This window comes from Actinomycetospora sp. (genome assembly GCF_036497245.1).
Classification (GTDB): Bacteria; Actinomycetota; Actinomycetes; order Mycobacteriales; family Pseudonocardiaceae; genus Actinomycetospora.
In genome coordinates, this window is sequence record NZ_DASXJS010000132.1 from 1 (window position 1) to 55,232 (window position 55,232).

55 protein-coding genes and 1 pseudogene are annotated in these 55,232 nt (G+C 73.8%); 21 read left to right on the top strand and 35 right to left on the bottom strand.

Features of this window, described 5'->3' with window-relative positions:
• Nucleotides 1-210: 210 nt before the first annotated feature.
• The 4 genes and pseudogenes from VGI02_RS13435 to dut form a co-directional block, all read right to left on the bottom strand.
• On the bottom strand, nt 211-978 hold the full coding sequence (locus tag VGI02_RS13435) for a DUF3159 domain-containing protein (RefSeq protein ID WP_331627890.1): 768 nt from the start codon (nt 976-978) through the stop codon (nt 211-213).
• Between the two features lie 193 nt (nt 979-1,171).
• On the bottom strand, nt 1,172-1,549 hold the full coding sequence (locus VGI02_RS13440; RefSeq protein WP_331627891.1) for an OB-fold nucleic acid binding domain-containing protein: 378 nt from the start codon (nt 1,547-1,549) through the stop codon (nt 1,172-1,174).
• An 80-nt stretch (nt 1,550-1,629) separates the two neighbouring features.
• Complete coding sequence (locus tag VGI02_RS13445; RefSeq protein ID WP_331627892.1) at nt 1,630-2,355, bottom strand: DUF3710 domain-containing protein; 726 nt, start codon at nt 2,353-2,355, stop codon at nt 1,630-1,632.
• 165 nt (nt 2,356-2,520) lie between these two features.
• A pseudogene (gene dut / locus VGI02_RS13450) lies at nt 2,521-2,949 on the bottom strand (dUTP diphosphatase); the annotation flags it as partial.
• A 143-nt stretch (nt 2,950-3,092) separates the two neighbouring features.
• On the opposite strand from dut, the gene VGI02_RS13455 reads away from it, so the two are divergent.
• Nucleotides 3,093-3,593 (top strand): DUF3093 domain-containing protein, encoded by a 501-nt coding sequence (locus VGI02_RS13455; protein ID WP_331627893.1) that lies wholly within the window; start codon nt 3,093-3,095, stop codon nt 3,591-3,593.
• A 133-nt stretch (nt 3,594-3,726) separates the two neighbouring features.
• Here VGI02_RS13455 and VGI02_RS13460 read toward each other — a convergent pair whose 3' ends face one another.
• A complete protein-coding gene (locus VGI02_RS13460; RefSeq protein ID WP_179793927.1) occupies nt 3,727-4,029 on the bottom strand; it encodes a DUF4193 domain-containing protein in 303 nt (100 codons plus the stop codon).
• A 293-nt stretch (nt 4,030-4,322) separates the two neighbouring features.
• Between VGI02_RS13460 and cei the strand changes: the two genes are divergently transcribed.
• The gene (gene cei, locus VGI02_RS13465) at nt 4,323-4,952 is read left to right on the top strand and encodes an envelope integrity protein Cei (protein WP_331627894.1); all 630 of its coding nucleotides are present in this window, start codon (nt 4,323-4,325) and stop codon (nt 4,950-4,952) included.
• A gap of 51 nt (nt 4,953-5,003) precedes the next feature.
• Here cei and VGI02_RS13470 read toward each other — a convergent pair whose 3' ends face one another.
• A complete protein-coding gene (locus VGI02_RS13470) occupies nt 5,004-5,846 on the bottom strand; it encodes an inositol monophosphatase family protein (RefSeq protein ID WP_414638259.1) in 843 nt (280 codons plus the stop codon).
• A gap of 57 nt (nt 5,847-5,903) precedes the next feature.
• On the opposite strand from VGI02_RS13470, the gene ppgK reads away from it, so the two are divergent.
• From ppgK to VGI02_RS13485, 3 genes are all read left to right on the top strand, one after another.
• Nucleotides 5,904-6,659, top strand: coding sequence for a polyphosphate--glucose phosphotransferase (ppgK, locus tag VGI02_RS13475; protein ID WP_331627896.1), 756 nt, complete (start codon nt 5,904-5,906; stop codon nt 6,657-6,659).
• A gap of 239 nt (nt 6,660-6,898) precedes the next feature.
• Nucleotides 6,899-8,278 (top strand): RNA polymerase sigma factor, encoded by a 1,380-nt coding sequence (locus VGI02_RS13480; protein WP_331627897.1) that lies wholly within the window; start codon nt 6,899-6,901, stop codon nt 8,276-8,278.
• A gap of 342 nt (nt 8,279-8,620) precedes the next feature.
• Nucleotides 8,621-10,540 carry a caspase family protein gene (locus VGI02_RS13485; protein WP_331627898.1) on the top strand — a complete coding sequence of 640 codons (1,920 nt, stop codon included), beginning with the start codon at nt 8,621-8,623 and terminating at the stop codon, nt 10,538-10,540.
• Nucleotides 10,541-10,742: 202 nt separating this feature from the next.
• On the opposite strand, the gene VGI02_RS13490 is transcribed toward VGI02_RS13485, so the two are convergent.
• Nucleotides 10,743-11,822 carry an RNA polymerase subunit sigma-70 gene (locus VGI02_RS13490; protein ID WP_331627899.1) on the bottom strand — a complete coding sequence of 360 codons (1,080 nt, stop codon included), beginning with the start codon at nt 11,820-11,822 and terminating at the stop codon, nt 10,743-10,745.
• A 128-nt stretch (nt 11,823-11,950) separates the two neighbouring features.
• Between VGI02_RS13490 and VGI02_RS13495 the strand changes: the two genes are divergently transcribed.
• From VGI02_RS13495 to VGI02_RS13515, 5 genes are all read left to right on the top strand, one after another.
• Nucleotides 11,951-12,544, top strand: a complete 594-nt coding sequence (locus tag VGI02_RS13495) for a dihydrofolate reductase family protein (RefSeq protein ID WP_331627900.1) — start codon at nt 11,951-11,953, stop codon at nt 12,542-12,544.
• 100 nt (nt 12,545-12,644) lie between these two features.
• The gene (locus VGI02_RS13500; RefSeq protein WP_331627901.1) at nt 12,645-14,315 is read left to right on the top strand and encodes a serine/threonine-protein kinase; all 1,671 of its coding nucleotides are present in this window, start codon (nt 12,645-12,647) and stop codon (nt 14,313-14,315) included.
• A gap of 53 nt (nt 14,316-14,368) precedes the next feature.
• Nucleotides 14,369-14,596, top strand: a complete 228-nt coding sequence (locus VGI02_RS13505) for a hypothetical protein (RefSeq protein ID WP_331627902.1) — start codon at nt 14,369-14,371, stop codon at nt 14,594-14,596.
• A 75-nt stretch (nt 14,597-14,671) separates the two neighbouring features.
• Nucleotides 14,672-14,986, top strand: coding sequence for a hypothetical protein (locus VGI02_RS13510; protein ID WP_331627903.1), 315 nt, complete (start codon nt 14,672-14,674; stop codon nt 14,984-14,986).
• Nucleotides 14,987-15,049: 63 nt separating this feature from the next.
• A complete protein-coding gene (locus VGI02_RS13515) occupies nt 15,050-15,829 on the top strand; it encodes an inositol monophosphatase family protein (protein WP_331627904.1) in 780 nt (259 codons plus the stop codon).
• 66 nt (nt 15,830-15,895) lie between these two features.
• On the opposite strand, the gene VGI02_RS13520 is transcribed toward VGI02_RS13515, so the two are convergent.
• Nucleotides 15,896-16,366 carry an HAD family hydrolase gene (locus VGI02_RS13520; protein WP_331627905.1) on the bottom strand — a complete coding sequence of 157 codons (471 nt, stop codon included), beginning with the start codon at nt 16,364-16,366 and terminating at the stop codon, nt 15,896-15,898.
• A 116-nt stretch (nt 16,367-16,482) separates the two neighbouring features.
• On the opposite strand from VGI02_RS13520, the gene VGI02_RS13525 reads away from it, so the two are divergent.
• Nucleotides 16,483-17,439, top strand: coding sequence for an aldo/keto reductase (locus VGI02_RS13525; RefSeq protein WP_331627906.1), 957 nt, complete (start codon nt 16,483-16,485; stop codon nt 17,437-17,439).
• On the opposite strand, the gene VGI02_RS13530 is transcribed toward VGI02_RS13525, so the two are convergent.
• Both VGI02_RS13530 and VGI02_RS13535 read right to left on the bottom strand, forming a co-directional pair.
• Nucleotides 17,436-18,821: a type I glutamate--ammonia ligase gene (locus tag VGI02_RS13530; RefSeq protein ID WP_331627907.1), complete on the bottom strand. Its 1,386-nt coding sequence runs from the start codon at nt 18,819-18,821 to the stop codon at nt 17,436-17,438. The genes VGI02_RS13525 and VGI02_RS13530 overlap by 4 nt on opposite strands.
• Before the next feature lie 55 nt (nt 18,822-18,876).
• On the bottom strand, nt 18,877-19,767 hold the full coding sequence (locus tag VGI02_RS13535) for an EamA family transporter (RefSeq protein ID WP_331627908.1): 891 nt from the start codon (nt 19,765-19,767) through the stop codon (nt 18,877-18,879).
• Between the two features lie 185 nt (nt 19,768-19,952).
• Between VGI02_RS13535 and VGI02_RS13540 the strand changes: the two genes are divergently transcribed.
• Nucleotides 19,953-20,147, top strand: a complete 195-nt coding sequence (locus VGI02_RS13540; RefSeq protein ID WP_331627909.1) for a DUF7455 domain-containing protein — start codon at nt 19,953-19,955, stop codon at nt 20,145-20,147.
• Nucleotides 20,148-20,533: 386 nt separating this feature from the next.
• Here VGI02_RS13540 and VGI02_RS13545 read toward each other — a convergent pair whose 3' ends face one another.
• The 13 genes from VGI02_RS13545 to VGI02_RS13605 form a co-directional block, all read right to left on the bottom strand.
• The gene (locus tag VGI02_RS13545; RefSeq protein WP_331627910.1) at nt 20,534-22,297 is read right to left on the bottom strand and encodes a DEAD/DEAH box helicase; all 1,764 of its coding nucleotides are present in this window, start codon (nt 22,295-22,297) and stop codon (nt 20,534-20,536) included.
• A 112-nt stretch (nt 22,298-22,409) separates the two neighbouring features.
• Nucleotides 22,410-22,664, bottom strand: a complete 255-nt coding sequence (locus VGI02_RS13550; RefSeq protein ID WP_331627911.1) for a DUF3039 domain-containing protein — start codon at nt 22,662-22,664, stop codon at nt 22,410-22,412.
• Between the two features lie 55 nt (nt 22,665-22,719).
• Nucleotides 22,720-23,163 (bottom strand): DUF3099 domain-containing protein, encoded by a 444-nt coding sequence (locus VGI02_RS13555; RefSeq protein WP_331627912.1) that lies wholly within the window; start codon nt 23,161-23,163, stop codon nt 22,720-22,722.
• Between the two features lie 199 nt (nt 23,164-23,362).
• On the bottom strand, nt 23,363-23,947 hold the full coding sequence (locus tag VGI02_RS13560) for a hypothetical protein (RefSeq protein WP_331627913.1): 585 nt from the start codon (nt 23,945-23,947) through the stop codon (nt 23,363-23,365).
• Between the two features lie 114 nt (nt 23,948-24,061).
• Nucleotides 24,062-25,612 carry a DUF8832 domain-containing protein gene (locus VGI02_RS13565; protein ID WP_331627914.1) on the bottom strand — a complete coding sequence of 517 codons (1,551 nt, stop codon included), beginning with the start codon at nt 25,610-25,612 and terminating at the stop codon, nt 24,062-24,064.
• 55 nt (nt 25,613-25,667) lie between these two features.
• Nucleotides 25,668-26,426: a precorrin-6A synthase (deacetylating) gene (gene cobF, locus VGI02_RS13570; RefSeq protein ID WP_331627915.1), complete on the bottom strand. Its 759-nt coding sequence runs from the start codon at nt 26,424-26,426 to the stop codon at nt 25,668-25,670.
• Nucleotides 26,427-26,481: 55 nt separating this feature from the next.
• Nucleotides 26,482-27,057 (bottom strand): HhH-GPD-type base excision DNA repair protein, encoded by a 576-nt coding sequence (locus VGI02_RS13575; protein ID WP_331627916.1) that lies wholly within the window; start codon nt 27,055-27,057, stop codon nt 26,482-26,484.
• Between the two features lie 21 nt (nt 27,058-27,078).
• Nucleotides 27,079-27,612: a GNAT family N-acetyltransferase gene (locus tag VGI02_RS13580; RefSeq protein ID WP_331627917.1), complete on the bottom strand. Its 534-nt coding sequence runs from the start codon at nt 27,610-27,612 to the stop codon at nt 27,079-27,081.
• 255 nt (nt 27,613-27,867) lie between these two features.
• Nucleotides 27,868-28,638, bottom strand: a complete 771-nt coding sequence (locus VGI02_RS13585; RefSeq protein WP_331627918.1) for a DUF1365 domain-containing protein — start codon at nt 28,636-28,638, stop codon at nt 27,868-27,870.
• Between the two features lie 4 nt (nt 28,639-28,642).
• A complete protein-coding gene (locus VGI02_RS13590; protein WP_331627919.1) occupies nt 28,643-29,887 on the bottom strand; it encodes an NAD(P)/FAD-dependent oxidoreductase in 1,245 nt (414 codons plus the stop codon).
• 41 nt (nt 29,888-29,928) lie between these two features.
• Complete coding sequence (locus tag VGI02_RS13595) at nt 29,929-30,732, bottom strand: alpha/beta hydrolase (RefSeq protein WP_331627920.1); 804 nt, start codon at nt 30,730-30,732, stop codon at nt 29,929-29,931.
• Between the two features lie 63 nt (nt 30,733-30,795).
• Nucleotides 30,796-31,446, bottom strand: coding sequence for an SRPBCC family protein (locus VGI02_RS13600; RefSeq protein WP_331627921.1), 651 nt, complete (start codon nt 31,444-31,446; stop codon nt 30,796-30,798).
• On the bottom strand, nt 31,446-31,796 hold the full coding sequence (locus VGI02_RS13605; RefSeq protein WP_331627922.1) for an ArsR/SmtB family transcription factor: 351 nt from the start codon (nt 31,794-31,796) through the stop codon (nt 31,446-31,448). The genes VGI02_RS13600 and VGI02_RS13605 overlap by 1 nt, the downstream gene beginning before the upstream one ends.
• Before the next feature lie 122 nt (nt 31,797-31,918).
• Here VGI02_RS13605 and VGI02_RS13610 point away from each other — a divergent pair, with 122 nt between their 5' ends.
• On the top strand, nt 31,919-32,380 hold the full coding sequence (locus VGI02_RS13610; protein ID WP_331627923.1) for a peroxiredoxin: 462 nt from the start codon (nt 31,919-31,921) through the stop codon (nt 32,378-32,380).
• Nucleotides 32,381-32,492: 112 nt separating this feature from the next.
• The gene (locus tag VGI02_RS13615) at nt 32,493-33,470 is read left to right on the top strand and encodes a universal stress protein (protein WP_331627924.1); all 978 of its coding nucleotides are present in this window, start codon (nt 32,493-32,495) and stop codon (nt 33,468-33,470) included.
• A gap of 66 nt (nt 33,471-33,536) precedes the next feature.
• Here the strand turns inward: VGI02_RS13615 and VGI02_RS13620 are convergent, their stop codons facing one another.
• Genes VGI02_RS13620 through VGI02_RS13630 form a run of 3 tightly spaced genes read right to left on the bottom strand, consistent with a single transcriptional unit; the run spans nt 33,537 to nt 36,180 of the window.
• Nucleotides 33,537-33,944: a TIGR03618 family F420-dependent PPOX class oxidoreductase gene (locus VGI02_RS13620; protein ID WP_331627925.1), complete on the bottom strand. Its 408-nt coding sequence runs from the start codon at nt 33,942-33,944 to the stop codon at nt 33,537-33,539.
• Between the two features lie 11 nt (nt 33,945-33,955).
• Nucleotides 33,956-34,795, bottom strand: coding sequence for a DUF1295 domain-containing protein (locus VGI02_RS13625; RefSeq protein ID WP_331627926.1), 840 nt, complete (start codon nt 34,793-34,795; stop codon nt 33,956-33,958).
• Entirely contained in the window at nt 34,792-36,180 is a 1,389-nt protein-coding gene (locus VGI02_RS13630; protein ID WP_331627927.1) for a class I SAM-dependent methyltransferase, read from the bottom strand. The genes VGI02_RS13625 and VGI02_RS13630 overlap by 4 nt, the downstream gene beginning before the upstream one ends.
• Nucleotides 36,181-36,431: 251 nt before the next feature.
• Here VGI02_RS13630 and VGI02_RS13635 point away from each other — a divergent pair, with 251 nt between their 5' ends.
• Complete coding sequence (locus VGI02_RS13635) at nt 36,432-37,367, top strand: lysophospholipid acyltransferase family protein (protein ID WP_331627928.1); 936 nt, start codon at nt 36,432-36,434, stop codon at nt 37,365-37,367.
• A gap of 74 nt (nt 37,368-37,441) precedes the next feature.
• Here the strand turns inward: VGI02_RS13635 and acs are convergent, their stop codons facing one another.
• The gene (gene acs / locus VGI02_RS13640; RefSeq protein ID WP_331627929.1) at nt 37,442-39,388 is read right to left on the bottom strand and encodes an acetate--CoA ligase; all 1,947 of its coding nucleotides are present in this window, start codon (nt 39,386-39,388) and stop codon (nt 37,442-37,444) included.
• Between the two features lie 240 nt (nt 39,389-39,628).
• On the opposite strand from acs, the gene VGI02_RS13645 reads away from it, so the two are divergent.
• The 3 genes from VGI02_RS13645 (at nt 39,629) to VGI02_RS13655 (ending at nt 43,029) form a co-directional block, all read left to right on the top strand.
• Nucleotides 39,629-41,281, top strand: coding sequence for a DUF7782 domain-containing protein (locus VGI02_RS13645; RefSeq protein WP_331627930.1), 1,653 nt, complete (start codon nt 39,629-39,631; stop codon nt 41,279-41,281).
• Entirely contained in the window at nt 41,278-41,832 is a 555-nt protein-coding gene (locus VGI02_RS13650) for a D-aminoacyl-tRNA deacylase (protein WP_331627931.1), read from the top strand. Before VGI02_RS13645 ends, VGI02_RS13650 begins: the two co-directional genes overlap by 4 nt.
• Nucleotides 41,833-41,985: 153 nt before the next feature.
• Nucleotides 41,986-43,029: a sigma-70 family RNA polymerase sigma factor gene (locus tag VGI02_RS13655; RefSeq protein ID WP_331627932.1), complete on the top strand. Its 1,044-nt coding sequence runs from the start codon at nt 41,986-41,988 to the stop codon at nt 43,027-43,029.
• Nucleotides 43,030-43,364: 335 nt separating this feature from the next.
• Here the strand turns inward: VGI02_RS13655 and VGI02_RS13660 are convergent, their stop codons facing one another.
• The 4 genes from VGI02_RS13660 to VGI02_RS13675 all read right to left on the bottom strand — a co-directional run bounded on the left by VGI02_RS13660 (nt 43,365) and on the right by VGI02_RS13675 (nt 48,835).
• Nucleotides 43,365-43,859, bottom strand: a complete 495-nt coding sequence (locus VGI02_RS13660) for a hypothetical protein (RefSeq protein WP_331627933.1) — start codon at nt 43,857-43,859, stop codon at nt 43,365-43,367.
• Between the two features lie 56 nt (nt 43,860-43,915).
• Nucleotides 43,916-46,600, bottom strand: a complete 2,685-nt coding sequence (locus tag VGI02_RS13665) for a bifunctional acetate--CoA ligase family protein/GNAT family N-acetyltransferase (protein ID WP_331627943.1) — start codon at nt 46,598-46,600, stop codon at nt 43,916-43,918.
• Nucleotides 46,601-46,714: 114 nt separating this feature from the next.
• Nucleotides 46,715-47,881, bottom strand: coding sequence for an acetoin utilization protein AcuC (locus VGI02_RS13670; RefSeq protein ID WP_331627934.1), 1,167 nt, complete (start codon nt 47,879-47,881; stop codon nt 46,715-46,717).
• 36 nt (nt 47,882-47,917) lie between these two features.
• Entirely contained in the window at nt 47,918-48,835 is a 918-nt protein-coding gene (locus VGI02_RS13675; RefSeq protein WP_331627935.1) for a sulfurtransferase, read from the bottom strand.
• Between the two features lie 89 nt (nt 48,836-48,924).
• Between VGI02_RS13675 and VGI02_RS13680 the strand changes: the two genes are divergently transcribed.
• Genes VGI02_RS13680 through VGI02_RS13690 form a run of 3 tightly spaced genes read left to right on the top strand, consistent with a single transcriptional unit; the run spans nt 48,925 to nt 51,341 of the window.
• The gene (locus VGI02_RS13680) at nt 48,925-49,638 is read left to right on the top strand and encodes an iron-dependent transcriptional repressor DtxR (protein WP_331627936.1); all 714 of its coding nucleotides are present in this window, start codon (nt 48,925-48,927) and stop codon (nt 49,636-49,638) included.
• Between the two features lie 54 nt (nt 49,639-49,692).
• Entirely contained in the window at nt 49,693-50,688 is a 996-nt protein-coding gene (galE, locus tag VGI02_RS13685; RefSeq protein WP_331627937.1) for a UDP-glucose 4-epimerase GalE, read from the top strand.
• Nucleotides 50,685-51,341: an HAD hydrolase-like protein gene (locus VGI02_RS13690; RefSeq protein WP_331627938.1), complete on the top strand. Its 657-nt coding sequence runs from the start codon at nt 50,685-50,687 to the stop codon at nt 51,339-51,341. The genes galE and VGI02_RS13690 overlap by 4 nt, the downstream gene beginning before the upstream one ends.
• Nucleotides 51,342-51,355: 14 nt before the next feature.
• Here VGI02_RS13690 and VGI02_RS13695 read toward each other — a convergent pair whose 3' ends face one another.
• The 4 genes from VGI02_RS13695 to VGI02_RS13710 form a co-directional block, all read right to left on the bottom strand.
• Nucleotides 51,356-52,510, bottom strand: a complete 1,155-nt coding sequence (locus VGI02_RS13695; RefSeq protein ID WP_331627939.1) for a DUF4192 domain-containing protein — start codon at nt 52,508-52,510, stop codon at nt 51,356-51,358.
• Between the two features lie 291 nt (nt 52,511-52,801).
• Nucleotides 52,802-53,929 carry a baeRF2 domain-containing protein gene (locus VGI02_RS13700; protein WP_331627940.1) on the bottom strand — a complete coding sequence of 376 codons (1,128 nt, stop codon included), beginning with the start codon at nt 53,927-53,929 and terminating at the stop codon, nt 52,802-52,804.
• Between the two features lie 129 nt (nt 53,930-54,058).
• Nucleotides 54,059-55,114 carry an alanine racemase gene (locus tag VGI02_RS13705; RefSeq protein ID WP_331627941.1) on the bottom strand — a complete coding sequence of 352 codons (1,056 nt, stop codon included), beginning with the start codon at nt 55,112-55,114 and terminating at the stop codon, nt 54,059-54,061.
• The gene (locus tag VGI02_RS13710; RefSeq protein ID WP_331627944.1) at nt 55,111-55,227 is read right to left on the bottom strand and encodes a D-arabinono-1,4-lactone oxidase; all 117 of its coding nucleotides are present in this window, start codon (nt 55,225-55,227) and stop codon (nt 55,111-55,113) included. Before VGI02_RS13710 ends, VGI02_RS13705 begins: the two co-directional genes overlap by 4 nt.
• Nucleotides 55,228-55,232 lie beyond the last annotated feature (5 nt).

Here is a 55,232-nt window from a genome sequence, read left to right on the forward strand (position 1 = left end):
CTGGAAGATCGAGATGATCGAGGGTCGTCCGTGGTTCACCCCACCGCGCTGGACCGACCCGCAGCGAAGACCCGTCCCCGGCGGCGCGTCACTGCCCGCACCCCGACACGACGCCGCATGACCGGACCGCACGGCCGCGGGGCTCGGCCTGCCCACCGGACGGGGCCCGGGCGACGATCCTGGCCGTCGTGGTGCTGCTCGTGCTCCGCGTCAGGCGGGCGCGGCGTCGCCCTCGGCGTCCGCGTCGTCGGCCCGGGACTTCGCCTCCTCGGTCGCCCGCCGGATGGCCCAGACGGTCACCGCGGCGGCGAGCACCGCGAGCGGCACACCCATCGCGAGGCGGACCCAGCCCAACCAGGTGTCGGCGTAGGCGGAGTCGTAGAGCCAGCGCTGCACCACGAACCGCGCCCCGAAGACGATGACCCAGGCCAGGGTCGCGATGTCGTACCCACGGCGCAGGTAGGGCGAGTGGCGCCAGCCCTGCCCGTCGCCGTTGACCAGGTGCCACAGCGTCCCGACGAGGGGCCGGCGCACCACCATCGAGATCAGGAAGACACCGCCGTAGAGCAGGCTCGTCCAGATGCCGAGCAGGAAGAAGCCCTTGGCCTGCCCGGTACGCCACGCGATGAACGCGCACACCGCGACCCCGAACAGCCCCGAGAACGCTGGCTGCAGCTTCTCCCCGCGCACCAGACGCCACACGGCCACCGCGACGGCCGAGGCCACCGCGGCGATGATCGACGCGACGAGTGTGTGGAAGATCGCCTGGGCGATGACGAACACCACGACCGGAACCGCCGAGGAGATCAGCCCGGTGACCCCGCCCATCTGCTCGAGCAGCGTGGGGGCGCGTTCCTCGGCGGCGTCGGCTGACTCGTCCGCGTCGTCGTCGGCGTCCCGGGCGGCGTCCGACGCGTGGCGGCTGACCCGCCCGTCCCGGACCGGTGCGGTCCCGGACCGGTCGGCTCGGCCCCCCACCGGCGCCGTCGGGGGATCCGGGCGCACAGGCCGCGGGGCGACCGGTCGTCCCACCGCCCGGGCACCGGCCGGGTCCGTCTCGTCGGAGGCGGTGAAAGCCTCCGTGGGCGGTTCGTCCGGGCGCGCGTGGCGTGCGCCGCCGGCCTGGTGCCGGGGCTGACCGATCTCGGGGTGGCGGATTGTCGTGCTCCCCTCAGGGCGCTCGCTGGAGCTCGTAGTACGGGTTGTAGATGACCTTGCGGCCATCGCGGACGGCGACCCGACCACTGGCCCGCAGTGTCCGCCCCGGCTCGATGCCGGGGATGCGCCGCCGGCCCATCCACACCAGGGTGACACCGTCGGTCCCGTCGAAGAGTTCCGCCTCCAACGTCGCGACGGAGTCCCGCGGACAGATCTCGACCGACCGCAGCCGACCCTTCACGGTGATCGCCTCACCGGAGCCCGCGCAGTTGCTCGCCAGGTGACACCCGGAGCGCTCCGCCTCGGCAGAGAGATCCTCGGCGTCCAGATCGGACACGTCGGAGGTGAGCTTGCGGACCATCCGCGACACGAACCCCGAGCTCTTGCCCATCGTCCGCTCCTCATGCAGGACACCGCGGCCTCCGCGGTGCCGATCGGACCCTCCATCGGGTCCGACGCCAGCCTAACCCGTCAAGAACGCCCGGGTGAGGTCCCGGATTCCCCCTGGTTCGGCAGCATCATCGGGATGACGGGACCGTCCGGCGACGTGATCTGCCGGGGCCGGGTGGGCAGCGACTGGAACAGCGTTTCGCGGAAGGGCTCGGGCACGTCCTCGGGCACCTCGAGGGGCAGCAGCGAACGAACGGGCAGCGGGTCCTCGGAGCGCGCGACGACGGTGCCGCGGATCAACTCGCGCAGCATCCCGTGCAGGGTGAGGGCGTGCTCGGCCGGCCCGGTCGCGACGCCGCGCAGCAGCCAGCGCGGGCCCTCGACGGCGACCACGCGGGCCACCACCTCGCCGTTGCGGGCCACCAGCTCCTTGCCCCACTCGCCACGGTCGCGCCGGATCGTGGCGCCCTCGGCCTGGAGCTGGCTCGCCAGTTCCTCGATGAGCTCGGTCCACAGGCCGCCGGTGCGCGGGGCGGCGAAGGCGCTCACCGTCAGGCGGCCCTCGGGAACCATGGCGTGCACCGCGCGCAGCGGGCCGGTGGGGTCGGGCTCGCAGACGAGCTTCGCGTTCGGCGGCACGGGCAGCTGCACGGAGCCCAGGTCCAGGCGCAGCCGGCCGTCCCGGGGAGCGTCCTCGGAGTCCCACGGGCCGCGTTGCTGGTGGTGCTGGCGTCCCGCCGGGTCCGCCGACGGCGACACCTGCGAGATGCGGCCCTTGCGGTGCTTACCGCGCGCCGGATCGGTCACGACCACTCCACCTCAGAGCTCCTCTGTCGCCGGCCGGACCCGGCCGTCATCGTCGTCCTGTCCATCACGGTCCATCGCGGCATCAGCCGCGTGTGCCGGCTCCTCAATACCCTGCCCGTGACCGTTTCGTGACATCGAAGGGCTGAGATCACCCGTCCGGCTCCATCCTCCGGTGGAACCGAACCCGCCGGCGCCGCGTCCGGAGGCCGGGAGCTCGTCCACCACACGCACCGTCGGGAGCTCGACGCGCTGGATGACCAACTGGGCCACGCGGTCACCCCGCCGGAGGACCACCGGCCGCCGCGGGTCGTGGTTGACCAGGCAGACCTGGATCTCCCCGCGGTACCCGGCGTCGACCGTCCCGGGGGCGTTGAGCAGGCCGAGACCCTCGCGGGCGGCCAGTCCGGATCGCGGGCACACGAACGCGGCGTAGCCGCTCGGCAGGGCCACCGAGACCCCGGTCCCGACGAGGGCCCGCTCGCCCGGGGCGATCTCCACGTCGGTGCGGGTGCACAGATCGAGACCGGCGTCGTCGGGGTGTGCCCGCTCCGGCACGGGCAGCCCCGGGTCCAAGCGGACCAGGTCGACCTCCAGCACGGTGGGCCAGATTACCCGGGCATCACGACGGCCCCACCGGGGCCACCCGCTCCGGCCCACGTCAGCAGGGCCCTGGCCGCAGCCCCACAGGGCCCAGGCCGCGACCGCGGGACCGCGCGGAGCCGCCTACCCTGGGAACCGTGACGCGATCCCGTCCTTCCACGGCCCCGGCCCCGACCGCTCCCCCGCCCGGGCTCGAGCGTCTCGGCCTGCCCTGGTGGGCGTGGCCGCCGGGCCTGTTCGCGGGGGCGCTCGTGGGCCTCGAGGGCAACATGGGCCTTCCCGCCGTGCCCTTCTGGATCCCGTACGTCGTCGTCATGCCTCTCGCGGTCGCCGTGCTGTGGTGGCTCGGGCGTCTCCGCGTCGGCGTCGGGCCGGGTCCCGACGGCGAGCGCGAGCTGTGGGCGGGCCCCGCCCACATCCCGACCCGCTTCGTCGGGCGCACCGACGTCGTCCGCGGCGAGGACAAGCGGATGGCGCTGGGCCCGCAGCTCGACCCGGCCGCGCACGTCCTGCACCGGGGGTGGGTGGGGCCCGCCGTCCGGCTCGAGATCACGGACCCGGACGACCCCACGCCCTACTGGGTCGTGTCCACCCGCCGTCCCGATCGGCTGCTCGCGGCGATCCGCGGCGAGCAGTAGCAGCCCGGGACCGGACGGGTCCGGACACGCGAGAGGCCCGGACCGGGGAGCTCCCGGGCCGGGCCCGTCGTGTCGTCGTTCCGTGTCCTCGTTCGGCCCCGTCGTGTCGGACGCCTACCCGTGGACGGTGAGGTCAGGCCGCGCAGTCGCGGCAGATGAACGCGTTTCCGCGGGTCTCGGCCAGACGGCTGCGGTGGTGCACCAGGAAGCAGCTGCCGCAGGTGAACTCATCGGCCTGCTTCGGGAGCACCCGGACGGTCAGTTCCTCACCGGACAGGTCGGCGCCCGGGAGCTCGAAGCTCTCCGCGGTGTCGGTCTCGTCGACGTCGACAGCCGCGGACTGCGCCTCGTTGCGCCGTGCCTTGAGCTCCTCGAGGGAGTCCTCTCCGATCTCGTCGGACTCGTTGCGGCGCGGGGCGTCGTAGTCGGTCGCCATATGGTGTGTCCCACCCTCGTACGTGCGGTGTTGTCGTGCGGCTGCACAACGCGGGACGGCACCGGTTTGTGCCGGGGCCATCGAGTGACGCGGGTCTCATCGGCGCCGGGTGCTGACACCTGCCGCGCCGCGAGGCGGCGGAAGGGTAAACCACGGACCGCCGAAGTGCCTCACGGATCCGCTGGGCCGAAGGTGTGATGTCGGGCTCGTCGGCCGACACGGACCGGTTGCCGCCGACGATCCCGGTGCGGCGCCGTCGAGCGGGGGACCCCGCGCCTCTAGGGTGGGCTCCCGTGGCCGCCTCCCTTTCGCGGGCCGTCGGGTACCGGCGCCGGCACCTCCTGCCCATGGGCCTGCTGGTGCTCGTCCTCGCCATCGCCAGCCTCCTGACCTGGATCGTGGTGTTCGTGAACTCGACCGCCACCTCGGTCACCTCGTGCAACGCACCCGCGACCGGCGGCGGGACGGTGCAGTCGCGCAGCGCGCTGGACTCGACGCAGGCCGCGGCCCCCACGAACTCCTCGGTGCGGGTCCTCAACGGCGCCGGGCAGCGCGGATCGGCCCAGCTGGCCGCGGTGGAGCTCGGCGAGCTCGGCATGCCGGAGGCGGGCGAGCCCGACAACGACCCGCTCTACCCCGCCCAGGACCTCTCGTGCGTCGGCCAGATCCGGTACGGCCCGGACGGCGCCGGGGCCGCGCGCACCCTCTCGCTGGTGGTGCCGTGCGCGGAGCTGGTCGAGGACAGCCGCCAGGGCGCCTCGGTCGATCTCGCGCTCGGCAGCGACTTCCGGGACATCACCCCGAGCCAGGGGGCGCAGGACGCCCTCAAGGCACTCACCCGCGGCAACTCCACGGGGGGTGCCGTGCCCGGGACCGACGCGAGCGCGCTCTCCCAGCTGCGCGAGGTCGACTGCTCGGCCTAGGTGGCCTCCGGCCTCGTGAGCACCTTCCGGTGCTATGACACCGGAAAGTGCTCACAAGCCGGAGGCACCCAACGCGCGCAGCAGGTCGGCCAGCGCGGTCGCGATCCCCGGTCCGGCCGCGAAGACCGCCTCCGCGCCGAGGCCGTCGGGGTCGTCACCGCCGGCCGCGCGGGGCCGGCGCACCACCGCGCCCGCCTCCTCGGCGATCAGGGCCCCCGCGGCCCAGTCCCAGTGGTGCAGCCCGTGCTCGTAGTAGCCGTCGACCCAGCCCGCGGCGACCGAGCACAGGTCCAGCGAGGCACAGCCCTGACGGCGGATGTCGCCCACCTCACCCGCCACCCGGGCCACCAGCTCGGCCTGCCGCCGGCGGCGGGCCGGGTCGTAGGCGAGCCCGGTGGCGACGACGGCGAGGCCGGGACGCTCGAGCACGGAGACCCGCAGCGGCCTGCCGTCGAGCTGGGCTCCGTGGCCGGCGGCGGCGCTCCACACCCGCCCGGACACCGGTTCGATGACGGCCCCGGCCAGCGGCAGGCCGTCGACCTCGACCCCGAGCGAGACGGCGAACCAGGGCAGCCCGTGGGCGTAGTTCACGGTGCCGTCGATCGGGTCGACGATCCAGCGCACCTGGCCGGGGGCGGGCTCGGCGTCGGCGCCGCCCTCCTCCCCGAGCACCACGTCCCGGGGGCGCAGGACGCCCAGGCGCTCGCGGACCAGGGCCTCGCACTCCTGATCGCCCGCGGTCACCACGTCGGTGGCTGAGCTCTTCGTCGGCAGATCGGCCACCGAACTGCCGCCGATCACCCGGTCGCGTACCGCGAGGGCGAGCTCCGCCGCCTCCTGGGCCACCTCCACCGAGAGCTTCTCCAGCTCGCGGGCATCCACCTGATCGTTCACGGGTGTCATCGGACCACACGCGACTACGATTCCCCGCCAGTGCGAGAGGGGACCGAAGTGAACGACGCATGGCGGCTCGGGGTGGACGTCGGGGGCACCGGCGTCAAGGGGAACGTCGTCGACACGGGGACCGGTGACCTGGTCGCCGAACGGGTCCGGATCGACACTCCGCACCCGGCGACCCCGGAGGCGGTGGCGGACACCGTGGCCGCCGTGGTCGAGGCCCACGAGTGGGAGGGCGCGGTCGGCATCACACTGCCCTCGGTGGTCAAGGACGGCATCGCCCACACCGCGGCGAACATCGACCCGACCTGGCCGGGCACCGACGCGGCCACCCTGTTCGGGGAGCGGCTCGGGCGCAGAGCCGTCCACGTGCTCAACGACGCCGACGCCGCCGGGCTCGCCGAGATGCGGTTCGGCGCCGGACAGGGCCGCCGGGGGGTCGTCTGCATGCTGACGATCGGCACCGGGATCGGGAGCGCGGTCTTCCACGACGGCGTCCTGCTCCCGTCGACCGAGTTCGGCCACCTGCAGGTCAACGGGTACGACGCCGAGACCCGCGCCTCGGCGGCGGCCCGCGAGCGCGAGGACCTGAGCTGGGAGAAGTGGGCGAAGCGACTCTCGCGCTACCTGCAGGTCCTCGAGGACCTGATCTCGCCGGACCTGATCGTCCTGGGCGGCGGCGTGAGCAAGAAACCGCACAAGTGGGTGCCGTTGCTCGAGGCACGCACCGAGATCGTGCCCGCGCAGCTGCAGAACCAGGCCGGGATCGTCGGCGCCGCGATGGCCGCAGTGGAGGGAACCAGCCCCTGACCTGCACGTTCGCTGCCGCACCCGCCGTCTGGAAGATCCCCGCCGACGCGGCGCGACGGCCGGTCGGAGTGAGGTACGGGCGGCGGTCACCCGGCGTCGTTACAATGGTTGTCAGCCCAGGGCGGCACACCGCCGGATCCGGGTTCGCAGCGGTTCCCGACACGCCCCGTCGTGACTGCTCGTCCCAGGTCCGTCGATCCGGTGTCCGCCCCGCAGTCGTTCGTCGCGAAAGGTCGTACGTGGCAGCCGCAGATTCCGCTTCCCGCCGTCGCGCCACCACCGCCACGGCAGAGCAGCCCTCCGCGCTCGCCGTGGTGGCCGAGGAGGCGGATGCTCCCGTGGCCACCCCGGCGCGGGCGAAGTCCGGGACCAAGTCCCGGTCCACGAAGACCGGTGCGCCGGCCGCGGCGAAGCCCACGAAGAAGGCCCCCGCCAAGAAGGCGGGCGGTCAGGGCGACGCCGCAGGCGAGGGCGAGGCGGCTCCCGACGGTCCCGAGGGTGAGCCCGCGCTCGAGGAGGGTGCTCCCGCGGCCGAGGACCTGACCGACGAGGTCGAGGCGCTCGGGGCGGAGGTCGTCGAGGCGACCGACGTCGAGACCGAGGAGCCCACCGAGGAGGACAAGAAGTCCGGCGACTTCGTCTGGGACGAGGAGGAGTCCGAGGCGCTGCGCCAAGCGCGCAAGGACGCCGAGCTCACCGCCTCGGCCGACTCGGTCCGCGCCTACCTCAAGCAGATCGGCAAGGTGGCGCTGCTCAACGCCGAGGAGGAGGTCGAGCTCGCCAAGCGGATCGAGGCCGGCCTCTACGCGGCGGAGCGGCTGCGCAAGGTCGCCGAGGCCGAGCAGGAGCTCGCGACGCAGATGCGGCGCGACCTGCGGTGGATCGTCCGCGACGGCGAGCGCGCCAAGTCCCACCTGCTCGAGGCGAACCTCCGGCTGGTCGTCTCGCTGGCCAAGCGCTACACCGGCCGCGGCATGGCGTTCCTGGATCTGATCCAGGAAGGCAACCTCGGTCTGATCCGTGCGGTCGAGAAGTTCGACTACACCAAGGGCTACAAGTTCTCGACGTACGCGACGTGGTGGATCCGTCAGGCGATCACCCGCGCGATGGCCGACCAGGCCCGCACCATCCGCATCCCGGTGCACATGGTGGAGGTCATCAACAAGCTCGGCCGCATACAGCGTGAGCTGCTCCAGGACCTGGGTCGCGAGCCCACCCCGGAAGAGCTGGCCAAGGAAATGGACATCACCCCGGACAAGGTGCTGGAGATCCAGCAGTACGCCCGGGAGCCCATCTCGCTGGACCAGACCATCGGTGACGAGGGCGACTCGCAGCTCGGTGACTTCATCGAGGACAGCGAGGCCGTCGTGGCGGTCGACGCGGTGTCGTTCACGCTGCTGCAGGACCAGCTGCAGTCGGTCCTGGCGACGCTCTCCGAGCGCGAGGCCGGCGTCGTGCGCCTGCGTTTCGGCCTCACCGACGGCCAGCCGCGCACCCTCGACGAGATCGGCCAGGTCTACGGCGTGACGCGTGAGCGCATCCGCCAGATCGAGTCGAAGACGATGTCGAAGCTGCGCCACCCGTCGCGCTCGCAGGTGCTGCGCGACTACCTGGACTAGGTCCACCGACGACGAGCCGGCCCGGTCACCTCCACGAGGTGGCCGGGCCGGTCGTCGTTCCGGGCCCGGTGTCGGTCCCGGGGCGCAGCAGGGCGGCCGGCGCACCCGTCAGGGCGGCGCGGGCCCCGTCGTCGAGCTGCGCCCGCGGGTCCTCGTCGACCGCGTCGATGACCCGTTGCCCGGCCCGCCGCAGGCGGTCGCCCTCGTCGGCGACGACGGGGGGCTGACGAGTGCCGACCCGTTCGGCCGTTTCGTCCTACCCGAGCGGCGGACGGAGAGTGTCGGTGTGGCGTGCTTCACTCGATTGCTCGATCGGCCACGGACGCCAACCAGGGGGAATCGGTGTCGACCCTGCCACCGGAGGTCATTGCCCGCCTCCGACCCCACGTCATCAACCTCAACCAGGGCCGGCTGTCGTCCGGTGGCACGTACGCCACCAGTGACGCGGACATCCAGGAGATCTTCCGGACGCATCTGCCCGCCTGGCTGGAGACGGCCGCCTCGCCCTCGGTCGTCTTCTGGGCCCACGGCGGCCTCGTCGACGAATCGGAGGGCCTCGGGAGCGCCGCCGACCAGATCCCGTTCTGGCTCGACAACGGGGTCTATCCGATCTTCTTCGTGTGGGAGAGCGGACTGTTCGACACCCTCGGTCAGCTCCTCGGCCGGCACGAGGATGTCCGCGCGCTGTCCCGGGACTTCTGGGATCTGACGATCGATCCCCTGGTCGAGGCGACGGCACGGGCGTTGGGCGGGCCCAAGGTCTGGTCGGCGATGAAGACGAGCGCCGAGTACGCGTCGCGGGACGACGGTGGCGCGACGCGGACAGCCGTCCTGCTGAAGGAGCTGTGCGACTCCCGTCGCGATCTCGAGCTCCACGCCGTCGGGCACAGCGCGGGGGCGATCTTCCACCGCTATTTCCTCGCCCGGGCCCAGACGGTCGAGGTCCCGCCGTTCCGTTCGTTGTCATTGTTGGCCCCGGCGATCACCATCGAGACGTTCAAGGACGGATTGATCTCGCTGATCGGCGCGTACATCGAGTCGCTGACGATGTACACGATGCACCGGGAGTTCGAGCTCGACGACGTGTGCAGCGCAGGCGGCGTCGACTTCTACCACAAGTCGCTGCTGTACCTGATCAATCGCGCCCTCGAGCCGCAACCGGAGACACCGATTCTCGGACTCGAGGATTCGGTCAACGCCGATGCCGGGCTCAGCGAGCTGTTCCGTCCGGGAAGTGCCGAGCCGGCGAAGATCGTGTGGTCGGTGACCCCCGGCGAGTCGTCATCGACATCGCACGGCGGATTCGACAACGACCCCGACACGATGAACAGCCTGGTCCGCGCGATCCGGGGAGTGGCCCAGCCCTCGTCCCCCTACGTCGCGGCCACCCGCGCCGTGAGCACCGACCGTCGTCCACCGCTGCTCGTGGCGGGCAGCGCGTCGGCCCGGCCGGCCAAGCGCGCCCTCTGCATCGGCATCGACGCCTATCCGGCGCCGAACTCGCTGGGCGGTTGCGTCGCGGACGCACACGAGTGGGCGGAGGTCCTGCGGCAACGGGGCTTCGAGGTCGCGACGCTCGTCGACCAGCAGGCGACGCGTCAGCAGATGCTCGACGGGATCCGGAGGCTGGTCGCCGCCACCGGGCCGGGGGACATCGGAGTCCTCCAGTACTCCGGCCACGGCACCCAGGTCCCCGACGCGGACGGCGATGAGACCACCGACCACCTTGACGAGGCGATCGTCCCGATTGACTTCGGCGACGGCGCGTTCATCATCGACGACGACCTGCGGGCCGTCTTCTCGGCGGTCCCGGCGGGCGGCAATCTGACGTGCTTCATGGACTGCTGCTACTCCGAGAGCAACACACGGATGCTCCGCGTCGAGCGGCCCCGCGTGGAGACGGGTGCCGCCTCGGTCCGTTACCTGTCCCGCAGCGCCGACCGGGACCGCAGTCACCGTCAGTACCGGCGCACCCATCGGTCCCGGGTCACCGCGCGGCCGGCCACCGGAGCCGTCCCGATGACCAACGTATCTTTCTCGGCCTGCCGCGACTTTCAGGTCGCGCTCGAGAGTGACGGGCACGGCCACTTCACGACGGCGGCGACGCGGCTGCTGCGGGACCCCGACGCGTCCGCATGGACCAACGTCGAGTTCCTCCAACACATCCTCGGGACCATCGAGACGGGCCAGACCCCGACGCTCGAGCCCGCAGGCGACAGCCGACGCCTGCTGACGGCCTACGAACCGGCCGGCCTCCTGTAGAACGACGGCCAGTCCCGCTCACCTACCGCCGCGGCACGGCCGACTTGGCGGAGCTCCCGGAGCTCGCCCCCGGGTGAGCACGTTGACGAACGGCGGGACGGGCACAAGCACGAGGACCGCCCACACGATCTTCGCGGTGTCGCCGCGCTCACCGAACGTCTCGCCGCCACGACCGGGGCGTTCAACCTGCTGTGGGTCGCGGTCACCGTCCTGATGATCCTGCGGCCCGGCTCGACGACGGGGGTCTGACGACCCTCGTCGGGAGGGACGACGGCAGCCCGAACCCGGGGAGCACCGTCGCGTCGAAGCGGACCAGGGCGCCGATCCGGGGGCCGGTGAGCGTGAGCACGTAGAGCCCGGTCGCGGGACGGGTGCCGTCCGCTGCGCGCAGGTAGGCGCCGAAGGCGGGCTGGCCGTTGGCCCCGGTCGGGACGAGGTCGAACCGCCGGCCCGCGTCGAAGAGCGCGGCGAAGAAGCGCGCCACGACGCCGCGACCCTGGTACTCGAAGGGCAGCGGCGGCATCGAGGTCACGACGTGCTCGGTCAGGACGGCCACCAGCGCCTCGACGTCCGCGGCCTCCCACGCGCGGACGAAGGCGGCGACCACCGCGTCCTGCGCAGGCGACCCGGCCGGCTGCATCGGCTGCGCGGGCTCGTCGGCCGACCACCGCTCCCGCAGGCCGGCCCGCGCCCGCTTGAGGGCGCCCTTGACCGCCTCCACGCTGGTGCCGAGCATCCCGGCCACCTCGTCGGCGCGGAACGCGAGGACGTCGCGCAGGACGAGCACCGCGAGCTGGCGCGGCGGCAGCGTCTGCAGGGCGGTCACGAAGGCCAGCGAGATCGCCTCGCGCTGCTCGAACCTGGCCTCCGGCCCGGGCGGCCGGTCCAGCGCACCGTCGAGCAGGGCGTCCGGGAACGGCTCGAGCCACGTGACCTCGCCGAGCCGGGTCGGCTCAGGGGGCTCCACGCCGGGGATGTCCCATCCCGCGACCGGGCGGCGCGCGGCCGCCCGGCGTGCGTTGAGGCACCGGTTCGTGGCGATCCGGTAGAGCCAGGTGCGCATCGACGCCCGACCCTCGAAGCCGCCGAAGCCCTGCCAGGCGGCGAGCAGCGTGTCCTGGAGGACGTCCTCGGCCTCCTGGAAGGACCCGAGCATCCGGTAGCAGTGCACCCGCAGTTCCCGCCGGTGGGGCTCGACCAGCTCCTCGAACGCGGCACCCTCGCCGCGCCGCGCACGGGCCATCAGGTCGCCGCCGTCCACCGTCACCTCACCGCCTTCCATCGGGCACCTCCGTCAGGTACGGACACCGGGGCCGGGGCGGACGGGGCGCTCGGCGCGCGGCGACCCCTTCGGTGCGGCCACGGTGTCGATCCCGGTGACCGCACCACACCGGCACCAGGAGGACCACCATGGGAAAGATCGTCATCAGCGAGAACGTCACGCTCGACGGAGTCGTGCAGGATCCGATGGGCGACGAGGGCTCCGAGGGCGGCGGCTGGTTCCTGCGCTCGAGCGAGGCGGACCGCGGGGAGTGGGCCGAGCTCGAGCGCAAGGAGGCGCTCGAGGCCGAGGCCCTGCTGCTCGGCCGACGCAGCGACGAGTGGTTCGCGACGCGGTGGCTCACGCGCAGCGGCGAGTGGGCGGACCGCCTGAACGGGATGCCCAAGTACGTCGTGTCGGCGACGCTCGACACGCCGCGGTGGAGCAACGCGACGGTGCTCCGCGGCGAGGTCGTCGAGGAGGTCTCGGCGCTGAAGCAGCGGGTCGAGGGCGAGATCGTCGTCTACGCCAGCAGCCGGCTCGTGCCCACGCTGCTCGAGCACGACCTCGTCGACGAACTGCGGCTCACCGTGCACCCGGTGCTGCTCGGGACGGGCCGGCGTCTCCTCGGAGAGGCCGGCGGGGTGATACCGCTGCGCCTCGTCGACACCCGGCTCGTCGGCGAGGGCCTGGTCCTGCTCACCTACCGCCGCGGGACCGCGGGCCCGGCGGGGCTCTCCTAGAGCTCGCCGCCGATGTCGCCACCGGGTCCGGCGTATACCCGGACGCCCGGATGGGCAACTCTCCCTACGCGTCGGGACGCACGAGGGTGAGGAGGGCCGGGTGGCCCAGGACGACCAGCTCATCGCCGGGCGTTATCGACTCTCCACGCAGGTCGGCAGCGGGGCGATGGGCGTGGTGTGGCGGGCCGAGGACGAGACCCTGCGACGCACGGTCGCCCTCAAGCAGGTCCTCCTCCCCAGCGGGGTCGACGACCCGACCCGCGAACGGGCCTACCGCCGGGTGATGCGCGAAGGTCGGCTGTTCGCGCGGCTGCACCACCCGAACGCGATCGCGGTGTTCGACGTCGTCGACCACGACAGCGAGCCCTGGCTGGTGATGGAGTACCTGCCGTCCCAGAGCCTGTCGGAGGCGGTCACCGCCCACGGGGTGCTGTCCCCGGCGGTGGCGGCCAGCGTCGGGCACCAGGTCGCTGCGGCGCTCGCCGCCGCCCACGAGGCCGGCATCGTCCACCGCGACGTCAAGCCGGGCAACGTCCTGCTCGGTCACGCCAACGTGGTCAAGGTGACCGACTTCGGCATCTCCCGCGCCGTCGACGAGGCCACGATCACCTCCGGGGGGATGATGGCCGGCACCCCGGCCTACCTCGCCCCGGAGGTCGCCCGCGGCGCCGAGGCCGACTTCCGGTCCGACGTCTACTCGCTGGGATCCACGATCTACGCGGCCGTGGAGGGCGAGCCGCCGTTCGGCCAGGGCGAGAACGCCCTCGCCCAGCTCCACCGCGTCGCGACGGGCGAGTACACCCCGCCCCGCCACGGCGGGGCCCTCACGCCCCTGCTCGAGCGCCTGCTCGCGGGCGACCCGGCGCGCCGTCCGGAGATGCACCAGGTGCGCGACGAGCTCGGACGGCTCGCCGCCGTGGACGCCGAGACCGACGAGTGGCCCGAGGCGCGACGCGAGCCGACGGGTCCGACGCTGCCGGTCACGCCGCCGCCGCTCGTTGCCTCGCCGTCGAGGGACGGCTCCGGGCAGGGTGGCCCCGGTGCGACCCCCGTCCGGGAGGCGGGCCGGGTCGCCCTCGCCACGGCGAGCCCGTCGGGGCCGCCCACCCGCACCCCGCCGACGGCCCAGGCCGCGAGGGAGCGGACCCCCTCCGCCTCCGACACCGTCGTCGGCCGGTTCGACGACGAGGACGGGCCCGACGACGGGGCGCGCCGGCGCCGGCGCCGGCGACGTCGGCTCGGGATCGGTCTCGCGGTCCTCCTGCTCGGGGCCGCCGTCGCGGTCGCCCTCGTCCTGGGGCGGACGGGCGGCGACGGCGCCACCATCGGCGCGACCGGTCCCGCCCCGACGACCGCGGGCGAACCCGGCTCGACCGGGAGCGACCAGGCCTCCGGTGACGGTTCCGGCACCGGCACCGGCACCGGCACCGCGGCGCCGGCGCCGGGCACCCCCGACCAGATCGAGCAGCAGCAGGCGATCATCGACTACTACGCGCGGATCCCGTCGGATCTGCCGGACGGCTGGGAGCGCCTCACCCCCGGGTACCAGCAGAACACCGCGGGCGGCTTCGCCGGCTACTCCGGCTTCTGGGGCACCGTGCAACAGGTCACCGTGCGCGGGGTGTCGCCGGGCGCGGACGACACGGTCGACGCCACCGTCACCTACGTCCACGACGGGGGGCGTAGCAGCGAGGAGCGGACTCTCTTCCGGCTGGTGCGTCAGGACGGGATCTGGAAGATCGACGGGAGCCAGGTCCTCACGAGCCGGTGAGCGGAACGGTCCGCCCCTGGGGGCCGCCCACGGTCGTCGCTACCGTGGTGGGCGTGGACGACTTCCTGGGGCCCGGTGCCCGAAGCGAGCGGGTCCGGCCCGAGGAGCGCCGCCGGTACCAGTTCGGGCTCGGCTTCAACGTCGTCGCCGGGATCATCTGGCTGGTCATGTACATCGCGACCGGGGCCTGGTATTTCGCGGTGCTCCTGGCGGTGTGCGCGGTGATTGCGGGCGTGTCCGGCTACGCGCTGATGGCCCTGCGCTCCGGGTCGAGCGGCTAGGTCCTCGAGCGGCCAGGTCCTCGAGCGGCCAGGTCCGGGGCCGGGGCGTCCTGCTCGCCTGCGATGCTGTCGACCATGTCCCAGCACCCCGACGCCGACGAGCTGCCCGGTCCCGATCCCGCCACCGTCCACGAGCGGTCGGTCGCCGTCATCCGCGCCATGGACGGCGGTGACCTCGACGCCGTCGCGGGCCTGCTGGGCGAGCTCGGGGGACCCGAGGAGTTCGCGGCGCAGGTGGTGAGCCTGGCCAGCCTGGCGCGGCTGCTGCTCGACCAGGTACCCCAGACCGGCCCGGAGAACGACGAGGCACGTTCCGCCGTGCTCGACGAGCTCGCCCGCGTGCTCGTGGCCGCCGAGACGCCGAGACGCCGTGACGCCGTGACGCCGTGACCGCGTGACCACCGCGACCCCGCCGCCGGGCACGCGGTCGTCGTCGTAGGCGAAGATCGGAGGGTGAGCGCAGCAGACGTCCTGACCCCCGGCAGTCCCGCGACGGCCGAGGACGCCGCCCTCGCCCGCGAGCTGGCCGCGGCGACGGGCGAGCTGCTGCTGGAGCTGCGGGACCGGACCCCGCCCGGCCGCGACCGCGAGTACGCAGGCGACGCCGACGCGCACGCCTACCTGGCCCGCGAGCTCGCTCGGCGCCGTCCCGACGACGCGGTGCTCTCCGAGGAGGGCTCGCTCGACCCGAGGACGTGGCACGGGGCGCACCGGCTCTGGATCGTCGACCCCCTCGACGGCTCGAGCGGCTTCGGCCGGGGCACCGAGGAGTGGGGCGTGCACGTCGCGCTCGTGGTCGACGGGCGCCTGGCGGCGGGCGCGGTCTCGGTGCCGGGGATGGACGCACTGGTGGACTCCGGGACGGTCGAGCCGATCCCGGACGACCCGCTGCCCGCCGATGGTTCTCTCGCCGTGACGGTGAGCCGGTCGCGCCCGCCGATCGAGCTCCGGGCGGTCGAGCGGGCGTTCGCGGTCCGGCTGGTCCGGCGGTCCGCGGCGGGCGTGAAGACGCTCGCCGTCCTGGACGGCGAGGCCGACGTGTACCTGCACTCGGGGGGCCAGTACGAGTGGGACAACGCGGCGCCGATGGCGGTCGCGATGGCCGCGGGGCTGCGGGCGACCCGGATCGACGGCACCGAGGTGCCGTACGGGCAGGACGACCCGTACTCCCCCGACCTGCTCATCGCCCGCCCGACGGTGCACGCCGCCGTCCTCGAGGCTCTCCGGGGCTGAGGCTCTCCGGGGCTGAAGCTCTCCGGGGCTGAAGCTCTCCGGGGCTGAGGGCCCGGCCGGGACCGGTCAGGGACGCCGGACCGACACCAGCTCCTCGAGGACCTCGATGACCTCGTCGGCGTCCGCGATCCGGCGCAGGCCGTCGTCGTCGGGATCCTCGTCGTCGTCGACCAGCACACCGACGTCGCTCGGGGCGAGCCCGGCCAGCGACTCCGGATCGACGTCGATCACCAGGGCGACCCCGCCGACCTCGCGACGCAGCGCGGGCACCTCGCCGGGGCCGCAGGTCCGCAGTCCGCCCTTGGCGCCGGAGAGGAACATCAGCTCGGAGACCTCCTCGCCCGGGCGCCGGGAGACGATGGCGACCGTCGTGCCCGGGAGCGCGAGCAGCACGTTGAGCGCCTCGGACGACTGCTGCACGGCGCGGTCGTCGCCGTCGGGCGAGAGGGCGCCGTCGAAGCCGCAGGCGACCAGCAGGGTCGGCGCCTCCCCGAGCGACGCCATGTCCGCGAGCAGCTCCTCGAGATCGGTCTCCACGCCGCCTCCTGACCTCTGATCGACTGCGGCGGACGCTGCCACGGGTGGGCCGCCGTGACCAAGATCCCCAGCTTGCATGCAGGGTCTGCCCGCCGTCATCGGGGTACGCCGCACACATGACCGCTTCCCCGTCCCCCACGCTCCCCACCGGCCTGTGCCTCGGCGGCAACGTCTTCGGCTGGACCGCCGACGAGACCGCCTCCTTCGCACTGCTCGACGCGTTCGTCGACGCGGGCGGACGCATGATCGACACCGCGGACAGCTACATGGCCCGGGCCGAGGGGCTCTCCGGCGGCGAGTCCGAGTCGGTGATCGGCCGCTGGCTGGCGCGGCGGGGCCGCCGCGACGACGTCGTGATCGCGACGAAGGTCGGGTCGTGGGCCGAGCACAAGGGCCTCGGCCCCGACAACATCCGCGCGGCGTGCGACGACTCGCTGCGCCGCCTGCAGACCGACCACATCGATCTCTACTACGCCCACCGCGACGACCCCGACACCCCGCAGGAGGACTACCTCGGCGCCTTCGACGAGCTCGTGCGCGCCGGGAAGGTCCGCGCGATCGGGGCGTCGAACTTCGACGCCGACCGGCTGGCGAGCGCGCTGGAGCTCGCCGACAAGCACGACCTCGCGCGCTTCGCCGCCGTGCAGCCGCACTACAACCTCGTGGAGCACGACTACGAGGGCGAGCAGGCGTCACTGGTCGGCCGGGAGGGCCTGGTCTGCTACCCGTACTTCGGGCTCGCGAAGGGCTTCCTCACGGGCAAGTACCGCCCGTCCGGTGGCGAGGTCGACACAGGCGCGGCCACGGGCACGATGGCGAACGCCCGCGCCGAGGGCGCCCGCAGCTACCTCGACGAGCGCGGGGTGGCGCTGCTCGGGGTGCTCGACGAGATCGCCGCGGCGCACCGGGTGCCGGTGGCCGCGGTGTCCCTGGCGTGGCTGGCCGCGCAGCCGACGGTGGCCGCGCCCATCGCGTCCGCCCGCACCCTCGACCAGCTGGCCGAGATCCTCCCGGCCGCGCAGCTGACGCTGAGCGACGCCGAGCTGGGTGCCCTGACCCGCGCGAGGGACTAGTACTTCCACCGCCAGGCGGCGAGGACCTCCTCGGTCTCCAGCTCCTGGGCCCAGGCGGCGTCGGCGCGCCGCACGGCCTGGAACGCGCCGAGGAGCTCCTCGCCGATCGCCCCCGCGATCCGCGGGTTGGCGGCGAGCGCCTCCTCCTGCTCGGCCTGGCTCGCCGGGAGCCGCTCGATCCCGGCCGCGGCGCGCTGCTTCTTCTTCCAGGTACCCGGGTCCTCGCCCACCGGGGCGGGCGGAGCGAGGTTCTCCTCGACGCCCGCCGCGCCGGCCGTCAGCACGGACGCGAGGGCGAGGTAGGGGTTGGCGGACGCGTCGGAGACCTTGAGCTCGAGGTTCGCGTGGTCCTCGCCGAGCAGCGCGGACCCTGGGAGGTAGCGCAGCGGGGCCTCGCGGTTCTCGACGCCCCAGAACGCGAAGGCGCCGGCGAAGAAGCCGGGGCGGAGGCGGGCGAGCGACCCGACCGAGGGCGCCGTGACCGCGGCCAGCGCGGGCAGGTCACGCAGCAACCCGGCGATGTAGGCACCGCCCGCCGACCCGCGCGGGCCCTCCGGGCCGCCCGCGAGCAGGTTCTCGCCGTCGCGCCACAGCGAGGTGTGCACGTGCCAGCCGTTGCCCGCGCCCGCGAGGGTCGGCAGCGGCGCGAACGACACCCGCAGGCCGTGCGCCTCGGCGGCGGCGAGCACCGTCTGGCGGGCCAGCAGCTGCTGGTCGGCGGCGGTGACCGGGTCGGTCGCCGCGAGGGACATCTCGACCTGCGCCGGTCCGTACTCGGCGTGGACCTGCCCGAGGCGCAGGCCGTTGGCCTCGCAGTCGCGCATCACCGAGGCGACGAAGTCGTCGATCGGCAGCAGCGCGTGCGGGCTGTAGGCCGGGCCGGGGTGGGCGGGGACGAGCGCGTCGTCGTCCTGGTCCTGCGGCTGCTCGAAGACGCCGAACTCCATCTCGTAGCCGACCAGCGCCGAGTAGCCGTCGCCCGCGAGGCGCTCCACGACGCGCTCGAGCACCGAGCGCTGGTCGAACGCCCAGGGCCCGCCGTCGGCGGTGACCTGGCGCCCGGGGGCCCACGCGAACGCGGGCTGGCCGGCGAGCCGGGTCACGCGGTCGAGCTGCGGGACGAGCCGGACGTCGCCGGAGGGCGTCTGCAGGCCGGGAGCGGCGAACGTGATGGCGTCGTTGGTGTCGAAGACCGCGAACAGCGTGGTCACCCCGACCCCGGTGGCCGCGACCTGCGGCAGCGTCGCGACCGGGACGGTGCGCGAGCGCGGGATGCCGTTGTTGTCCGCCCACGCGACGATCACGCCGGCCACCCCGTCGGCCGCCAGCGCGGCCGCCAGTTCCCGCCCCCGCTCGCGAGCCTCGTCGTTCCCAGCGGTCACGGTCCCCCACCTCTCGTCGGCACGACATCTCCACGGCACGACATTCGCGGTCAGGCTAGTCAGCACCGCGGGCGGCGGGCGACTCCCGGCGCAGCGCCACGCCGCCGACGACCGCCGCGATCCCGACCGCCTCCAGCGGTGCGGGAACCTGGGCGAGCCCGACGAGACCGACGAGGGTCGCCGTCAGCGGCAGCAGCGCCAGCAGCAGCGCGAAGCGGGCCCGCCCGACCCGGCGCAGCACCACCTGGTCGAGCACGTAGGGCACCACCGACGAGAGCACTCCGAGCGTCAGCGCGGAACCGAGCAGCCAGGGTGAGGCGGCGATCGGGCCGACGGTGAGCGCGAGGGGCGAGAGCACCACCGTCGCCACGACGAACCCGACCGCGAGCCCGTCGATCCCCTCGCCCGCGGAGCCCGCCGCACGCGCGACCCGGGTGCCGAGCACGATGTAACCGGCCCAGGCCAGCGCGGCCGCCAGCGCGAAGGCGACGCCGACGGGCGATCCCTCCAGCCGGACATCGGCGATCAGGCCGACCCCGACGACGACGAGTCCCAGCGCCAGCCAGTCCCGCCTGCCGCGCGAGCCCAGCGCGGCGACGAGCACCGGCCCGGCGAACTCGATCGCGACCGCCGTGCCGAGTGGCAGACGGGCGATCGCCTCGTAGAAGACGATGTTCATCCCGGCGGTCACCAGACCGAACGCGCCCGCCAGGGCCACCCGCCGTCCGGACCAACGCCGACGCGGCCGTCCGGACCACGCCGCGGCGTGCCGCCAGACCGCGAGCACCGCGGCCGCGCCCGCGAGCCGTAACCAGGCGACACCGGCCGGTGACGCCTTGTCGAACAGGCCCACGGCGAGCGCCGCGCCCACGTACATCGAGGCCCCGCCGATCACGAACAGTAAGGGCGCCGGAAGACCACTCGTCGCGGAAGATCGACTCACCATCGTGTGATTCCCCGCCGTACCCGATAACAACGGTCGCTGAACGGCGATAAGCGGTATGTGACCGACGACGAAGCACCGCGTGAACACGAGCGGTCGTCGTCCGGTTCTGACACAGTGGAGGGGCGACGGTCACTCGGCCGAAGCCTGCGGGACCGGTTCCCCCACCGGTTCCCGAACGGAGGGAGATGACGATGCCCGGAACCCTGACCCGGCCAGAACTCACCGCCTCGGACCGATGCGACCGTTGCGGTGCAGCGGCCTTGGTTCGCGCGATCCTGCCCTCCGGCGGAGAGCTGCTCTTCTGCGGGCATCACGCCCGAGCCCACGAGGCGAAGCTGAAGGAGCTCTCCATCGACGTGCAGGCCGGCGAGGCTGTGTGACACCGCGCTGACCAGCGGCGACGACCTCGCCGCTCGAAGCCCTGATACGACGGCGGGCGGGGACCACCACGGTCCCCGCCCGCCGTCGTCGTGTGTGGGGGTCCGGCGCCGCGCACGGCCGGGATCTCCGGCAGCCGGGCCGGACGGACGACGGTGACACGCCCGGGTCGCCGCGGCGACGTGCCCGGTCGGGTGGTCCGTGCGCTCATCGCGCGTCGCGCCGGGGCCGGGAATCCGGCCCGGCGGCACCCGCCACGACGGCGACGGTGTGTGACAGCGCTGTGTCGCCCATGACGACCACGTATCGCAGCGTGATCGACACCGGCTGTGTTCGGCAAGATCGGGTGTGACGTCGCACACACGACCACGATGCGTCGGAACCGCGATCAGCGCCACGACCGCAGGGTCGTGATGCGCTCCTCGATCTGTTCGGCCGTCGCGACCGGGGTCGCCGGGCCACCGCAGGCCTTGCGGAGATCCCCGTGGATCGCGCCGTGCGGGGCGCCGGTGCGGTGATGGTGGGCGGCCACGAGGGTGTTCAGTTCGCGGCGCAACTCCTTGAGCTTTTCGGCCGCGCCGGGCTTGGACCGGGTGGGCGGCGGCACCGGCGTCGGATCGGACGAAACCTGCTTCCCCTGTTCGTCGAGCTGCTCGCTCTGGCGCTTCCGGAGCAGCGCGCGCACCTGGTCGGGGTCCAACAGGCCCGGAAGGCCCAGGTAGTCCTGCTCCTCCGCGCTGCCCGACCCGGCCGCGGTGCCGAACGAGGCGCCGTCGTAGATGAGCTGGTCGAGCTCCGCGTCCGCCGAGAGCGCCTCGAAGCTCTTCTCCTGCTCGCCCGGCTCGTCCTCGGTGCGGTTGGCCTGCTCGATCAGCTCGTCGTCCAGGCCCTCCTTCGGCCGGTGCGGCTCGCCGAGCACGTGATCGCGCTGCAGTTCCAGCTCGCTGGCCAGCCCCAGCAGCGTCGGGACCGAGGGCAGGAACACCGACGCCGTCTCCCCCGCCCGCCGGGACCGGACGAAGCGGCCGACGGCCTGGGCGAAGAACAGCGGCGTGGAGGCGCTCGTCGCGTACACCCCGACCGCGAGGCGCGGGACGTCGACGCCCTCGCTGACCATCCGGACCGCGACCAGCCACCGGGCGTTCGACTCCCCGAAGGCCGCGATCCGCGAGGAGGCCTTCGGGTCGTCGGAGAGCACGACGACGGGCTCCTCCCCCGCCACCCGCGCCAGGATCTTCGCGTACGCCTTCGCCGTGATGTGGTCGGTCGCGATGACCAGGCCGCCCGCATCGGCCATGCCGCCGGAGCGCAGCTGCGTCAGCCGGGTGTCCGCGGCCTGCAGGACCGCGGGCATCCAGTCACCCTTGGGGTCCAGGGCGGTCTTCCACGCCCGGGCGGTGTGCTCGGCCGTCAGCGGCTCGCCCAGCCGCGCCGTCATCTCGTCGCCGGCGCTGGTCCGCCAGCTCGCCTGCCCGGAGTAGGCGAGGAAGACCACGGGCCGCACGACGCCGTCGGCGAGCGCGTCGGCGTAGCCGTAGGAATGGTCGGCCCGCGAGCGCAGGGCCCCGGCGGAGTCGGGCTCGTAGGTGATGAACGGGATCGGGCTGTCGTCGGAGCGGAAGGGCGTCCCGGTGAGCGCCAGACGTCGCGTCGCCCCCGCGAACGCTTCGCGGGTGGCCTCGCCCCAGCTCTTGGCGTCCCCGGCGTGGTGGATCTCGTCGAAGATCACCAGGGTGCGGCGGCCCTCGGTGCGGTTCATGTGCAGCACCGGGTGCGCGGCCACCTGGGCGTAGGTCACCGCGACCCCGTGGAAGTCCGCCGACATCTTCCCGACCGAGTTGGAGTACTCGGGATCGATCGCGATCCCCGCGCGCGTGGCGGCCAGCGCCCACTGGTGCTTCAGGTGCTCGGTGGGACAGACGATCGTCACGGTGTCGACGCTGCGGTCACCGAGCAGTTCGGAGGCGACCTTGAGCGCGAAGGTCGTCTTCCCGGCGCCGGGCGTCGCGACGGCGAGGAAGTCCTTCGGCCGGTCGGCCAGGTAGCGGGTCAGCGCGCGGCGCTGCCACTGGCGCAGCGGCGGAGCCGGCGGTGGGGGGCCGCCGGCCTCCGTCGGGAGGCCGGGGTTCCTGCGGGGCGCGCGCGTGGTCATGACCCTCCGGGGCGGGACGTGGCCAGGGACATCCGGTGCCGGACGCCGGGCACCGGGCGGACCGCCGCGGCGGTCCGGGGAGCGGGTGGGGTGGACGAGGCGAGGTCAGGCCTCACTCGTCGTCGTCGCCACCGCCGCTGGGCATCTTCTCGAAGATCTCTTTGCAGGCCGGGCACACCGGCGACCCGGGCTTCGGCGACCGGGTGACCGGGAAGGTCTCCCCGCACAGCGCGACGACCATCGAGCCCATGACGGCGCTCTCGACCACCTTGTCCTTGCGGACGTAGTGGAAGACCTTCGGGTCGTCGTCGTTCGTGCGGTCCGTGCCCTCGGGGCGGACGTCGGGGAGCACCGCGGTCTGGCTCATGCCTCCATGATGCCCCACGGCGTCCGGTTCGGTGCGACCGCTCCGGAGATCGTCCTCAGCCGTCCGTGCCGGTGCGCGGCGGCGCCTGCTCCGTGCGCGGCGGTTCGTGGTCCGGGCCGTCCTGCTGCTCCTGGCGCGGCCCGTCGGTGCGGTGCGAGCGTGCGTCGAGGACCTCGGCGGCCTCGATGATCTGGGCCTCGCTCACCTCGGGCAGCGCCTTGCGGTCCGACCGGTACCGGTTGACCTTGCCCGCCTTCTGCGGGAGCCGGTCGTTGGCGATCAGCACCGCCACCCACGGCAGCGGGACCGAGAGCACGATGAACAGCACCGCCACCAGCGGCAGGTTGAACCAGATGCCGAACACCCCGGCCAGCAACAGGCAGGGGATGCGGCACGCCATGATGACGGAGTACCGCCGCTTGCGAGCGGCGAACTCCTCGTCGAACGAGACCTGCGCCTCGGTGATCAACACCGGGTCGTCCTCGTGACGCCGGTTCACGGCATCACCTCCCCACACCTCACTGTCCCACCGCGGGTGCCCATCGGCACGCCGGGCACACGCGCCGATCCACGACCTCCGGCGCGCGACGCCCCTTCGGGGCCGGGAGGTCCACCGGGGCGTCGTGCCCCGCAGCAGCCGCAGGCCGTTGCCACGGCAGGCGCCCCAAGGCCCCCGCCGAGCACGACGACCACGTCGCTCAACTGCTCGACGAGGCCGTGTTCCACGTCGAGGACCTGACCACCGGGCTCGACGCCTGGGCGTCGCCCGTCACGACGGCGGCGGCCTCGGCGAGCAGGGCGACGAGCGTCGCGTCGCGCTCCGCCGACCCCGAGGGCCCGGCCAGGGACGCCGCGCGGTGGAACGCGACGGCGAGATCGGGCAGGGCACGCAGTCCCGCGAGGCGGCCCGGCCTGCCGCGCAGGGGCACCCGCGTCCAGCGCGACCGCGCACGCGACGCCCGGCGGAGCAGGCGCGCGGCGAGGACGTCGTCGGGCCGGCGCGCGAGCACCTGCCGGGCGCACACCGCGACCAGCGCCCAGGAGGCCCGGGGGTCGTCGGTGGCGCTCGTCGCGAGGGCGGGGGCGAGCGGGAGCAGCGTCTGCCGGGCCTCGTCCGAGACCCGGTCGTTGATCTGCTGGGCGAGCACGGCGAGAGCCGGGAGGGCGCAGCGGGGCCGGTCGGTGAACGGTTCGCCCGCGATCACGGACACGCGCTCCATCAGGCACGACCCCGACGCCGGGTCGGCGTGACCGCCACGCTCCAGCCGCACGTCGTCCGCCACGCGGCCACCTCCGGAACGACCTCACCGAGAACGATCTCGTCGCCACCCCCCGGCGACGAACCGAGCGTAAGTGATCCGCGCGCTCCCGTCAGGCGGGAGTGTGCCGCGACCCCCTCACGCCCCGGACACCGCCGGGGCCACCGTCAGATCCACCGGCACCGTGACCACCTCACCGGCCCGGAGCACCTGCAGCCAGAGCCGGTGGGCACCGGGCTGCGGGAACACGTAGTCGAAGGAGATCTCGGGGCCGAAGCCGCGTCCGGGGAGCGCGCGCTGCATGTCGTGCGCGTGGGAGAACGACGCGGCGGCGTCGGTCGGATCCGGGACCCCGGCGCGTCCCGGACCCAGGACGAACAGGTGTCCCGCCATGCCGAGCCAGGCCGCGACATCGGTGACGGGACGTCCGCCGGCGGCCAGGGTCATGCGGATCCGCGCAGGACGCCCGACGACGGCGTCGTCCGCCGTCACCGTGGCCTCCATCCCGGAGACGGACCGCGGGCCGGGGCCGGCCGCCGCGGTCACGGCGGGTGGAGCGGTCACGGCGGGTGGAGCGGTCACGGCGGGCGGCCCCGGCACGTCGACGCCCGAGCGCACCACCTGGTGTCCACCGTCCTCGCGGGAGAACTCGGCGAACATGCCGTACCGACCGCCGGAGACAGGCGCGAAGCGGACCTGCCAGTGACCGGGTCCGGTCCGCACCGGGTGCAGGTGCGCCTCCGACCCGTCGACGCCGAGGACCGCGAGGTGGATGAAGGCCTCGTCGTGCACGGCGAGGTCGTCGACGGGCGCCCCGGAGGACCCGTCGGTGAGCCGGAGGTCCAGCACCGACCCCGCACCGCTCGGAACGGGCGGACCGGTGAGAGCGGTGGAGAGGACGACCGCCCCGGAGGTCATCGGGGCCGCGGCAGTCGTGCCGGTCGCTTCGTGCATCCCAGTCATCCCCGGCATCCCGGCCATCCCCGGCATCCCGGCCATCCCCGGCATCCCGGCCATCCCCGGCTCGTGGGCCATGCCGTCGGGACCGGGACCGGGGGCGGCAGCGACGGCGCCCGCGGACCCGCCCACGACGTACGCGGCCGGCGCCGCGCTCGTGCCGAGCGCGAACGCAGTGACCGCCGCGGTGGCGCCGACCACCGCGAGACCGCCGAGGACGGCGGCGCCCCACCGCCGGCGCCGGGCGGTGCGGGTCGTCGCCGCGACACCCGCGACGACCGCGAGCGCGACACCGATCCGCACCAGCCACACCCACGCGGGGGTGCCGGGGTCGACGTAGGTCATCGGGATGCGGGCCGGGGTCCCGCCGTCGTCGAGCACCAGGTCCCACCGACCGGGCCGGTCGATCGCCAGCGCCGCCTGGCCCGGGGTCCCCACGCGGCCCGGCCGGACCTCGGCGCTCGCGAGGGTGCCGCCCGGCGCCCCGACCGGCTCCGCCCGCACGCGGACCGGGACGCCGCCACCGGCCCCGAGTGCCTCGAGCGAGATCGACATCCGGCCCGATCCGCTCTGCGGCGGGACGACGGTGAGCGTGAGATCGCGATCCCCGAGCGACTGGGCCAGCCGGACCACGCCGGTCGCGGCGCTCTCGTGCGCGGACACCGGGCCCGCGACACCGAGCCCGAGCACGGCCACCAGCAGGAGGGTGAGCCCCACGGAACGTCCGGTCACGGTCGGCCAGACTACGGCCCATCTGTGCAGGTGATGAGATATGTGAGGAGCGCTCCTACATCCGGAGCAGGTACGTGTCCATGATCCAGCCCTTGCGCTCCCGGAGCTCCGTGCGCCTGCGCAGGATCTCGTCGCGGACGTCGCCGACCCGGCCGCTGATCAGGGCCTCGTCGGGGGTCCCGAGGTAGGCGCCCCAGTAGACGGTCGCGTCGTCGGGGGCGGCGTCGACGCCGTGGGAGTCCGCTCCGTCGAGCATGACGACGAGGTCGGCGCGGTCGGTCGGTGTCCCCGCGATCACCTGACGCGCCGGGGTGACGGCGACGGGACGACCGGTCCGCGTCATCGTCACCCGGTGCGCCGCGGTGAGCGCGGCCGGAGCGCTGATTCCGGGGACGACCGTCCAGGTGATCTCGACGTTCCCCCGCTCGACGATGCGCTCCACGGTGTCGACGGTGCCGTCGTAGATGCCCGGGTCGCCCCAGGCCAGCAGGGCGACGGACCCGCCGTCCGGGACCTCCGTGGCGATGAGCTCCTCGTAGAGCGCGAGCCGCTCGTCGCGCCACTGCTGCGTCGTCTGCAGGTAGTGGCCCTCCTCGGTGGTGCCGCGCTCGCGGTGCGCGTCCTGACGGCGGACGACCGTCGCCTGCGGCGCGAACCGCGCCGCGATGTCCGCCCGGGCGTCGGTCAGCTCGTCGGCCTTGCCCCGCTTGGCGAGCAGGAGCACGACGTCGACGGAGCCGAGGACGTCGACGGCGTCGAGGGTCAGGTGTCCCGGGGAGCCGGCGCCGATGCCGACGACGTGCACGCTGCGCATGGATACATCTCACCGCACCGGGGTGCCGGCGGGGCGCCCCGGGGCACGGGGGCGCTCAGGCCTTCGCGGCCTTGGCGGCTTTCTTCTGGGCCTGCTTGTGCTCACGCACCTCGGTGAGCGTCACCGGGTCGACGACGTCGGCGATGGAGCGCCGCGCGCCCTCGTCGCCGTAGGAGCCCGCGGCCTCGCGCCACCCGTCGAGCGCGAGCCCGCACTGCTTGCCGAGCAGCGCGGTGAAGATCTGCGCCTTCATCTTCCCCCACCCGGGGAGCGCGTTCAGGCGCTGGAACACGTCGCGTCCGTCGGCCGCGTCCGTCCAGATCCGGGTGACGTCGCCGTCGTAGTCGTCGACGATCACCCGGCACACGCTCTGCACCCGCTCGGCCATGGATTTCGGGTAGCGGTGCAGCGCGGGCGGGCCGGTGAACGCGGCGACCAGCTCGTCGTGGTCGTACCCGGCGATCTTCTCCGCGGTGATCTCCCCGATCCGCTCGGTGAGCAGGGAGGGGCCCGCGAACGCGCGCTCCATCGGGAACTGCTGGTCGAGCACCATGCCGATGAGCAGCGCGAGCGGGTTCTCGGACAGCACCTTGTCGGCGTCCGGGTCCTGGGCGAGGGTCAGCGGCGTCACGGGGGTCAGCCTACGACGGGGTCAGCCGCCGTCCAGGGGCTTGGTGAGGACCGCGAACCGCAGGTCGGGATCGCGGGGGTGACCGACGCCCGGCGCGCCGTAGGGGAACGGGCGCGACTCCCCGGTCCGCACGTACCCCCGGCGCTCGTACCAGGCGATGAGCTCGGCGCGCCGGTCGATGACGCACAGCTCCATCGTCGTCGCGCCGCCCGCCCGGGCCTGCTCCTCGGCGGCGGACTGCAGCGCCCGGCCGATCCCCGAGCCCTGGGTGTGGGGGCGGACCGCGAACATCCCGAACGACGCGGTGGGCTCCCCCGCCCGGTGGGTCACAGCGGCGCAGCCGTCGTGATCACCCGCGACGAGCACCGTGATGGCGGGGTCGGCGAGATCCGCGACGAGCAGCTCGCGGGTGGTCCGCGGCCCGTCGATGAGCTCCGCCTCGGTGGTCCACCCGTTCTGCCCGCCGTGGCCGCGATAGGCGGCGTGGATGAGCTCGAGCAGCGGGTCGGCGTCGTCGGCGACGGCCGTCCGGATCGTGAGCGGAGCCGTGGTCACGCCCTGATTGTGCGCGGCTGGAGAACGCACCGGAAGTGATCAACGACGCTCGCGGGAGAACCCGTTGTCGGCAGGTGATCGTGCCGAGCGCGACGTCTCACCCACCTCGCCCAGCATGATCGCGACCTCGTGAGCGACACGCGCAAGATGGCGCCGCGACGCGCTCACGAACTCCCGATCTTCCGATCGGTGATCCGATTCGCGGCAGGCGGCAGTCGCGACAGCAGCCTCGTCGGGACCACGCTCCGTCGCCGATCAGACGTCGGCCGCGGCCGACGTCTCCGACCTGTGCGGCTCCAGCTGGCCCAGCCCCCGGTCGACGTCGGCGGCCCTCCGCCCGATCACCGGGAGCCCGCGCCACCACAGCGAGATCCCGCGGCGCCGGATGGCGACCGCGACCCGCTGGGTGACGAACGGGTGCCGCACGAGAGCCCGGAGCAGGCTCCGCCTCGTCGCCGGCCGACGGGTACCGCGCATGGTGGCCACGAAAGCGGTGGTGGGCTCCCCCTGCTCGTCGTGACGCCGCAGCACGACCGTGGCGGACAGCGACTCGCCGGGCTCGGGGACCGTCATCCGGTACTCGCCGTCGACGGGGAAGAACGGCGAGACGTAGAAGTCCTTGTCGACGCGGGCGCGGCCGGCGTCGTCCACGTCGAGCAAGTAGTGGTGGCGCCCGCCGTAGGTGTTGTGAACCTCGGCGACGACGGCGGCGAGCGCTCCGGCGTCGTCGTGGCACCAGAACAGCGTGATCGGGTTGAAGACGTAGCCGAGCGTGCGCGGGTGGGCGAGCATCAGGACCCGCGCCGGCCGGGGCCGATCGTTCGCGGCGAGGAACGCGTCGAGGTTCGCGCGGATCGAACGGTCCGGGTGCCCGAGGTGGTCGGCCCCGCGGAACGCGACCAGCCGGCCGAACCGCGGCAGGTCGTCGAGGTCGACCAACCAGAGGTACATGCGGTGGGTGAACGCGTCGGCGAGGGTCTGCGAGCGGCGGTGCTCGACGAGCACGTCGTAGAGGGCGGAGCTCACGAGGTCACCACGCCACGCCCAACGACGCGGCCGCGGCCACCCCGGAGGCGCAGCCGTCCTCGTGGAAGCCCCACCCGTGGTACGCGCCGGCGTACGCGATACGGCCGTCGTTGAGCCCCGGCAGCAGCTTCTGGGCGGCGACCGACGCGGGCGTGTAGGCGGGGTGCTCGTAGTCCATCTTCGCGATCACCGTCGAGGGGTCCACCCGGTCGGTGGCGTTGAGGGTGACCACGTACGTCTCCGGTCCCGGCAAGCGCATGAGCCGAGTCATGTCGTAGCTGACGAGCACCCGGTCCTCACCGGGCACGAGCAGCAGGTTCCACGACGCGCGCGCGTCCGGGGCCGTGGGCAGCACCGAGGCGTCGGTGTGCAGCCACGTCTCGTTGGCCGAGTACCGGAACGCGCCGAGCACCTCGCGCTCCGCCGTCGTCGGCGAGGCCAGCAGCGACAGCGCGGTGGGGGCGTGGGTGGCGACGACGACCCGGTCGACCCGGTGCGCGACGTCGGCGTCGTCCCGGATCCCGATCCCGTCGGCGTCCCGGGTGACCGCGCGGACCGGCGTCGACACCTCGACGGCGGACAGGCCCTTCACCACCTGCTCCACGTAGCAGGCCGAGCCGCCGACCACCGTGCGCCACTGGTGCGAGCCGCCGACCGAGAGCATCCCGTGGTTGGCGAGGAACGCGAACAGGTAGCGCGCCGGGTACTGCATCGACAGCTCGGGGCCGGACGACCAGACCGCGGAGACCACCGGCACCGCGAAGGTGTCGATGAAGTACCGGGAGAACCGTCCGCGGCGGAGGAACTCGCCGAACGTGACGTCCTCGTCGAGGGCGGACCGGCCGGCCAGGACCCGCCGCGCCGCCCGGTGGAAGCGCAGGACCTCGGCGAGCATCCCGAGGTGGCGGGGGTTGGCGAGGTTGCGGCGCTGGGCGAACAGGCCCGCCGCACCGCGCGCTCCGGCGTACTCGAGCCCGGTCGACTCGTCGCGCACGCTCATCGACATCTCGGAGTCCTGCGTGGCGACGCCGAGCTCGGAGAAGAGACGGAGCAGGTTCGGGTAGGTCGCCGCGTTGTGGACGATGAACCCGGAGTCGACGCTCACCGAACCGAGATCATGGGTGTGCGCGTGCCCCCCGAGCCGGTCCTCGGCCTCGAAGAGGGTGACGTCGTGGTCGCGCTGCAGCACGTAGGCGGCGGTCAGGCCGGACACGCCGGCCCCGATCACGGCGACACGATCACGAGGCACGGGCTGCTCCAGCGGTCATCGGCTCACGGGGCTGAGGGGTGTCAACGGCTCAGGGGGACGGACAGGCCCTCGGGGGAGCCGGCCGCCATGGCCTTCGCGACCGCGTCGTCGAACGGTTCGAGTCCCAGCGCGGCCATCGTGAACCGCGCGACCAGCCCGTGCCACTCCCCCGCCCGCCGCAGCATCGCGTGCCCGTCGCCGTGGACCTCGAAGCGCGCGACGTGGTCGCTGATCCCCGCGACCTCGCGCGCGAACCACAGCGACGCCCGCGGGTCGGTCATCCGCTCGCGGTCGCCGTGCGCGACGAGCAGCGTCTGCCCGCGCAGGTGCTCGGTCGGCTCGTGCCTGCCGATCCACGGGGCGAGGGCCGCGACCCCGACGACGTTCGGGTCGCCACCCACCCGCAGCGCGGCCCGGGCGCCCATCGAGTGCCCGACCAGGACGACCCGCACGTCCGGGCCGTGGCGACGGCGGAGGTCGTCGAGGGCCCAGCGCGCGTCACGGACCGGGTCGGGGTTCGTGGACGGCCCATCGGCGTGCTCGGTTGCTCGGTCGGGGGCGTTCCAGCCGCGCACCCGGTAGCGCAGCAGGTCGGTCTCCACCCCACGGGACGAGCCGGTCCCATCCCCCGTCGCTGCGCTCGCCCCGGCCCGCGCGATCGCCTGCCCGAACGGCACCATCCGCACGTGGGAGAGCAGGAACCCGTCCGCGCCCTGCTGACCGTCGGGCCGGCCCCCGTGCAGGACGAGCACGGCGCCGGCCGACCCGTCCCCCTGCGGAGAGGCCGGTTCGAGGCGCGGGAGACCGAGCGGAGCGGAGCTCGACCGTCGGTGGAGCAGATTCACGCCCCCCATCCTGCGTCCGCGCCGGCCGGAGGCGCCGGGACCCGGTCGCCGGTGTCACCGGTATCACCCGGCGTCGTCCGGGGCCTGGGCGCCGGTGTAGAAGGCGATCGTGCGCCGGGCGCGGGCCAGGGCGTCGTCGGGCGCGATGCCCACCGCCTCGCTCGCCGTGCCCCAGTCGAACCCCGCCGCCGTGACGAACTCGCGGCCCTCCTCGGAGACCGACCACGCCACGAATTCTTCCGGTGACACCGCGACCCCGCTGCGCAGGTGCTCGGCGAGCCCGAGCAGCCCGAGGTCCCACCCGACGCCCACGGCGCCCGGGCCGTAGGTCCCCCAGAACTCCGGGTCGACCGGCGCGATGTGGTGCAGCGTGAACCGCGCCCCGACGCCGTCGGGGGTGATCCGCACCTCGATCCAGCTGACCTGCCCGCCGAACTCCCAGGTGGCGTCGAAGCCGTGCGGCGGGTCGCACGCGGTGATGGTGCCGCCGGCGTTGCCCTCGAGCTGGTAGTGCCCGCCCACCTCGAGCTCGCCGGAGAGTGGCAGGAACCAGCGCGGGACCCGCTCGGGGTCGGTGCACGCCGCCCAGAGGTCCGCGACGTCGGTCGGGTAGGTCCGCGCGATCGTGGCGACGGTCAGCTCCGGGCCGTCGGGCTCGCCCGGGCGCATGGCGACCTCACGTCGGGTCGCCTCGACCTCGCGGCGGATGTCCATCAGGGGGTCTCCTTGTCGTCGGTGGTGCGCCGCCCGCGCTTCCCGCGGGCGATCTCGGTGGCCAGGGCGTCGAGGTGCGGGGTCCAGAACCGGCGGAACCGGTCGAGCCAGTCGTCGAGGAGCTCGAACGGCTCAGCGCGCACCGCGTAGAGCCGCCGGGTGCCCTCCGGCCGGACGCTGACGAACCCGTGCTCGCGCAGGACCTTCAGGTGCTGGCTGACCGCGGGCTGGGTGATCCCGAACTCCTCCGCGACCGCCTCGCCGACGCGTCCCGCGGTGCGCTCGCCGTCGGCGAGCAGCTCGAGGATCCGGCGCCGGACCGGGTCCCCGAGGACGTCGAAGGCGTGCACGATGGTAAGTATCGACAGAGACTTATATAAGTGCAAGGACAAGCTCGGTGATCCGATGAACCGCGGATCACCCGTGCGCCGAACGCTGCCGCGACAGCCACCGCCCCGCCGAAGGGATTCCCATGAAGGCCGGAGACACCGCGCCCGACTTCTCGCTCGCCGACGACACCGGGGCCACCCGGACGCTGTCCGGGCTGCTCGCCGACGGCCCACTGGTGCTGTTCTTCTACCCCCTGGCCTCCTCCGGCGGCTGCACCCAGGAGAGCTGCCACTTCCGCGACCTCGCGTCGGAGTTCGCCGCCCTCGGCGCCCAGCGGGTCGGGATCAGCGCCGACTCGGTGGAGAAGCAGCACACGTTCTCGGAAAGCAATTCGTTCGACTACCCCCTGCTCTCGGACCCGGACGGCACCGTCGCGAAGCAGTTCGGCACACGCCGGGCCTGGCTGCCCATGGCACCGGTGAAGCGGAAGACGTTCGTGATCGACACCGACCGCACGGTGCTCGAGGTGATCACCGGCGAGATGCGCTTCGACGAGCACGCCGACTCGGCGCTGACGGTGCTCCGCAAGCGCGCCGAGGCCTGAGACCCCGCGACCTTCGCCCGTTCGGAGTTCCATCGGCGTACCGATCTTGACGTCGATTTCACCTCAGTTTTACCCTGAATGACCCATTCCTTCAGCGTCGAAGGAGCAGGTCATGGAGCCTTATCGGACCATCGTCGCGGGCGTGCACGACACCGAACGCGGCTTACGGGCCACTGATCGGGCGATCGAGGTCGCCGGCCACTGCCGGGCGATCCTGTACCTCGCCGCCGCGACGGGACCCTCGCACGCATCCCACCCGGAGAGCACCGGGTCCGACGGGGACGGGGGCGTCCGGATGGAACCCGCCTCGCCCGCGGTCCTGCAGCGACTCGTCGAGCGGGCCCACGAGCACGGTGTCACCGACGCACGGCCCCTGTCGCGGTCGGGTCGCCCCGTCGACGTCCTGGTGGACGTCGCGGACGACGTCGACGCCGGTCTCGTCGTCGTCGGCAGCCACGGGATCAACACCACGGCGGGACGGGTCTTCGGATCCGTCGCCGCCGACTCGGCGCGCCGCGCATCGAGCGACGTGCTGATCGTGCACACCACCGACGAGCGATGGCACCTGAGCCACGCGCGCCGACGACGTCTGGGCCCCACGACCGCCCCGTACCAACGGGTGCTGGTCGGGGTGCACGACAGCGTCCGCGACCCGCACAGCACGCAGCGGGTGGTGGAGGTCGGCGCCGAGATGGCCGCGATCTTCGATGCGGAGATCGTGCTCTCGTCGAGCTACGAGCCGGCCGACTCGCACGAGGTGGACCGGGCCGAGATGGACCTCGGGTCCGACGCGGCGTTCCAGCTGAGGGGTGCCAATCCCGTCGAGGCCGCCCTGCGGGACGCCACGAGGACGGCGATGGCCGTCGGCGCCAGGTCCCCGAGGACGGTGGCCCGCGCGCACACCCCTCCGGCGCGCGCTCTGGTCGAACAGGCCGGTCAGGTCGGTGCCGACCTGGTCGTCGTGGGCAGCCACGGGCTGCACGCCCGACGGCGACGGATGTTGGGAGCGGTCGCCGCCTCGGTCTTCCGTCACACGCCCGCCGACGTCCTCGTCGTCAACACCGAACGGCACCGCCGACCGTCCCCCTGAGTCGCACGGCGGCCGCCCCGGGGTCGTGCCGTCACGAGGGTGGGCGCCGAGCCCTCCTCCGCGCGGTCACCACTCCGGGGTGTGCGAGATCGAGTCGACCGCGATGCGCAGGACGAGCCGGGACCCGGCGGAGGCCCCGCCGAAGTTCGGGTAGGGCCGTCCCAGGTACTTCTGGGAGAGCGCCTCGATGTGCTCGGCACCGCCGTCGGTCGTCGCCTCCACCACGCGGCCCCGCACGCCCCAGTAGCGCGCCGCCTGGTCCGGGTCGACGACGTTGACGGCCACCCGCGGATCGCGGGCGACGTTGCGGGCCTTCTGCATCCCCTCGACGACGTTGATGACGACGTGCTCGCCGTCGGTGTCGACCCAGGTCTCGGTCAGCTGCGGCGAGCCGTCCGGCATGGCGGTGGCGACGAAGCACGGTGCGGGGCGGCGCAGCAGCGCCACCATCCCCTCGGGGAGCGGGACGGACACGGGGTTCCTCCTCAGGTGGCGCGGGCGGGCGCGGAGCCGGGCGGGAGCGGGAGGAACCCGCTGGTGCGCTCGACGTACTCGGCGTAGCCCGGGCGGTTCGACATCGACTTCTCGGTGAGCTCCTTGCCGGTCACCCCGATGAGCAGGTAGCTCATCAACGCCGGGCCGACGACCGTGATCAGGCCGGCCGGGTGCCCGACCGCGACGAGGAAGATCCCCCACCACACGCAGAAGTCCCCGAAATAGTTCGGGTGCCGCGTGTAGCGCCAGAGCCCCGAGTCGAGCACCGTCCCCTTGGTGGCGGGGTTCGCCTTGAAGCGGGCCAGCTGCGCGTCGCCCACCGACTCGAACACGAACCCGACCAGCCAGACCGCGGCGCCGAGCACGAGCACCGGCAGCACGACCGATGCCCGCACCATCGCCGCGATCACCGGCAGCACCACGACGATCATGACCCCGGCCTGCGGCAGATAGACCTTCCGCAGGACCGTCCCGGTGATCGCACCCGGTGCGTGCCCGTCGCCGAGCATCGCCGCGTAGCGCGGGTCCTCGCCCTTGCCGTGGTTGCGCCACCCGATGTAGATCGCCAGCCGCAGGCCCCAGACCACCGGGAGCGCCAGGGCGACGAGCCGCACCGTCGGGTTGCCAGTGCCCAGCACCCCGGAGGCCACGTACACCGCGACCGCGACGAGGACGAAGCCCAGACCCCAGGTGACGTCGACGATGCTGTGCTTGCCGACCACCCGGGCGATCACCAGCGTCACCGCGAAGGTCACGACGACGACGCCGACGGCGACCGCCAGCAGGATGCCTGCGGCCGCCCACGAGAAGTCGACGCTGTCGAAGCTCATGGCGCAGTGGTACCCGTCTTCGCGGCATCCCGCGCGGGCTCGAAGGAGACGCGCGTCGCCGGCATGCCGGACCGACCCGTCGTCGTGGGCCGGGTGAGCAGGATCTGGTCGACGCCCATCCGGTTCTCCTCGAACGCGAGCGCGCCGCCGACCAGGTAGAGCCGCCACATCCGGGCGCCCCGCACCCCGGCCAGCGCCACCGCGCGGTCCCAGTTCGCCTCCAGGGTGGCGAGCCACGCCCGGATCGTCGGGACGTAGTGCTCGCGCATGACGTGGACGTCGCGGACCTCGAGCCCCGCGCGCTGGAGGAGCGTCAGGGTGTCCCCGACCGGGCGCATGACCATGTCCGGGGTCACGTAGGTCTCGATGAACGCGCCGCCGCCCGGGTGGTCGGCGGGGCGGCGGGACATCTGCTGCACGAGGGCACGCCCGCCCGGGTGCAGCGCCCCGAACAGGGTGGCGGCGAACGTCGGGTAGTTCCCGTCGCCCACGTGCTCGCCCATCTCGATGCTGGAGACGGCGTCGAAGGTGCCGTACTCCTCGATGCCGGTGGCGATGTCGCGGTAGTCGACGAGATCGACCTGGACCTTGTCGGCCAGCCCCTCGGCGCGGATGCGCTGGTTGATGTGGTCGCGCTGCTCGGCGGCGATGGTCACCCCGCGGACGTGCGCGCCGAAGTGCTTCGCGGCGTGGATGGGGAGCGACCCCCAACCGCACCCGACGTCGAGGAGCTTCGAGCCCGGCCCGAGCCCGAGCTTGCGGCAGATCATGTCGAGCTTGGCGTCCTGGGCGGCGGCCAGGGTCTCCGGGGTGAGCTCCGCTGCGAGGTCGGCCCAGTACCCGGACGAGTAGGCCATGTTCTCGTCGAGGATCAGCTCGTAGAAGTCGTTGCCCGCGTCGTAGTGGTGGTGGATCACGGCTCGGTCGCGCAGCTTGGAGTGCAGGCGCGCGAACCGCGGGAGCTTGATGGCCTCGGGCGGCGGCGCCGGGCGCGGGCCGAGCAGACCCAGGCGCGCCGTGCTCCCGAGGAGGCCGGGCAGCTCGCCGAGCGTCGGCTTCCGGGGCTTCACGGCACCGTCGCGCACGAGGCCCCACATGGCGGCGAGGCCCTCGCCGAGGTCGCCGTCGACGTCGAGGTCCCCGGACACGTAGGCGTGGGCCAGGCCCATCTCTCCCGGCTGCCACAGCAGGCGGCGCAGCGCCCGCCGGTGGTTCAGGACGACGACGGGGGCGCCGGAGTCGGCGGGGGCGCCCGCCTCGCTGCCGTCCCAGGCGCGGATGCGTACGGGCAGCCGCCCGTCCACCTCCGGCGGTCGAGCTCCGCTCCGCGTCGCCTCCACGAACGCGCCGACCACGCGAGCCACCCGTGCCGCTGCCTGCCCCATGCCCTGTCCTCCCGAGTGTCAGCGATGCGGCATCGCTGACGCTGGACGTCAGCAACTCCGCATCCTCGCGGGCGTCGCCGCGCTCCTCACCCCGGATCATCGGCCCGCGCGGCGGATCGGTTCGCCGCCCGGAACGTGACGGCCGAGTGGGCACCCACGGCTCCCGGTCGAACCGTGGAGGTCCATTCGCCACGGTCCGGGTGGGGAACTACTCATGCGGGAGCGGCGAACCAGGGTCCATGATCCGGGGCATGTCCTCCCAGTACTCCGCGTCGGGCACCGGCGACGCCGCCGACTCCCCAGCGGGCCCGTCGCCCAGCGCCGCCCCCGCGCCGGAGCCGGAGCCAGGTTCCAGCGGGAGGGCGGGCGCGGGCGCCGTCGTCACGGCCTCCGACCATCCGGAACCGCGCGCCCACCCGCGCGTGCGGCGGATCGCGCAGGGCCACGACCGGCGTCCGCCGGGCCGCGCGATGCGGCTGTGGCGCAAGCTCGCGATCTGGCTGCTCTACCCCCGGCTCGACCGCGGCTTCGGGTACGGCTTCGCGATCGACCTGCTGTGGCCGGTGCTCATGGCCGTGGCGCGCTGGGACTTCCGCGGCGGGCGTCACGTGCCCGCGAAGGGCGGTGTCCTGCTCGCGGTGAACCACCTCTCGCACGTGGACCCGATCGTGCTCGTCTCCTACTGCATGGCGCAGGGGCGCGTGCCGCGGTTCCTCGCGATGTCCGAGCTCTGGGACATGAAGATCATCGGGTCGCCGCTGCGGGGTGGTCGGCACATCCCGGTGGATCGCCGCTCGTCCGGGATCGAGGCCTACCGCGCGGCCGTCGAGGGCGTGAAGCGCGGCGAGTGCATCGTCGTCTACCCCGAGGGCGGCTTCCCCGAGCACTCCGACGGCTGGCCCCGCAAGGCACACACCGGGGTGGCGCGGATGGCGCTCGCGACGGGGGCGCCCGTGATCCCGGTCGGTCAGTGGGGGTCGAACCACCTGCTGCCACCGACGGCGAAGGTGGGAACGCTGGTCCCGCGGGCGACGCTGCACGTGCTGGCGGGCGAGCCCGTCGACCTGGCGGACCTGGTCGGGAAGCAGGGGCGCCGCAGTGCCCTGCAGGAGGCCACCGACCGGATCATGGACCGGGTCACCGATCTGCTCGGTGAGGTGCGCGGTGAGGTGCCGCCTGCCGTGTAGGTGGGCGGAGCCCTCGTGAGCACTTTCCGGGGTCATGGCCCCGGAAAGTGCTCACGAGCGCGAAGCGCACCTACCTAGCCCTGGACCTGCTTCTGCATGTCCGTGACGACGGTCGGGTCGACCAGGGTGGTGGTGTCGCCCAGCTCCTCGCCCTCGGCGATGTTCTTCAGCAGCCGGCGCATGATCTTCCCGGAGCGTGTCTTCGGCAGGTCCCGGGCGAAGATCACCGTCGCCGGCCGGGCCAGCTTGCCGATCGACTGCGCCACCTGCTCGCGCAGCGCCTGCTCGAGCTCGTCGGTGCCCTCCTTGTCGCCCACCAGCGACACGAAGGCCACGATCGCCTGCCCGGTGTCCGGGTCCTTGCGCGAGGCCACCGCGGCCTCCGCGACGTCGGCGTGCTCGACGAGCGCGCTCTCCACCTCGAACGTCGAGAGCCGGTGGCCGGACACGTTGACGACGTCGTCGATCCGGCCCATCAGCATGATGTCGCCGTCCGCGTCGTACTTGGCGCCGTCGCCGGCGAAGTAGGCGTCGGAGTACTTCGACCAGTAGGTGTCGCGGAAGCGCTGGTCGTCCTTGTAGAGCCCGCGCATCATGCCCGGCCACGGGGCGGTGAGGACCAGGTTGCCGGTCTCCTCGACGCCGAGCTCCTTGCCCTCGTCGTCACGGACCTCCGGCTTCACACCCGGGAACGGCTGCTGGGCCATGCCGGGCTTGAGGGTGGTCATGCCGGGCAGCGGGGTGATGAGGATGTGCCCGGTCTCGGTCTGCCACCAGGTGTCCATGATCGGTGCCTTGCCCGCGCCGACGTGCTTGCGGTACCACTCCCACGCCTCGGGGTTGATCGGCTCACCGACGCTGCCGAGCATCGTGATCGAGGACAGGTCGCGGGACTGCGCGTACGACTCGCCCCACTTCATGTGCGACCGGATCGCGGTCGGCGAGGTGTAGAGGATCGAGACCCCGTACTTCTCGATGATCTTCCACCAGACGTCCTTGTCCGGGTAGCCCGGCGTGCCCTCGTAGAGCACCTGCGTCACGCCGTTGACCATCGGTCCGTAGACGATGTAGCTGTGCCCGGTGATCCAGCCGATGTCGGCGGCACACCAGTAGACCGAGTCGTCCTTGACGTCGAACACGAGGTTGTGGGTCGTGCCCGTGCCGACCAGGTAGCCCGCCGTCGTGTGCACGACGCCCTTGGGCTTGCCCGTGGAGCCCGAGGTGTAGAGCAGGAAGAGCAGGTCCTCGGCGTCCATCGGCTCGCAGGGGCAGCTCGCCGGGTCCCCGTCGACGTCGGCGATGAGCTCGTCGAGGTAGACGTCCCGGTCGCTCATCGGGATCTCGTTGCCGGAGCGGCGGACCACGACGACCTTCTCGATGCTGGTCGGGCCCGCGTCGAGTCCCTCGTCGGCGTTGGTCTTCTGTGCGGCGGTCTTGCCACCGCGCATCGCCTCGTCCTGGGTGATGAGGACCTTGGCCTCGAGGTCGTTGCAGCGCTCCGCGACCGCCTTGCCGCTGAAGCCGCCGAAGACCACGGTGTGCGGCGCGCCGAGCCGGGCGCACGCGAGCATCGCGACGACCGCCTCGGGGATCATCTGGGCGTAGATGCCGACGGGCACGCCCTTGCCCACCCCGAGCTTCTTGAGCCCGTTGGCGAACTTGACCACCTGCTCCTGCAGCTGCGCGTAGGTGACGTCACGCGTCTCCGACGAGTCGGGCCCGTCGTCCGGGACGACGTGGAGCGCGACCTTGTCGCCCTTGCCGTTCTCGACGTGGCGGTCGACGCAGTTGTAGCAGGCGTTCAGCTTCCCGCCGACGAACCACTTGGCGTACGGCAGGTTCCACTCGAGCACCGTGTCGTACGGCGTGAACCAGTCGATGCGCTGCGTGGCCTGCTCGCCCCAGAACTCCTCGAGGGCCTGCTCCTTCATTTCGGGGCGGGCGTTGGCGGTCTTCGCCAGCTCGGGGTCCGGGGGATACTGATGCCCCTGGTTCGCCGTCGTGCTGCCCTGCTCCGACATCCGCTGGCCTCCCGGTAGATCGACATGAGGACGTGCTGGCCGGCCCCCGAACGCCGCGCCGCACCAGGTGTGTGCACAGCGTCACGCGCCGACCTCGATGAGGCAACCCTGCCACGATGCCCGCGGCACGGTCCCCTCTCCTCGGAGGGTCTATGTCCCCGTCGTGACGGTGTGCCACACGTCATGAGCGACGACGCGGCCGGTGAACCGATCACCGGGAGTCTGTCCGAGACTGTTCGCGTGATCGCACCGACCCCGGCGACCGACGACGGCCCCGCCCTCGACGCCGCACTGCTGCCCGAGGTGGCGGGGCGCCTCGCCGACCCGCTGCGCCGCGCGGGGTTCACCGTCGACGGCCTGGCGGGCGCGCTGGGCTCCGAGGCGGGCGCGGCGCTCGACCGCGGGGAGCCGGAGCCGGCCGCCCGAGCCGTCGGCGGACAGGGCGCGCTCGCGACGCTGGTGCGGCTGTTCCTGCTCGGCGAGTCGCGTCCGGCCGACGACGTGGCCGCGGCGATCGACCCCGTCGGGCTCGACGAGGCGGTCGGGTCCGGGCTGCTCCACCCGGCCGACGGCGGCACCGTGGTCGCGGCGCTCGACCTCCGTCCGCACGCCGACGAGCACGGCTCCTGGTGGGTGCTCTCGGACCTCGAGGTCCGCGCGGACGGTCCGGACGACGGCAAGGGGCGCGAGCACGTGCTGGGGACGGGCGCAGCCTCGATGTCGCTCGCGGCCGCCACCGTGCGCCGTCCGGTCGGGACGCTGCTCGACCTCGGGGCGGGCTGCGGGGTGCAGACCCTGCACGCCTCCGGGCACGCGGCCACCCTCACCGCCACCGACGTGTCGGAGCGCGCCCTCGTCCTCGCCCGGGCGACGTTCGCGCTCGCGGGCGTGGACGTCGAGGTGCTCGCGGGACCGTGGTGGGAACCGGTCGCGGGGCGCCGGTTCGACCAGGTCGTCTGCAACCCACCCTTCGTGCCCGGCCCGCCGGAGGTCGAGCACGTCTACCGCGACGCGGGCCTGGGCGGGGACGGGGCGAGCGCGCTGCTGGTCTCGACGGTGCCCGCGTACCTCGCCGAGGACGGGGTCGGGCAGCTGCTCGCGTCCTGGCTGGTGACCCGCGCCGACGTCGAGGCCGCCCGGGCCGCGGGCGATCCGCACGACGGCTGGGACGCGCGGCCGCGCCGCTGGCTCACCGAGGCCGCGGCGGCCGCCGCGCCGGGCGGGCTGGACGCGTGGGTGGTGCAGCGCGACGTCGCCGACCCGACGCTGCACGTCGGGACGTGGCTGCGCGACGCGGGCGTCGACCCCGCCTCGCCCGCGGGCCGCACGCGCGCGGCACGGTGGCTCGACTTCCTCGCCGAGCACGACGTCGTCGGGATCGGCTTCGGGTTCGTGACCCTGCGCCGCACCGGGGTGGGTCGGGACGGCAGCGCTGTCCCGGGCACCGTCGTGTGCGAGGACATGCGCCAGGCCCACGGCGATCCGCTGGGCCCGGAGGTCGAGGCGTGGCTGGACCGGGTGGCCTGGCTGCGCGGGCGCGACCTGCTCGACGAGACGCTTCTCGTCCCGCCGACGACGGCGTTGGAGCGGGGCTACACCGCGGCCGATCCGGCCGATCCGGCCGACCACGAGGAACCCGAGGCCCCCGACGACGACGCGGTCGGCTGGCGGCGGATCGGCGGGACGCTCGTGCGCCTCGACGGGCCGCAGTGGCGCCACGACCTCGACGAGCTCGGCGAGGCGCTGCTCGCCGGGTGCCGGGGCCATCTCCCGCTCCGGGACCTCTGCGAGCTGCTCGCGCTCGCCCACGGGCGGGACCCCGACGAGCTCGCCGCCGCCGCGCTCCCCGTCATCCGGGAGCTCTTCCTGCACGGGATGGTGGTGCCGCGGTGAAGGCCGTCGTCGCGCGGGTGAGCCGGGCCTCGGTCTCGGTGGGCCCGGAGGTCGTCGGGGCGCTCGAGGGGCCGGGCCTGCTCGTCCTGCTCGGGGTGCACCGCGACGACCCGGCGCGGGTGGGGACGGCGGACGACCCGGTGCCGGTCATGGCGCGCAAGGTGCACGAGCTGCGGTTGTTCGGGCCGGGCGAGCGCAGCGACGGGAGATGCAAGGGCGAGCGCAGCGACGGGGGATCCAAGGGCGAGCGGAGCGACGGGGGAACTGACGGCGAGCGGAGCGACGGGGGCTCCACCGGCGAGCGGTCGTGCGCCGAGACCGGCGCGGGACTGCTCGTCGTGAGCCAGTTCACTCTCTACGGCGACACCCGGAAGGGACGACGACCGTCGTGGTCGGCGGCCGCCCCCGCCGAGGACGCGGAGCGACTGGTCGACGCGGTCGTCGCGACCCTGCGGGACCGCGGCGCGACGGTGGCGACGGGCGTGTTCGGCGCCGACATGGCGGTGGAGTCGGTCAACGACGGGCCGTTCACGGTGATCGTCGAGGTGTGACGCGGGTTGCTCGGGGATGGCCCGGAACATGCGTCAGCACCGTCACAAACGGTTATCCGCGTTGGCGCCCGGCGGTCGGGAACGATCGCGCCCCGCCGAGCGTTCGACCACATGACGCGGTGCGCCAGACCAGTGCCGCGCAGGGAGGATTCCATGACGGCGACACTCGCCCCGCAGCAGTCTCGCGACGCCGAGGCCGTCCTGCACGAGTCGACCCCCGACGTCGTCCCCGAGACTACTGCGCTCCAGACCGAGGCGGAGGCCCAGAGCGACCTCGACGCCCAGAGCCCGGCTGCCGACCTCGTGCGCGTCTACCTGAACGGTATCGGAAAGACGGCACTTCTGACGGCGGCCGACGAGGTCGAGCTCGCGAAGCGGATCGAGGCGGGCGTGTACGCGGCCCACCTGCTCGAGGACGACACTCTCGACGCGGACCGCGCGAGGGATCTCCGGGCGGTCACCCGCGACGGGCGACGGGCACGGGCACACCTGCTCGAGGCCAACTTGCGGCTCGTCGTCTCGCTGGCCAAGCGCTACACCGGCCGCGGGATGCCGCTGCTCGACCTCATCCAGGAGGGCAACCTCGGCCTCATCCGGGCGGTCGAGAAGTTCGACTACTCGAAGGGCTTCAAGTTCTCGACCTACGCGACGTGGTGGATCCGCCAGGCCATCACCCGCGGTATGGCCGACCAGGCCCGCACCATCCGCCTGCCCGTCCACCTGGTCGAGCAGGTCAACAAGCTGGCCCGCATCAAGCGTGACCTGCACCAGACCCTCGGCCGGGAGGCCACGAACGAGGAGCTGGCAGAGGAGTCGGGGCTCGGGGTCGACAAGGTGTCCGACCTGCTGGACCACAGCCGCGACCCGGTCAGCCTGGACATGCCCGTCGGTTCCGAGGAGGAGGCCCCGCTCGGGGACTTCATCGAGGACGCCGAGGCCACCGACGCCGAGTCGACGGTGATCTCCGGACTGCTCCACGACGACATGCGCCGGGTCATCGCCACGCTCGACGAGCGCGAGCAGAACGTCATCCGCCTGCGGTACGGGCTCGAGGACGGGCAGCCGCGCACGCTCGACCAGATCGGCAAGCGCTTCGGGCTCTCCCGCGAGCGTGTCCGCCAGATCGAGCGCGAGGTCATGTCGAAGCTGCGCGAGGGCGACCGCGCCCGCAAGCTCAAGGCGTACGCCGCGAGCTGACCGGCCGACGATCTCACGCGCTGCGACGGCCGCGGCCGAGCCGGGCCCCGACCGGGTCCCGGTCGGCCGTCCGGACCGCGACGATCCCCTCCCGCCATCACCGATCGTTGCGGAATCGATGCCGACGGGACCGGTCACGGCCGCCCGGCTGCGCGCTTGACCCCTCCGTTCGGGAGCGGCCATGCTTCCACCAGCACAGGCGGTGTGACGCCGGGCACGCCGGATCGGCGGTACCACCGGTGCATCCGGGATGTGGCGACCACGAGGGTCGTCGGCGACGAGGGACCGGGACGGCCGGGGGCCGGCCCGGTCTCTCGGCTTTTCCGGGTACCGGGTCAGCGGATCTCGCCCGTGAGCACCACCCGGCGCTGTTCCAGGTCGGCCGCGAGCGTCACCTCCAGCGGCGGATAGCGCAGCTCGCGGGTGCACGGGCCCGTCGAGGTCGTCGTCTGCAGCACCCGCACCGTCACCGCCTCCGCGGTCTGGTCGACGAGCTGCGCGGTCGCCTCGGTGCATCCGCCCGCGCGGCCGTAGACCCCGACAGTGCGCGGGCCCCGGGTCCACACGAGCGTCGGGAACCCCGGCGGCAGACCCGAGGCGTCGACCCGGGAGGCGTCGAGCGTCGTCGTGCCGTCGGGCGGGTCGGCGACCAGCGGATCGACCGGCACCGGCGGGGTGGAGGTGCCCCCCGGCGGTGCCCCGGTGGCGATCGTCGGCGGGGTGCTGGGACCGGCCGGGGGCGGCGGGGAGGTTCCCCCGCACCCGGCGAGCAGCAGGGCGGCGCCGAGCAGCGCCGACGGGAACAGCACGGTCATCCGGAGCGCAGGCATCGCCCGGAATTGTGGGGGGACTTCGTCGTCCCGACGACGAAATCCGCTCACATGGGCTATCCCCCGAGGCGCCGGGGCCCCGTGTCGCGCGGTCCGGGCGGCGGGCCGAGCACCGCGCGCATCGACGTCGGGTAGGCCCCCTGCTCGGCCGCGAGGATCGGGTCGAGCACCAGCGAGCGCAGCTCCGGGACGTGGTCGACGAGCTGGCCGACCCGCAGCAGCAGGTCCTCGAGGGCGCCGAGGTCCATCGGCCGGGTGCCGCGGTACCCGTCGAGCAACGGTGCGGCCCGCGGGGCCCGGACGAGCGTGTGGGCGTCCATCGTCGACATCGGGGTCGCGCAGTAGGCGCGGTCCCCGAGCAGTTCGGTGACCACCCCGGCGAGGCCGAACGACACCAGCGAGCCGAACGACGGGTCGTCCCGCAGCTCCACGACCACCGGCATGCCCGGCGGCACCTGGACCTGCACGTCGACCTCCGGCGAGCCGGAGAGCTGCGCGAGCTGGTGGTAGGCCGACGTGACGGCCTCGGGGTCCGAGAGCCCCAGGCGTACGCCCGCGAGGTCGCTGCGGTGGCGCCAGGTCCGCACCACCGTCTTCACCACGACCGACCCGCCGAGCTCCGCCGCGGCAGCCACGGCCTCCTGGGCGGACCCCGCCCGGCGGAAGGGCGCCACCTGGATCCCGACGCAGCGCAGCAGCGCGTCGGTCTGGGAATCGGTGAGCACCGTCGCCGTCTCCAGCGGCCCGAACCCCTCCACGTACGCCTGCGCGGCCGCGACGTCGCAGCCCTCGGGGACGACGAAGTCGCCGACCGGCCGCTCGAGCCACTGGGTGTAGCGGACCACTCGCGCGAGGGCGACGACCGCGCGCTCCGGCGACGGGTAGGACGGCACGCTGCCGCGGGCGGGGACGTCGGGCCCGCCGGCCTCGGGCTCCGAGGGCACCACGAGGTGCTCCGGCACCCCCGCCGAGGCGAGGAACGTCGTCGTCACCGGCTTGTCCGCGCCGGTGACGACCTCGGCGAGCGCGTCGGCGTGCGCGGCACCGTCGGTGGACACCGGCGGGGAGAACACGATGACCAGGGCGTCGCACCCGTCGTCCTCGAGCGCGCGCAGGGCCGCGTCGGCGAGCAGCGCCGGCTCGGCCATCGCCCCCACGTCGACCGCCGGGAACGCCAGGTGCATCCCGTGGGCGAGCGCGACGTCCGCGGCGAGTACCCCCAGCGCGCTGGAGTTGCCGACGATGCCGATGCGCGGCCCCCGCGGCAGGGGCTGGTTGGCGACCAGCAGCGCCACGTCGAACAGCTCGTCGACCGAGGCCACCCGGATCACGCCGGACTGGTCGAAGACCGCCGCCACCGAGGCCTCCTCGAGCGGCGAGGTCGACGCCGCGAGGCCCGGCGTCGCGTGCCGCCCGCTCGCCACCGCGACCACCGGCTTGCGCCGCGCCAGCCGCCGGGCCACCCGCGCGAACTTGCGCGGGTTCCCGAAGCTCTCGAGGTAGAGCAGGACGACGTCGGTGTCCGGGTCGGTGTCCCAGTACTGCATGAGGTCGTTGCCCGAGAGGTCCGCGCGGTTCCCGGCCGACACGAACGTCGACAGGCCCAGCCGCCGCCGGGCCGCCGTCGCGAGGATCTGAATGCCCAGCGCCCCGGACTGGCAGAAGAAGCCCACCCGGCCCGCGGGCGGCATGTGCGGGGCGAGCGAGGCGTTGAGCCGCACCCCGGGCGCCAGGTTCGCGACGCCGAGCGCGCTCGGCCCGACCACGCGCATGCCGCGCGCGCGGGCGAGGGTCACCAGCTCCCGCTGCGCGGCGATGCCGTCCTCGCCCGTCTCGCCGAACCCGGAGGTGACGACGACGAGCGCCTTCACCCCCTTCGCGAGGGCGCCGTCGACGACGCCGGAGACCTCGCACGCGGGCACCGCCACGACCGCGAGATCGACGTCGTCGGGGATGTCGAGCACCGTCGGGTACGCCCGGACGCCGCGGACCGAGCGGGCGTCCGGGTTCACCGGGTACACCGGCCCGGTGAAGCTCTGCGCGAGCAGGTTCGCGAACACGACGTGGCCGACCTTGCCGGGGTCGACGGACGCGCCGATGACCGCGACGGAGCGAGGGCTCAGGACGTTCGCGACGCTGCGGGCCTCGGCGGCCTGCTCGCGGGCGCGTCGGACCTCGGTGGAGCGCTCGGTGGCGGCGACGTCGAACTCGAGGTGCAGCGTCGAGCCCTCCAGCGCCCGGGTCACGTCGTAGCCGGCCTGGCGGAAGGTCCGCACCATGGCCCGGTTCTCGGCCAGCACCTCGGCGACGAACCGGGTGATCCCGACCTCCTCGGCCGCCGCGGCCAGGTGCTCGAGCAGGATCGACCCGAGACCCCGGCCCTGGTGGTCGTCGCGAACGACGAACGCCACCTCCGCGGCGTCCGCCGACCCGCCCTCCTCGTCCGGCCGGAGGCGGACGTAGCGGCCGATCGCGATGATCTCGTCGCCCAGCCACAGCACCAGCCCCACCGAGTCGTGGTGGTCGACCTCGACGAAGCGGCGCAGGTCGCGCGCCGGGATCGTCGGGTAGGGGCTGAAGTACCGGTAGTAGCGGGTGCGCTCGGAGAGCCGGGAGTGGAAGTCGACGACGGCGTCGGCGTCGCCGGGGCTGATCGGGCGCAGGTGGGCGGTGACGCCGTCGGCGGCGACGACGTCGGCCTCCCAGTGCCGTGGGTAGGGCGCGTCGGGCGCCGCACGCATCGGGACGGTCTCGGCGTCCATGTCCGACGTGCCGATCCCGGCCGGGGCGTCGGAATCCTCCGCACCGGGTGTCTCGGTGGGCTGCGAGCTCATGGTCTCCCGTCCAGATGGTCGCTAGTCCAGGACGTTCTGTGGTTCCAGACCGTGCAGCGGGAAGACCGCGCGGCGGGTCTCCAGGACGAAGCGGTCGACGTCGATCTCGGTGTAGCCGCCCCAGGGCGACCAGTCGGTGGACGCGTCCTCGGTCATGCTCGTCGGGAGCGGGCGATTCGAGCGCCCCGCCGCGTACGACGTCCACGAAGCGGGGATCGGGCGCTGCGGGTCGACGTCGCGGTCGAGCACCGTCGCGAGCAGGTGGGTCCAGGAGCGCGGCACCCCCCGGAACAGGTTGTACCCGCCGCCGCCGAGGGCGAGCCACTTGCCGCCCGCGTACTCCTGCGCCAGTCCGCGGCACGCCTGATAGATGGCGCGGTGGCCGTCCACGGTCAGCGAGAGCTCGGCCAGCGGGTCCTCGTGGTGGGTGTCGGCGCCGCACTGGGTGACGAGGATCTGGGGCTCGAAGGCCCGTAACAGGGACGGCACGACGGCGTGGAACGCGCGCAGCCACGCCGGGTCGCGGGTGCCCGGTGGGAGCGGGAGGTTCACCGCGGTGCCCGCGGCGGTGCCGTCACCCATCTCGGAGGCGAACCCGGTGCCCGGCCACAGCGTGCGGGGGTGCTGGTGCATCGAGATCGTCATCACGCGGGGGTCGTCGAGGAACGCCGCCTGGACGCCGTCGCCGTGGTGGACGTCGGTGTCGAGGTAGGCGATCCGCGTGTAGCCGTGATCGAGCAGCCAGGAGATCGCGATCGCGCAGTCGTTGTAGATGCAGAAGCCCCAGGCGTGGTCACGCATCGCGTGGTGCAGGCCGCCCGAGAGGTTCACCGCCCGGTCCGCGCGCCCTTCCGCGATCTCGCGGGCGGCCGCGATCGAGCCGCCCGAGATGAGGGCGGCCGCCTCGTGCATCCCCTCGAAGATCGGGTTGTCGGCGGTGCCCAGCTGGTGGACCGGGTCGTCGCCGTGCTGCGGGGCCCGCCGGACGGCGTCCAGGTAGGACGCGACGTGGACCCGCTCCAGCTCCGCGTCGGGCGCCGGGGTCGGCACGAGCGGCTCGATCCCCTCGAGCACGCCGAGCGAGCGGGCCAGGCGCATGGTCAGGTCCAGGCGCACCGGATGCAGCGGGTGATCCGAGGAGAGCTTGTACGCGAGCAGGGCCTCGTCCCAGACCACCGTGGTGCGCATGGGGCCGACGCTACCGACGACGTCCCCGGGCCGGGCTCAGGCGCCCGTCGCGACCGGGCGCTTGCCCGCGCACCAGTTCGACCAGGACCCGACGTAGAGCGCCACCGGGTCGGTGGGCGGGCGCACGCCGGCGATCTCGGCCGCGAGCACGAGCATGGTCGCGCTCACCCCCGAACCGCAGTACGCGCCCACCGGGCCCGCCTCGCCGACGACGCCGGCCAGCGCGGCGGACAGCTCCTCGGGTGAGCGCCATCGGCCGTCGGCATCGAGCATCGAGCCGGCGGGGAGGTTGCTCGCCCCCGGCACGTGGCCCGCGACCGGGTCGATCGGCTCGGTCTCGCCGCGGAACCGTTCCGGGGCCCGGGCGTCGAGCAGCACACCCGAGCTCGCCATGGCGACCGCGGCGTCGGCGGTGAGCACCGGCATCGCGCCTGCGCTGATGGCGATGTCGCCCTGCGTGCGGGCGCCACCGGACCGGGTCGAGATCTCTCCGCCCGCCGCGGTCCAGGCGTCGAAGCCGCCGTCGAGCACCCGGATCCGCTCTGGCGCCAGCCCCGCCCAGCGCAGCACCCACCACGCCCGGGCGGCGGCCATGCCGTCCCCGGCACCGACGCCGTCGTGGACGACGATGCCACCGCGCGAGCCGATGCCGGCACGGCGCAGCGTGGTCTGCAGGTCGTCGGGATCCGGCAACGGGTGCCGGCCCGCCGGGCCGGGCGGACCGGCCAGGTCGGTGTCGATGTCGAGGAACACCGCGCCCGGCACGTGCCCCGCGTCGAAGTCGGGCTCCCCCACCGGGTCCGGTCGGCGACGGGGCTTGCGACCCTGGGGCGGCGGGACGAGCCGCCAGCGGACGTCGAGGACGACGGGGCGCCCGTCGGTGCCGGCGGGACCGCCGGCGAGCTCGGAGATCAGGTCCTTGGCGGCGACGAGCGGCGCTGCAGGGGTCGGCACGCGACCATCGTGCCCCTCCTGTCGCCGCGCCGCGGTCCGCGGTGTCTTCCCGCCTCGGTAGGATCGGACACGGGACGGAAGGGGTGGGGATGAACGACCTCATCGACACCACGGAGATGTACCTGCGGACGATCTACGAGCTCGAGGAGGAGGGGGTCACCCCGCTCCGGGCGCGGATCGCCGAGCGCCTCGAGCAGAGCGGGCCGACGGTGAGCCAGACCGTGGCGCGCATGGAGCGCGACGGCCTCGTGCAGGTCGCCGGGGACCGTCACCTCGAGCTCACCCCCGAGGGCCGGGCCAAGGCCGTCTCGGTGATGCGCAAGCACCGCCTGGCCGAGCTGCTGCTCGTCAACGTCATCGGCCTCGAGTGGGAGCACGTGCACACCGAGGCCTGCCGGTGGGAGCACGTCATGAGCGAGGCCGTCGAGAAGAAGGTCTTCGCGCTGCTCGGCGAGCCGGCCGTCTCCCCGTACGGCAACCCGATCCCCGGCCTCGAGGAGCTGCGCGGCGGGCCGACGGAGCTCCCCACCCGCACCCCCACCCCCGACGAGGCCGGGCTCGTCCGGCTCGACGAGTTCGCGCGCTCGGGTGGCGGCAACGTCGTCATCCGCCGCATCGCCGAGCACGTGCAGCTCAACGAGGTCCTCATGGCCGGGCTGAAGTCGGCCGGGGTCCTGCCGGGCAGCGACATCGAGGTCGTCGGGATCCCGCGCTTCGGTGACGCCGTGAACATCGGGCACGCGGGGCAGCGCTCCGAGGTCGACCCGCTCGTCGCGCACGCGGTGCTCGTCCGGGCCGTCTAGCTCTCCGCCCCGGTCCCGGGCGGGCGCACAGAGCTGTGCGTCAGAATCGTGGTCATGAAGCTGCTCGTCACCGGAGGCGCCGGCTACGTCGGCAGCGTGTGCACCGCCCACCTGCTCGCCGCGGGCCACGAGGTCACGGTGCTCGACGACCTCTCCACCGGCCATCGCGACGCCGTACCTGCCGCCGCCACCTTCGTCGAGGGCGACGTCGCCGCCGCGGCCGGTGACGTGCTGGGCGGCGGGCAGTTCGACGGCGTGCTGCACTACGCGGCCCGCTCGCTGGTCGGCGAGTCCGTGGTCGACCCGGCGAAGTACTGGCACGGCAACGTCGTCACCTCGGTGGCGCTGCTCGACGCGGTCCGGGCCCACCGGGTCCCGCGGCTGGTGTTCTCCTCCACCGCCGCCACCTACGGGGAGCCCGAGACCAGCCCGATCACCGAGGACTCCCCCACGCGCCCCACCAACCCCTACGGCGCGACCAAGCTGGCGATCGACCACGCCATCACCTCCTACGCCGCGGCCTCCGGTGGAGAGCTCGGCGCGGTGTCGCTGCGCTACTTCAACGTCGCGGGCGCACACCGCCCGGCCGACGGCCCGATGCTCGGCGAGCGGCACACGACCGAGACCCACCTCATCCCGCTCGTCCTGCAGGTGGCCCTCGGCGAGCGCGAGCACGTCTCGATGTTCGGGGACGACTGGCCGACCCCGGACGGCACCTGCGTGCGCGACTACATCCACGTCGACGACCTCGCCGCCGCCCACCTGCTCGCGCTGACCGGCGCCGAGGCGGGCGGGCACCTGGTGTGCAACCTCGGCAACGGCACCGGCTTCTCGGTCCGCGAGGTCGTCGAGGCGTGCCGGCGGGTGACCGGGCACCCGATCCCGGCGATCGTCGCCCCGCGCCGCGCCGGCGACCCGGCGGTGCTCGTCGCCTCCGCGCAGCGGGCCCGCGCCCGACTGGGCTGGGCGCCGGAGCGTGGCGACCTCGACGGCATCGTCGCCGACGCCTGGTCGTTCGCGCAGGCCATGCGGGTGGGAGCGGGCGCGTGAAGGCATCGCCGCTCGTCCTGTTCGACCTCGACGGGACCCTCGTCGACTCCGGCCCCGGCATCCGCGCCTCGATCCGCCACGCGGCCGCGGCCGTCGGGATCCCGGAGCCCACCCCCGAGCAGCTGCGGGCCCTCATCGGGCCGCCCTTCCCGGCGGCGTTCGGCGACATCCTCGGGGTCGACGTCGCCACCGGGGACGCGATGATGGCGGCGTACCGCGAGCGCTACGGCGGGGGCGCGATGTTCGACGTGGCGCTCTACGACGGGATCCCCGAGGCGCTCGAGGAGCTGACCGCCCGCGGCGACGTCCTCGCCGTGACCACCAGCAAGCCCGTCGTCTACGCCGCCGAGATCGTCGCGCACCTCGGGCTCGCCGACGCGTTCGCCGGCGGGGTGCACGGCGCCTCGTCCGACGGCAGCGTCGAGGGCAAGGCCGCCGTCGTCGGGCTGGCGCTCGCCCGGCACGGCGACGGTCCCGTCGTCGGCCTGGTCGGCGACCGCCACCACGACGTGGAGGGCGCCCGCGCCCACGGGCTGAGATGCCTGGGGGTGTCCTGGGGCTTCGGCAGCCGGGAGGAGCTCGAGGCCGCGGGCGCGGCGGACGTGATCGACAAGCCCGCGGAGATCCCGGCCGCGCTCGCCTCCCTGGGGTGATGACGCCGGGGTGATCAGGCCGCCAGCCGGGCGCCGGCCTCGGCAGCGGCCCCGGCGACCATCTCGCGGACGTCGCCGGGGGCGACACCGGACGCGACGATGCTGTCGAGCAGCCGGCTGAGCCGGTGGTACGGGTCGGCGTGCATGGCGCGGTCCAGGGCCACGGTGAGCGTGGCGCCGCCCCCGTCGTCCAGCGAGGCGAACGCAAGCAGCGTCGCGGGTTCGGCCACCTCCGGAGCGGGGACCGCCCGCGTGAGCACGGTCCAGAGCGTCCGGGCGTGGTCCGGGTCGACGGCGTCGTCGTGACCGGCGGCGAAGCCCAGGCAGACGTCGCGCACCCGCGGATCGCACAGCGCCACCGCGAGCCGCGCGAGCTCCTCCTCGGCGAGCACCACACCGCGGCCGATCTCCGCCGCCGCGTGCCGGACCGCCTCCAGGTCGCGCCGCGCGGCACCGAGACCGGAGAGCTCCCGGTCGGTCAGCGCGGCCTGGTGCGCATCGTCCACCAGACCCCGGCGCCGGCGGCCACCCGCGGCGGCGTCGGCGGCGAGGACCGCCTCCACCTCGGCGCGTGAGGCGTAGGTGACCCGCCCCGTCGCCGCGGTCTCGGCGGCGGCGAGGGTGCCGGTCGGGTCGGGCAGGGTGCCGGTGCACCCGCAGTCGTCGTAGCACCGCCACGGGGCGCCCGCCGCGATCCGGGCGGTCCACACCGCCCCGGTCACCGGCACCCCCACCGCCGCGAAGGACGCGGTCAGCGCGTCGACGAGGCCCGCGTGCGGCGGGCGCTCGCCCGGCTCGGCGTCGGAGACGACCACGACGAGGAGGGAGTCGGGCTCCGTGCGTACCAACCGGTCGCGCACCGCGGCGGCGAGCGTCCGGTCGGTCTCGGCCGCGCCGGTGTGGGCGGGGTCGGGCGAGCCGGTGTCGGCGGGGTCGGGCGGGAGGTCGACGCGGGCCATCGCCCCGACGCGGCTGCGCCCCCCACGGCGGTGCATCCCCATCGCCACCACGGAGTCCTCCGGGACGAAGCCCAGCATCGCCGGGAGGGACGCGACGAGCTCCGGCGGCGTCCCGAGCCGGACGACCACCGGCTCCTCGGGGGCCCTGCCGCGCCGGGGGGCGGGCATCGTGGCGGGACGACGGGACGGGCGCTTCTTCCTGCTGCTCATGTCCCTTGGACTCCGCCGGCCGCGATCGGCTCCACGGATCACCCGGACGGCCGCAGGCGTCGACGGGGGCCGTCATCGGGTCACGCAGAGGCCCCACCCACCCGGCACGACGGCGGCACGGTGGACTACCTGGTAGACGCCGTCCTCAACGACCCGACGCTCTCCGAGGCCTACGAGGTCGCCGCCCTCGACGCGACCAACACGATCCGGGCGCTGGGCGCGCTCGGTTAGTGAGCACTGATCGGTGCCGGGCACCGATCAGTGCTCACCCCCCGTCAGGAACCCGGCCGGTCAGGAACCGGTCGGGAAGCGCAGCAGCGCGCCGACGTTGTCGACGAGCTCGGTCCCGGCGCCGAGCACCGCGACGTCGCCGCCCAGCGCCCCGGTCGCCCGGACGAGCACGTTCTCCGCGGGCCGCGCGACCGGCTTCGCGTCCGAGATCTCGCGCAGGTTCGCGGGGTCGGTGGACAGCGCCTCGGGGCTGTCGCCGACGTACAGCTCGCCCGGGACCGGCGTCCCGTCGACGAGCAGCAGCGTGGCGACCGCGCCGGTGCGGGCGGCCTCGAGGACCGGCTCCAGTCCCTCGACGGCGTTGGCGTGCGCCTTCGCCTCGTGGAACTGCCGCCGCACCGCGGTCTCCTGCTCGGTCGCGGCCCGGCCCGCCTCGGTGAGCAGCGCGTCCTCGAGGGCGTCCTCGCTCGCGCCCGCCGCGCGGCTGCCCGCGTCGACCTCCCGGGTGATGTCGAGGAGCTCCTTCGGCAGCTGCTCGCGGACCACCTCGCGGCCCTGCACCTCGCCCGCCAGCACCAGCACCTCGGGCCGGAACGACGACGCGGCGCTGCGGACGCCGGCCACCACGTCGGCGGCGTTCTGGTAGGTGGCCTGCTCGTGACGGCGCTGGCGCTGCTTGTGGGCGTTGCCGCCCTCGCGCGGCTTGTGGACGTTCTCGACCGCCGAGCCGCTGATGGTCTCCTCGGTGAGCTCCCGGGCGCCCTCGGCGTTCGAGGCGATGACCTGGTGGACGTCGCCGCCGGTCTTGTCGGCGACCACCAGCAGCACCCGGACCGAGCCCGACTGCGAGCGGTAGTACGCCCCGAGCTCGGGCAGCGGCGACCAGATCGCGGAGTCGCCGGAGGCGTCCACCGCGTCGACGGTCTCGTCGAACAGCACGCCGTCGGGCGAGGCGACGACCACCCGGCCGTAGGCGTCGAGGTCACCGCCGCGGGCGGTGCCCAGCACCTCGTCCAGCGCGGCCACGGTCTTGTCGTCGGCGCCCTGCTCGGACAGCGACTTCGACAGTCCGCGCCAGCGCAGCTCGGTCTCCTTGGCCCCGTTCTCGCCCGGGCTGCGGGCCTCGAGGTAGACCGTCGCGAACGGCCCCGGCCGTTCGAAGAGATCCCGCGTGCGCGACAGGTCCATCCGGAGTTCCTCCTTCTCGCCGCGCCCACTGGGGTCCGGGCGCGGATGTCGTCAATGCCTGGGGTACTCCGTACCCGGTCGGCCCCGGACGGCATGCGTCGAATCACCGGAGATGCAGCGCAGGTGGGATCACCAGCCGCGAAGGTCGACCGCCCAGGTGTCGAGCACCTCGTCGCCGCGCACGAGGTGCATCCGTTCGTGAAGCGCGACCGTCGGGTCGACGTGGGCGGGGACGACGAGCACCCGATCACCCACCCGGACGGGAGCGGCGTCGGCGGCGGGCGCGAACGTCACGTGCTCGTCCGAGCAGAACCACACGTGTCCTCCCCCCGTCGCTCCACTCGCCCCGGGGCATCCGGGGATCGTCGGGTTCCCGTGGTCCATCCCCAGTGCCTTGAGCCCGACGTCGGCGACGGCGTAACCGGGCATCTCGCCGCGCGGCGGCGCCACCGACACGGCGGTCCCGAGCACGTGCAGGGCCTGGGCGTAGCCGACACCCGCGGCGGCGTAGACGGAATCCATGAGCGCGTACGACCCGGCCTGCATCTCGGTGACCCACGGGTTCATCGCCGAGGTGCCGGTCCCGCCGCCGGAGACGATCTCGCCGCCGACGTCGGCGTGCGCGGCGAGCAGCAGCGCCATGCACCCCTCGGTGAGTCGGGCCCGCTCGGCGGCGTCGGGCAGCGCCTGCAGGTGGCCCTCGTAGCCCATGACCCCCCGGACCTGGAGTCCGCGGGCGCGCGCCGCGTCGGCGAGGGCTCCGGCCTCCGTCGGAGCCGTCCCGCAGCGGGGCAGGCCGACGTTGACGTCCACGAGCACCTCGCGCACCCCGCCGGCGGCCGCGGCGGCGACGGTCTCCGGGGAGTCGACGGCCACCGTCACACGGGCGCCGCGGTCGACGAGCGTGCCGAGGCGCCGGGTGTCGAGGACCTCGTTGGCGAGCAGCAGGTCCTGGCCGAGCCCGGCCGCGACCATGCCCTCGACCTCGCGGATCGTCGCGCACGTGAAGCCCGGGTGGCCGTGGGCGGCCTGGCGGTGCGCCAGCGCGGTCGTCTTGTGCGCCTTGACGTGCGGGCGCAGCGTCGCGCCGGGCCAGCGGTCCGCCATCGCCGCGAGGTTGGCCTCGAGGGCCTCGGTGTCGACGACGAGCGCGGGGGTCTGCAGGTCAGCGAGCGTCTGCGTCATCGGGCCGCCCTTCCGAGGATGCGGTCGAGGTGGGCGTTCCCGAACCGGCCCTCGGGGTCGAGGTGGTCGCGCAGCGCGAGGAACGCGTCGAACTCCGGGTACGACGAAGCCAGCTGGG

What these genes read in the sequence shown, in the direction of transcription:
- VGI02_RS13705 (WP_331627941.1), bottom strand. Translation starts at nt 55,114, where the DNA reads ATGACGCAGACGCTCGCTGACCTGCAGACCCCCGCGCTCGTCGTCGAC.
- VGI02_RS13655 (WP_331627932.1), top strand. Translation starts at nt 41,986, where the DNA reads ATGACGGCGACACTCGCCCCGCAGCAGTCTCGCGACGCCGAGGCCGTC.
- VGI02_RS13630 (WP_331627927.1), bottom strand. Translation starts at nt 36,180, where the DNA reads ATGGGGCAGGCAGCGGCACGGGTGGCTCGCGTGGTCGGCGCGTTCGTG.
- VGI02_RS13600 (WP_331627921.1), bottom strand. Translation starts at nt 31,446, where the DNA reads ATGGACATCCGCCGCGAGGTCGAGGCGACCCGACGTGAGGTCGCCATG.
- VGI02_RS13610 (WP_331627923.1), top strand. Translation starts at nt 31,919, where the DNA reads ATGAAGGCCGGAGACACCGCGCCCGACTTCTCGCTCGCCGACGACACC.
- cobF (WP_331627915.1), bottom strand. Translation starts at nt 26,426, where the DNA reads ATGCGCAGCGTGCACGTCGTCGGCATCGGCGCCGGCTCCCCGGGACAC.
- VGI02_RS13625 (WP_331627926.1), bottom strand. Translation starts at nt 34,795, where the DNA reads ATGAGCTTCGACAGCGTCGACTTCTCGTGGGCGGCCGCAGGCATCCTG.
- VGI02_RS13680 (WP_331627936.1), top strand. Translation starts at nt 48,925, where the DNA reads ATGAACGACCTCATCGACACCACGGAGATGTACCTGCGGACGATCTAC.
- VGI02_RS13700 (WP_331627940.1), bottom strand. Translation starts at nt 53,929, where the DNA reads ATGGACCTGTCGCGCACGCGGGATCTCTTCGAACGGCCGGGGCCGTTC.
- acs (WP_331627929.1), bottom strand. Translation starts at nt 39,388, where the DNA reads ATGTCGGAGCAGGGCAGCACGACGGCGAACCAGGGGCATCAGTATCCC.
- VGI02_RS13695 (WP_331627939.1), bottom strand. Translation starts at nt 52,510, where the DNA reads ATGAGCAGCAGGAAGAAGCGCCCGTCCCGTCGTCCCGCCACGATGCCC.
- VGI02_RS13615 (WP_331627924.1), top strand. Translation starts at nt 32,493, where the DNA reads ATGGAGCCTTATCGGACCATCGTCGCGGGCGTGCACGACACCGAACGC.
- VGI02_RS13490 (WP_331627899.1), bottom strand. Translation starts at nt 11,822, where the DNA reads ATGGAAGGCGGTGAGGTGACGGTGGACGGCGGCGACCTGATGGCCCGT.
- VGI02_RS13460 (WP_179793927.1), bottom strand. Translation starts at nt 4,029, where the DNA reads ATGGCGACCGACTACGACGCCCCGCGCCGCAACGAGTCCGACGAGATC.
- VGI02_RS13535 (WP_331627908.1), bottom strand. Translation starts at nt 19,767, where the DNA reads ATGGTGAGTCGATCTTCCGCGACGAGTGGTCTTCCGGCGCCCTTACTG.
- VGI02_RS13525 (WP_331627906.1), top strand. Translation starts at nt 16,483, where the DNA reads ATGACCGCTTCCCCGTCCCCCACGCTCCCCACCGGCCTGTGCCTCGGC.
- VGI02_RS13545 (WP_331627910.1), bottom strand. Translation starts at nt 22,297, where the DNA reads ATGACCACGCGCGCGCCCCGCAGGAACCCCGGCCTCCCGACGGAGGCC.
- galE (WP_331627937.1), top strand. Translation starts at nt 49,693, where the DNA reads ATGAAGCTGCTCGTCACCGGAGGCGCCGGCTACGTCGGCAGCGTGTGC.
- VGI02_RS13550 (WP_331627911.1), bottom strand. Translation starts at nt 22,664, where the DNA reads ATGAGCCAGACCGCGGTGCTCCCCGACGTCCGCCCCGAGGGCACGGAC.
- VGI02_RS13665 (WP_331627943.1), bottom strand. Translation starts at nt 46,600, where the DNA reads ATGCGTGCGGCGCCCGACGCGCCCTACCCACGGCACTGGGAGGCCGAC.
- VGI02_RS13540 (WP_331627909.1), top strand. Translation starts at nt 19,953, where the DNA reads ATGACGATGCCCGGAACCCTGACCCGGCCAGAACTCACCGCCTCGGAC.
- VGI02_RS13635 (WP_331627928.1), top strand. Translation starts at nt 36,432, where the DNA reads ATGTCCTCCCAGTACTCCGCGTCGGGCACCGGCGACGCCGCCGACTCC.
- VGI02_RS13510 (WP_331627903.1), top strand. Translation starts at nt 14,672, where the DNA reads ATGTCCCAGCACCCCGACGCCGACGAGCTGCCCGGTCCCGATCCCGCC.
- VGI02_RS13495 (WP_331627900.1), top strand. Translation starts at nt 11,951, where the DNA reads ATGGGAAAGATCGTCATCAGCGAGAACGTCACGCTCGACGGAGTCGTG.
- VGI02_RS13670 (WP_331627934.1), bottom strand. Translation starts at nt 47,881, where the DNA reads ATGCGCACCACGGTGGTCTGGGACGAGGCCCTGCTCGCGTACAAGCTC.
- VGI02_RS13440 (WP_331627891.1), bottom strand. Translation starts at nt 1,549, where the DNA reads ATGGGCAAGAGCTCGGGGTTCGTGTCGCGGATGGTCCGCAAGCTCACC.
- VGI02_RS13660 (WP_331627933.1), bottom strand. Translation starts at nt 43,859, where the DNA reads ATGCCTGCGCTCCGGATGACCGTGCTGTTCCCGTCGGCGCTGCTCGGC.